The organism is Blautia sp. NSJ-175, assembly GCF_022867815.1.
GTDB lineage: Bacteria > Bacillota > Clostridia > Lachnospirales > Lachnospiraceae > Blautia > Blautia celeris.
In genome coordinates, this window is record NZ_JALIFQ010000006.1 from 288358 (window position 1) to 345262 (window position 56905).

Below are 56905 nucleotides of genomic sequence, written 5' to 3' on the forward strand. Positions count from 1 at the left end.
CCTCTCATCAGTGCCGGCTTCCGGCTCCCACGAACATTACAGAGGAGCTGCACCGCCATGCCTGCAGTCTCTTTCTGGAACTCTGGGACGGGCTTCCCATCCGGCATCTGGGCATACACACAGGCAGGATACAGGATGAAAATGCCATGCGGCAGATGGAACTTTTTGACACAAGGGATTACGGGAAACTGGAGCGGCTGGACCGGGCCGTGGACACCATACGGAGGCGGTATGGTATGGATGCGGTAAAGCGGGCTGTGTTCCTGGAATCCCCCATTGACCATATGAGCGGCGGGATGTCCAGGGAGAAACGTTACCGCTGTGAACACTGAGAGGAGAGAGAATTATGGCATTCGGCACAGATATCCATATGGAGAAAGCGGATGCAGGCAGTATCCGGGGAGAACAAAAGAGCATTGCCGTGGGCTGCTGGTTTACCAGCAAAGGGGATACCAGCCTGCAGCTTTTAAAATACCAGGATGAGGAAGGACAGATCCACACGGTCCGCAGCATCCGGGTCCTTTGCAGGGAGGAAAAACACTACAATGGCATTCCCACACTGGAATATGTCTGTAAAATAGAAGAAGAGGGATATGAGACAGAGATAAAACTCATCTTTTTTCTGGAGGAACACCGCTGGGCAATGATAAAGAATGCCCCGTCTGCTCAGCCGGCAGACGGGGTGATTTGTACCGAAGATCAGGAGATATGCAGATGAAAATACTGTTCCAGCACAGGGAGGAATTCCTCCTCCGTTATCTGCCGGACGGTCTTTTCACCGTTTTCCGAACAGGTGAAAATGTCTCCCATCAGGGACACACTTCCTCCCGGCGTCCGCAGATTCACCATGCGCAGACGCGGAAAGACAGAATGTTCGTGGGTGGAGGCAAAGGCGTTCAAAGCCACAAAATCCACCGGTTCACAGGGAACAGGGGAAAAGCTCATGACAGTGGAAAACGTATCTTTGGAGCAGTAGGAAAGCTTCCACCAGAAAGCATCTGTCTGGTCAAGACGGAAGGTCTGGCCCTTGATGCATTCCTCTAAGCCGTCCACAAGGGGCATGGAGGCAGCGGGCATGGGACCGCCGTATCCCACGTCACAGAAATGTTGCTGTCCGTCTATCCGCACAAGGTTGATCCGGTGGGAAATCGGGGGGATGAACTCGTCATCGCAGTCCCGGATGATCCTGGCCATACAGGGTGTGACTTCATACCCACAGGCAGTGAGCAGGGAGGCAAAAAGTGCATTCAGTTCATAACAGTATCCGCCCCGTTTTTTCAACACGATCTTTTCATACAGAGAGGAGATGGACAGGGATGCGGTTCTCTTGAATTCACACACATCCAGATCCTCGAAGGGGACATGGAGCTGGTGGGCGTAGATGAGCCGGTCCAGATTCTCCTTGTCAGCCGCCGGCACAGCGGTAAGTCCCAGACGTTTCAGATAGGGTTTTGTCTGGGGAATGGGTTCATACAATTCTTCGTACATAGTAATAAATCCTTTTCTCTTTTTGTATTTACGTACCGCTGCCGCAGGCTTTTGACAGCGGAAAATCCATAAAACAAGTATAGCATATACAGGGGAATTATGATACTATTTTGGTGACAGTAAAATGAAAAAAATGCCTGTTTTCCAGAGAAAAGAGGCGATAAAGGAGCCGGCAGAGAAATGGAAAAAAACGAAATTCTGATGATACACGGAAAAGACTACAAAGAGATGACAAAGCGCCTTTTAAGAGAGGCAGAACTGGACACACGGATACCTGACAGAAGATGCCGCATCGGTATTAAGCCCAATCTGGTATCCCCCACAGAGGCTTCCTACGGGGCTACTACACACCCGGAGATCATTGCCGGGATCCTGGAATATCTGCAGGAGAGAAACTATGAAAACATGGTGATCCTGGAGGGCTCCTGGGTGGGAGACCGGACTGCGGAGGCTTTTCAGGTGTGCGGATATGACAGTCTGGCAAAGCAATATGGGGTAGAACTTGTGGATACCCAGAAGGACAGCACCACATCCTGTGACTGTGCGGGAATGAAGCTGCAGATCTGTGACAGTGCCCTGGCCCTTGATTTTCTGATCAATGTGCCTGTGCTGAAGGGACACTGCCAGACAAAGGTCACCTGTGCCCTGAAAAACATGAAGGGGCTGATACCCAATAAAGAGAAGAGACATTTTCACGCCATGGGGCTGCACAAGCCGATTGCTCATCTGAACACAGTATTGCGCCAGGATTTCATTGTGGTGGACAACATCTGCGGGGACCTGGACTTTGAGGACGGGGGCAATCCGGTGGTGATGGACAGGATTTTAGCGGCAGCCGACCCGGTGCTCTGTGACACCTATGTATGCCATCTTCTGAATTATGAAACAGAGGAGGTGCCATATATAAAAATAGCGGAGAAGCTGGGAGTGGGAAGCGCTGATTTTTCAAAAGCCGTGCTTCGCGCCTGCAATGAACAGGAGCATTCCGTTCATGTGCCTGTCAAGAGAAAAATCGTGGAGCTTCAGGACGCTGTGGAGGAGGTGGAATCCTGCAGTGCCTGTTATGGATATCTGATCCCTGCTCTGGACCAACTGAAGGAGGAAGGGCTTTTCAAAGAGCTGAAGACAAAGATCTGCATCGGACAGGGATTTCAGAAAAAATCCGGGGAGCTTGGAATCGGCAATTGTACCAGATGCTTCCGGCACTCCCTGAAGGGATGTCCGCCAACGGAGAATCAGATCTATGAATTTTTAAAAGATTATATTGAAAAACAGGAATAAAAGGAAGGGCGCCTTTGCAGCGGGAACTGCAGGGCGCCCTTTTAAAGGGTATTAACCAAAAACCACTTTGCTGTATTTATCTATTTCCTCGGTCACTGTCTCATAGACACCGGGGAAGGTACTCATGGGAAGTCCCTGAGAAGTGTTGGGGATGAAATACAATCTGCCGTTTTCTTCGCAGGCACGCCGTACTTCTTTTGCGATCACTTCTCTTGTCCAGCCTTCATAATCCACTTTTGCACTGTCTATGCCGCCCATGAAAGAAAGTTTCCCGCCGTATTTTGCGATCAGATCCGGGATATTATTGGAGCACATGACTCCCTGCCATACATCAATACCCATCTCAACCATGTAGGGGACCAGGGTTGCCGCATAGGAATCGGAGTGATGTATGATCACTTCCACACCCATGGATTTGTACAGCCCGTAAATCTTCTTATAGGACGGAAGGTAGAATTCCTCAAACATTTCCGGTGAGATGAAGGTGGAAGTCTGGCTTCCCCAGTCGTCGTGGTGGAACAGGGCATCCGGTTTTAAATGCGTACAGATTTCCTCCGCAAGGGACAGTTCGTATTCCGTCAGATAGTCGATCAGCTCGTGCATGTATTCAGGCTCCTCATAGAAGTTGATGAGAGTGTTCTGAATCTCACCCAGGTGGTGGCACTGTTCAAAAAGCCCCGGCGCCACGAAGGGGGTAGCAAAATATTCTTTCCGGTCCACCTCTTCCGCCTGTTTGATAAACGGCTCCCACTCCGCCTCCGAATATTTGGTGGCGGGGGCATGGACATAATCTCTCCAGTGGGTAATATCCTTGATGACAATGGTTTCCGGCTTGTGTACCGGGAAAGGTCCCGGTGTTCCGGCCGGCCATGAATTTACGATTCCCCAGTCATTCACCACATATAGATCCCCGGGGCCGGGCATTGGGCTGTGCATCATAACGGGATTGTAAAGTATCCGGAAAGCTTCATATTGGTTGACAAAACGGTCAGGTCTGCCGCCCCGAATGGTTTCCAGGAAATTTTCTCTTTTCGTCAGCATATAGTTTCCTCCTGTAAAGGGGTGCTTTTACTGCTCAGCCTGTTTTGGGAAAGGGTTGTAGATCAAAAATACAACGCCCAGTACCGCAATGATTACAGTTTCCACCAGCAGCGGAGAGTAAATATTTTCACCGCAGATCGCTTTCAGCAGAGACAGCCAGAAGCTGCTGAGGAAGCCGCCCAGGTTCATAAGTGCCATGACAATGGAAGTTCCGATCGCCACTGTGGAAGGCGGGGTACGCATACCAACCAGTGTGAAGGCTGCAGGCATGATCACGGAGAATGCGAATCCGATCAAAATAGTACCTGCTGACATGACCACCATGGTTTTGCCTATGTAAATGCAGTAAGCGCCGATTGCCCAGAGGAAGAAGGCAATGGGAAGACAGAAACGTTTCATTATCTTGAAGATCGTACCGAACAGGAAACCTGCCACACATCCGGCAACTGTGTAAAGGGACAGAGCTGTTGCAGCCATGGTCGCACCGCCGGCACCCTTCATTTCAAACATCAGGGACATGTTCAGCATAACAGGGTAGTTCAATACATTAAACAGCAGAAACAAAATGGCAATGGCGTATACAAAAGGTGATATTTTGTCTTTTGCTGCCGGTTTGCCGCCGGTTTCCTGCTGTACAGGAGCTTTTTCGGGTTCCGGCAGGAAGATCAGACATACGATGGAGATGACGCCCAGAAGATGTCCGAAGAAGGTGGTCTTCCAGCCGATATCAGCCAGAGCGCCGCCAAGCATCTGGAGAATAATACCGCCGCCGTTCATAAGCAGTGTGCCGTATCCCAGGTAAGCTGCCTGTTTCTGGCCTTCATACAGACCGATGATCAGTGCGTTTCCAAGAGGAGCCATGAGGCCCAGGCCGATACCTACCAGTGCGCGTGTCACCAGGATAAAGGCAAAGGAACCGCCCACGATGGCGGGAAGTGTGCCGGATACAGTGAAAATAATACAGCCGGTCAGGGCCAGGGTGCGGTATTTTACCTTTTTCCCTGCCACAGTACCTGCCCATAGGGTGGCAAATACCACGAAGAGGGTGGGAAGGGTGGATATCAGGGAAAAGTTGTTGTCAGGAAAAGCTGCTGCCAGTTTCGCCATAGCAGGCGTCACAACAGTAAATCCCATGGATACAAAATATAGAGATAGTATGGCTATGGTCTCTTTCAGACCAACCTTATTTTTCGTAGTGCTCATACGAAAGCCTCCTTTTTCTTTTCATTCTCTCTTTTTGTGCTGCGGTCAGTTGGTTTCGCATTTTCCGGAAATAACAGCAAAATCAGTGTTCTGCATATATTGTTTGAATGTTCTGCAGAATTACCGAACAACTACTATACTTAGATTATAAGAAAAAGGAGATATAAAAACTACAGTTGGGAAATACGAAATTTTATGGAAAAACAGGTGATTATTCGTACTGCATAAGAAAAATGGCAGAGATGTGCAGAAAACTAAAAAAATTGCAGAAGTCTGTACACGTCTAGGGAACAGACTCCTGCGATGACAGCCGGCAGATGTGCGGCATTAAATACAGCCGAAAAGTTTCAGGATACGGATGGAGAGCTTCATATAATCACGGGTATAACCTTCCTCCAGATTGCAGCTAAGCTCCTCCGTTATTTTTTTGATTCGGTACACCAGTGTATTCCTGTGGACAAACAGTTCTTCGGAAGTGTGAAGAAGAGAGCGCTCATTGTTCAGATAAGCCGCCATGGTGCGCACCCGTTCTGTGGGCTGATTCAGATCCAGTCGGTGAAACCGGATGATGTCCGGATGGCAGGCCGCCAGAAGGACATCAGGGGCACTGTTTTTGATTATGTAGTCAATGGCCCTGGGATAAAAATCATAGTAATGTTTGTCCGGCAGCTTTTCCTCCAGGGCAAAAAGTGCCTGTTTGTAGTGATATTGAATGTCTTTTAGGAAACAGGACGGAAGGCTGATGCCGGCTCGCATATGGTTATGGCGCACAAGGCGGCTCAGGCGGTGTTTTAAAGTGTCAGAGGTCTCCCGTTTTTCATTATAGAGAAGCACCACGCTGCCATCCAGGCAGAAGATCTCACAGTGGGGCAGCTGCTGGGATATCATGTGGGCAGCCAGAAGAAGCACCTGTTCCTCCAGAACCCCGTTTTCCCCGTGAAACACCCAGAGGCCGTAGGTATCCTCTGTGGACCAGTCATTGACTTCCAACTGCCGTCCAAGCTCTCTGTCACTGACGGAAATCCCCTTGATCAGATCTCGGAACACACTGTAATGGTCACCATCCGGAGGCGCGGCAGGCCCTGCTTTTCCCATGGAAACAGCAAGAAGCCGTGTGATATGGTCCAGAAGCTGGCAGTCCCCGGTATTGAGCTTTCGGTTTCGTTCCACCAAGGTGATCCGTCCGCACTGGGCACGGTCATAATAGATAAATGATGAGAGGCAGTCAGAGAGTGCTTTCCTGTCAAAATGATATTTGGTGGCTCCCACATTAAAAAAGTTCTGGTCCGTGCAGTCACGTCTCATAAAACGGATGCTGTCAATGGAGCTGCAGCCGTATTCCATCAGGTGTGCCCACTCCTCGTCCACATAAACCTCTTTATACTGCTGGCTGTATGCAAGAACATTGCAGTTGGCGTCCAGCAGGACCATGGGATTGTGGAAACAGTGCCAGCTTTCATCCAGGATCTTCTGGTAATCCCCCTGTTCCGCGGCTGAGACGATGGCGGCATCCCAGTCCTCATAAAAATCAAAGATGCCCTGAATGATTTCAAAGGCTTCGTCAAATTGTATATCTTTCAGTCTGATGGTGTCGTTTTCCCATTGGCAGATAACGTCGTTTCCGCTGGGAAACACATAAACGCAGTTGGTGGCATAGGCACGCCGGGCACTCTTTAAAACAGCAGGCGAACCATCGCTGATCTGGAACTCAGGATTCAGCGGTTTGAGCCTGTTGGCTATCATCCACATACTCAGTTTCATAATAAAAATCCCCCTGTTCTGCATAAGCAGGTTATGCTGATATGCAGCTTTATATCAAAGTATAATACAATCTGCAGAAAAAGTCGAGAGGTGTCGGCAGAGAAAGCGGCAAAAAACCCGCCGGAGAAGGAAAATCCGGCGGGTCAAAGTGTCAGGTGAAATGGGAGACGAACCTGGTATGGGTCACGCTCTCCATTCCGTCCAGAATGATTTCGTATGCTTTTTTGGCATCCTCTTTTGTTGCCTCTTCTGTATCGCCCATAGGATATTTAAGTCCCAGATTCTCGTACTTGATTTTCCCCATGGAGTGATAAGGAAGAACCTCCACGGCCTTCAGATTCTTAAGGGTACCGAGAAATTTTCCAAGGGAACGGAGGGATTCCCGGTCACAGGTAATGCCGGGAACCGCCACATGGCGGACCCAGAGGGGAATCCGGTGCGCATCCAGATATCCGGCGAACTGAAGGATATCTTTGTTGGAATGCCCAGTCAGGTTTTTGTGGGTTTCATCGTGGATATGCTTAATGTCCAGCATGACCAGATCCGTGGACTTTAGGAGCCGGTCTAACTTCCCAAGGTACTTTGAACTGCCGCCTCGGAAGGTAACACCGGAGGTGTCCAGGCAGGTGTGGATACCCTGTGCCTTTGCCTTTTCAAACAGCTCTGTCAGGAAGGAAAGCTGCAGAAGCGGCTCTCCCCCTGTGGCGGTAAGACCGCCCGTGGAATAGAAGGCACGGTTCCGGTTCACGGAGGCTATGATCTCCTCTGTGTCCATGAGCCGGCCCTCCCCGGGGTTCCAGGTATCAGGATTGTGGCAGTACAGACAGCGCATGGGACAGCCCTGGAAAAATACCACATAGCGGACTCCCGGGCCGTCCACGGTTCCGAAGCTTTCCAGAGAGTGGATATATCCTTTCATGTGGACACCTGCCTTTCCTTTATATATTCTGATGGAAGGTTCTGGAGATCACTTCATCCTGCTGTTCTTTGGTCAGCTTGATAAAGTTTACAGCATAACCGGATACACGGATGGTGAGCTGCGGATACTTTTCCGGGTGTTTCTGTGCGTCCAGAAGTGTGTCCCTGTTGAATACATTTACGTTCAGGTGATGCCCGCCTTTTGCCGCATATCCATCCAAAAGTGCCACCAGATTTTTCTCTGCATTTCCGTTTTTGCCCAGGGCATCCGGTACGATGGAGAAGGTATTGGAGATACCGTCCTGGGCATCCATGAACGGCATTTTGGCAACCGTGGCCATGGATGCGACCGCGCCGTTGGTATCACGTCCGTGCATGGGATTGGCACCCGGGGCGAAGGCTTCTCCGGCTTTTCTGCCGTCCGGGGTGGAGCCGGTGTTTTTGCCGTAGGACACATTGGAGGTGATCGTCAGGATGGATGTGGTGGGGACACCTCCGCGGTACGTATGGTTGCCTTTGATATACTGCATAAAGGTATGAAGCACCTCCTGGGCGATCTCATCTGCCCGGTCATCATCGTTTCCGTATTTGGGGAAATCTCCTTCAATCTCAAAATCAACAGCGATTCCCTGTTCGTTGCGGACCGGCTTTACTCTGGCATACTTAATGGCGGAGAGAGAGTCCGCCACAACGGAAAATCCGGCGATTCCGGTGGCGAACCAGCGGCGTACTTCCTTGTCATGGAGCGCCATCTGCAGGCGTTCATAGCTGTATTTGTCATGCATGTAATGGATGATGTTCAGAGCGTTCACATAGACACCTGCCAGCCATTTCATCATGTCTCTGTATTTTTCCATCACCTCGTCATAATCCAGATATTCAGATGTGACAGGGCGGAATTTTGGGCCTACCTGCTGTCCGGAAACCTCATCTACACCGCCGTTGATGGCATAGAGCAGACATTTTGCCAGGTTGGCACGGGCACCGAAGAACTGCATCTCTTTGCCGATGCGCATGGAGGATACACAGCAGGCAATGCCGTAGTCATCCCCGTGTACCGGGCGCATGATATCATCATTTTCATACTGGATGGCAGAGTGACGGATGGAGATTTCGGCGCAGTATTCCTTGAAGCTTTCCGGAAGCCCGGAGGACCACAAAACAGTCAGGTTCGGTTCCGGAGCAGCACCCAGGTTGTCCAGGGTATGAAGGTAACGGAAGGACATTTTTGTCACCAGAGGACGGCCGTCCAGTCCCATGCCGCCGATGGATTCTGTCACCCAGGTAGGGTCTCCCGCGAAGATCTGGTTATAGTCAGGGGTGCGGGCAAAGCAGACAAGGCGGAGCTTCATGATAAACTGGTCAATGATCTCCTGAATCTGGGATTCCGTGAAGGTCCCTTCTCTTAAATCCCTCTCTGCGTAGATATCCAGGAACGTGGAAGTGCGGCCAAGGCTCATGGCTGCCCCGTTCTGTTCCTTCACGGCTGCCAGGTAGGCAAAGTAAAGTGCCTGTGTGGCCTCCAGAATATTCTCAGCGGGTTTGGAAATGTCGCAGCCGTAAATGCGGGCCAGTTCCTTTAACATTTTCAGCGCGCGGATCTGTTCGGAGAGTTCTTCGCGCTCACGGATAACATCGGAATACATAATGCTGCGTGTGGTGGCTTTTTCTTCCTCTTTCTCTTCGATCAGGCGGTCCACACCGTAGAGGGCAGCCCTTCTGTAGTCGCCGATGATACGCCCTCTGCCGTAGGCATCCGGTAGTCCGGTGATAATATGATTGGAACGGCAGGCACGCATTTCAGGGGTGTAGGCATCAAACACACCGGCATTGTGCGTCTTTCTGTGAGTGGTGAAATACTCCACAACCTCAGGGTCCACACGGTAGCCATTGTCCTCGCAGGCTTTGACTGCCATACGGATACCGCCGTATGGCTGCATGGAGCGTTTCAGTGGCTTGTCTGTCTGCAGGCCCACGATCTTTTCCTTGTCTTTATCCAGGTATCCGGGGCCATGGGAAGTGATGGTGGAGACGGTTTTGGTGTCCATATCCAGAACCCCGCCCTTTTCCCGCTCCTCTTTCATAAGGGCAAGAACCTGCTGCCACAGGTCTTTGGTGTCCTCTGTGGCCTCTTTAAGGAACTTTCCGTCTCCCTTATATGGTGTATAATTCTGCTGGATAAAGTCCCGCACATTGATCTCTTTTTCCCAGGCACCGCCTGTAAAGCTTTTCCATTCTGTTCTCATAAAGTATTTACCTCCTGCTGTAATCATGAATCAAAGCTGACAAAAATATGTGCAGCAGCCTCGAAGAAAAAGGTTACCAGATATTCCCAAATTGTATATTGTATACAAAATGTAACCTATGCTATATAAATAGCACAGCCAATAGCCTGTTGTCAATCTGGATTAAAAAAGTACTGAATAAAATACAAAGAGAGAAGGCAAAGAAGGTTTTTTGTAGTTGAAAGCGTGAAAGTATAATGATAAACTAGAACCATAAAAAGGAGGCATTACACATATGTTATTTATAGAGTATCCAAAATGCAGCACCTGCCAGAAGGCAAAGAAATGGCTTATAGAGAAGGGGATAGAGTTTGAGGACCGCCATATTATAGAAGAGAATCCCACCAGGGAGGAGCTGGAGACCTGGTATCACGCAAGCGGTCTGCCCCTGAAACGTTTTTTTAATACCAGCGGTATGAAATACAAGGAGCTGAAACTGAAAGATAAGCTGCCGGAAATGAGCGAGGAGCAGCAGCTTGACCTGCTTGCCACGGATGGTATGCTGGTGAAGCGTCCGGTGCTGGTGGGAGAATCTTTTGTTGTCACGGGGTTTAAGGAAAAAGAGTGGATGGAAAAGCTCGGTCTGTAAAAAAGAGGTGCGGAAATGGCAATTGAAAAAGTAAAGGAGTATTTCAGAGGTTTTGGCATGGAGGAGCGGATCATGGAATTTTCCCAGTCCTCAGCTACCGTGGAGCTGGCGGCAAAGGCTGCCGGATGCGAACCGGAACGCATTGCCAAAACCCTGTCCTTTTTGGTTGACGGCAGGACGGTCCTTGTGGTGATGGCAGGGGACGCCAGGGTGGACAACAAAAAGTTCAAGGATTATTTTCATACAAAGGCCAAAATGCTTTCTCCCGATGAGGTGGAAACAAGGACAGGACATGCAGTGGGCGGAGTATGCCCCTTCGGGATTCCGGCTGATGTACAGGTGTTTTTAGATATTTCCCTGAAGAGATTTAAGACAGTATTTCCGGCCTGCGGAAGTGCCAGCAGCGCCATAGAGCTGACGCCGGGCGAGTTGGAAAAATACGCCGGCAGCCGGGAATGGATCGATGTATGCCGGGGATGGCAGCCGGAAAAGCCGTTTGTGCCGGAAAAGCCGTTTGTGCCGGAAAAGCCGTCTGAGTCAGAAACGCCGTCAGTGCCGGAAATGCCATCTGTGCCTGATACGCCGTCAGTGCCGGAACCGTCAAAAAAGTATCTGTCCCGTATGCCGGGGGGCTTTTTTATCTATGAGGCTGATGGCGACGAGAAGATCACCTATGTCAATGAGAACGTATTAAAACTTTTCCGGTGCAGGGATATGGAGGCTTTCCAGGCGCTTACAGGCGGTTCCTTCCGGGGAATGGTGCATCCCGGGGATCTGGAACGGGTGGAGAGCGAGATCATGGCGCAGATCGCGTCAGACACATACGATTATGTGGAATACAGAATCTGCTGCCAGGACGGAACGGTTTTGTGGGTGGAGGACTACGGACGCCTGGTGGAGGAGGAGAACGGAAAGTATTACTTTTACGTCTTTCTCGTGGATGCTACAGAAAAAATCAGGCTGCGGAAGCTGGTGAACCGCAGGGATCATCTGCAGAGGGTACTCACCACGCTGGCAAATGATGTGGATTTTGACATACACTGCAAAGACTGTACCATTGATGTCTATGGCTGCTTTGAGCAGCGCTTCGGAAGACCGCCCAGGAAGAAGGATTTCATTCCTTTTATGTGTGAAAACTGTGAGAAAAAGGGAGAGGTGAAGCTCTTTGTGCACAGTTATCCCATGGAGGAACAGAGCTTTGACAAGGAAGAGCAGGATGTGGTCATGGTGGACGGGGAAGGCAATAACCTGTGGACCAGATGCCAGATCGCACATTTTAAGGGGAAGGACGGCGGCTTTGACAGAAAAATCGGCAGAATGCTGGACACCCATGAGCAGACCATGCGGGAGATTTACTATCGACAGGGAGCGGAAAAGGACTGTCTGACCGGTATTTACAACCGCAGGTCAGGGGAGCGGCTTATCAAACGGCGGCTGAAAAGTATGGAACAGACCACCTCCTGTATGATGATCATGCTGGATGTGGACGGATTTAAAATGCTTAATGACACCTACGGGCATCCCTTTGGCGACAACATTCTTCTGCAGGTAGCCTGTGCCCTGCAGTCCACTTTCCGGAAAAATGATATCTGTGCCCGTATCGGCGGAGATGAATTTATGGTATTTTTGGAGGATGTCAGGGATAAGGGCGTCTGTCTGAAACGGCTGCAGCAGCTTGTCACATACACGCTGCAGGACGAGAGCGTGGAGCAGTACAATGTGACTCTGTCCGCAGGTGTATCTTACCAGACCGGCAGTAAGCTTTCCTATGAGGAGATGTACCGGCGTGCCGATGAGGCCTTGTATGAGGCAAAGCGGGCAGGAAAACGCTCCTTCAGGGTATACAGTGAAAATGACGCTTGACAGGGCGTACTGCATAATATAGAATGAAATCTGCAGAGTATTCTGCTTAAAGAATGAAAAAGAAAAGAGGGATAGGATGATTCAGTAGTTTATGATTCGGAGCATGGAAGACAGAGCATTACCTGCACAGCAGGTCTGTTTTCGTTGCCGGAGAGTAGACTGACTGGAGAATGGTATCCCTATGATGATATCTTCAGCGAACCCGATATGGGTGCGCGTATTTAAGAGTCTGTTTTTCCGGTGGAGAAGCAGGCTCTTTTTATATCAGGAAAGAAGGTATGCATAATGCTGCAGATTAAGAATCTGACTGTTACACATAAAAAAGATATGAGAACCCTGGTGGAGGATTTTTCTTTTGTACTGAACAAGGGGGACAGGGCAGTCATGATCGGTGAGGAGGGAAACGGAAAATCCACCCTTTTAAAGCTTATCTATGACCCGGCTCTGGTGGACTCCTACGCAGAGTATACAGGGGAGATTGTCAAAAACCACATAAAGGCAGGGTATCTGCCCCAGGAGCTGGAAGAGCGGAATCGGGAGAAAAGCATCTGGGAGTTTTTCACGGAAGAATCAGACTTTTATAATATGTCCCCCAAAGAGCTGTCAAAGATAAGCAGGGAGCTTGGAATACCGGCGGATATTTACTATTCCCAGCAGAAGATGGGAGAGCTCTCCGGCGGAGAGAAAATCAAGCTGCAGATGGCGGGAATCCTCATGGGAAATCCCCATATCCTTCTGCTGGATGAGCCGTCCAATGACATTGATATCAGGACTTTGGAGTGGATGGAACAGTTTATGAACAGCAGTCATATTCCCATCCTCTATATCTCCCATGATGAGACATTGATCGAGCGCACAGCCAATGTCATCATTCATCTGGAGCAGATCAACAGAAAGACAAAGCCCAGGTACACGGTGGCAAAGATGGACTACAAAACGTATATGGAAAACAGGGCAAGAGGGCTCGCCAATCAGGAACGCATCGCAAGAAAAGAGCGGGAGGAAGCTGAAAAACAGGAGGAACGGTTCCGCAGGATCCAGCAGAAAGTGGAGAGTGATCAGAGAAATATCAGCCGGCAGAATCCTCACGGAGGCAAGCTTTTGAAAAAGAAAATGCATGCGGTAAAAGCCATGGAACGCCGGTATCAGAGGGAGGCGGAGGACAGGACGGAGATACCCGAGACAGAGGATGCCATTTTTATCCGTTTTCAAAAGGGCACCTCCATTCCAAACGGTAAGACAGTGCTGGAGTATTCTCTCGACAGACTCGCGGTTGGAGACAGGCTGCTCTCAACACAGATTCATCTGACTGTAAAAGGACCGGAAAAAATCTGCATTACCGGGGCAAACGGTACGGGAAAGACAACACTTCTTAAAAAAATTGCTGCAACCATGGAGGGGCGTACCGATATCCGGGCCGCTTATATGCCGCAGAACTATGAGGAAAAAATGGACGGCAGCAGGACTCCGCCGGAATTTCTTGAGAAGACGGGTGACAAAGAAGAAATCAGCAGGATACGCACCTATCTGGGCAGTATGAAATACACGGCGGATGAGATGGACCACTGCATCTCCCAGCTTTCCGGCGGACAAAAGGCAAAGCTGTTCTTTCTGAAAATGAGCCTGGACGGCAGCAATGTGCTCCTTCTGGATGAGCCGACCAGAAACTTTTCACCGCTCTCCGGGCCGGTCATCCGAAAACTGCTGGCTGATTTTGAGGGGGCAGTCATCAGTATCTCCCATGACAGGAAATATATGGAGGAGGTGTGCGATACCATCTATGAACTCACAGGCAGAGGGCTGGAGAAGAAATGAGGATAGACAGGGAGTATTTGACAGATACAGGCAGGTGTGGTATTCTTATAGTCAGTTAATTCATCAGGGGAGCCTGTAGCGGCAGGCTGAGAGGAAGTAATCAACTTCGACCCTTTAACCTGATATGGGTAATGCCAGCGTAGGGAGAGAAGGACGATTCCGGGAGACGTGTTGGCGTCTCCCTTTTTGTGTTCGGCGGCCCTGTCAGGATGCAGAGAGGAGAACAGAAATGCTGGGAGAAATACTGGAAAATGTCAGAGAAAGAACGCCTCTGATTCAGAACATCACCAATTATGTAACTGCAAATGACTGCGCCAATATTACGTTGGCCTGCGGCGCTTCCCCGACGATGTCGGACGGGGAGGAGGAAGCAGAGGAGATGGGGCGTCTCTGCGACGGCTTAAATATCAATATGGGAACTCTCCATCCGCGCTCTGTAAAAGCCATGCTTCTGGCCGGAAAAAGTGCTGCGGGTTTTGGCCGCCCCATTGTGCTTGACCCTGTGGGAGCCGGCGCATCCACATACCGCCGGGAGACAGCAGAAGAGCTGCTCAGAGAGATTCCATTTACTGCCATCCGGGGAAATATATCTGAGATCAAGACCATTTCCGGAGGCAGAAACAGCTCCAAAGGTGTGGATGCCGACGCAGCGGATGCTGTGACAGAGGAGAATCTGGAAAAGACCATAGCGCTGGCCAGAGACTTTTCAGGAAGGACAGGAGCTGTGATCGCCATAAGCGGCGCAGTGGATATTGTGACAGATACAAAAAACACATACATAATCAGAAACGGGCATCCCGTCATGGCAAAGATCACTGGCTGCGGATGTATGTTAAGCTCCCTCACCGCAGCCTATCTGGCTGCCAATCCTGACAGAAAGCTGGAGGCCGTGGCTGCTGCTGTCATCACCATGGGCCTGTGCGGGGAGAAGGCATATGAGAAAATGGCAGAGGAGAACAGCGGCAACGCAGGCTGCAGGAATCACCTGATCGATGAAGTATATAAACTGACCGGCCGGGAGCTGGAGAGAGGAGCAAAATATGAATTGCGTTGAGAAGAGAGAGTTGGTGAGGCGTGCCCTGCTTTTGTATGCCATTACGGACCGGTCCTGGGTGGGGGAAATGACACTTTACGAACAGGTTAAGGCGTCCCTGGACGGAGGTATCACGCTTCTGCAGCTCAGGGAAAAGGATATGCCGGATGATGAGTTCCTGCGCGAGGCAAAGGACATGAAGGCGCTGGCGGCCAGCTACCGCGTGCCCTTTATTATCAATGACAATGTGGGTATTGCGCTGGCTGTGGACGCGGACGGGGTACATGTGGGACAAAGCGATATGGAGGCGGGAAGCGCCAGGGAAAAACTGGGCCCTGACAAGATCATAGGCGTCTCTGCAAGAACCGTGGAGCAGGCTTTGCAGGCTGAAAAAATGGGCGCGGATTATCTGGGAGTCGGCGCGGTATTTTCTACCTCTACAAAAGAGGATGCAGATGTGATATCCCGGGAAACACTGCAGGAAATCTGCCGGGCTGTATCCATTCCCGTTGTGGCTATCGGAGGGATCAAGAAAGAGAATCTGATGCAGCTTGCCGGAAGCGGTGCCGCCGGAGTGTCTGTCATATCCGGTATCTACGGACAGCCGGATATCAGAAAAGCCTGTGAGGAGCTGCTGGCTCTGGCGAAGGAGATGACAGAAAAATGAGAGAAATAAAAGGGGCTGTCTTCGATGCGGACGGTACGCTGTTCGACTCTATGGGGCTGTGGGACCGGGCAGGGGAAATCTATCTGAGGCGGAAAGGAATCAGACCCGGGGAGGATACGAAGGAGCAGCTGGAGACCATGACCATGGAGGAATCCGCAGAGTATTTCCGCAGCAGTTACGGGATCCGCCTGGAACGCGATGAGATCATTGACGAATTCAACAGGATGATATATGACTGTTATGAAAAAGTGATTCGGATAAAACCGGGCGTTCTGCAGGTACTGGAGGATTTAAAGAGCCGTAATGTCAGAATGTGCATTGCCACATCTACGGACAGACCTCTGATCGAGGCAGCTCTTAAAAATAATGGGATTGATGGATATTTTACCGGCCTTCTCACCTGTACAGAGGCCGGAGCAGGCAAAAGAAATCCGCGCATTTATGAGCTGGCGATGGGGATTTTAGGTACAAAAAAAGAAGAAACTCTGGTGTTTGAAGATGCATATTTTGCCGCAGAGACAGCAAAAAAATCCGGGTTTACAGTGGCAGTTATACGCGATTTTTATTCGGAAAAGGACAGAGAAAAACTGTTGAAACTGGCAGATATTTATCTTGAAAGCTGGGAAGAATGGGGGAAAAACAGATGAAAAAGGTATTGACGATCGCCGGTTCGGACTGCAGCGGAGGAGCCGGGATACAGGCGGATATTAAGACAATAACCGTTCACAAAATGTACGCCATGAGTGTGATCACAGCTCTCACGGCACAGAATACAACAGGCGTATACGGCATCCGGGAAACAGATGCGGAGTTTGTGGCAAAACAGATGGACTGTGTTTTTACGGATATTCGTCCGGATGCAGTAAAAATCGGTATGATACCCAATGAAAAGATTATTCGTGTGATTGCAGAAAAGCTGAGAACATACCAGGTACAGGATGTAGTTTTAGACCCGGTCATGATTTCCACAAGCGGCAGCAGACTCATGTCCAAAGATGCGCAGGAAGCTCTGAAAGAAGAGCTTTTTCCTCTGGCAGCAGTGGTGACACCAAATCTTATGGAGGCGGAGGCACTCTGCGGATTTTCTGTCAGTACACCGTGTGAGATGGAGCGGGCAGCAGAAAAAATAGCGTGTTACGGTTCCGGCGCTGTCCTTTTAAAAGGCGGACATCTGGCAGATGGAGCTGATGACCTGCTGTATGAGAAAGGAAAATACATCTGGTTCTCTTCAAAGAGGATAGAAAATCCAAATACACACGGAACAGGATGTACACTTTCCTCGGCTATTGCCTGCAATCTTGCCGCCGGATACGCCCTGGAAAGAGCAATTAAGAACGCAAAAAATTATCTGACCGGTGCGCTGCAGGATGGACTTGATCTGGGTGCGGGCAGCGGTCCTTTGAACCACATGTACAGATTACCGCCTTTTGCAAATGGCTATCCATTCCGGTAATAAGTAATCTTTTCTGCAGCAATGTATACTAAAAAGAACATAAAAGTTCTATTCCTTTTATTGACAATTCTTAAAAAAATGCTTTATACTACAAGTGTTATATGACTGGCGGAAGTGGAATGAACCACAGGGAGTATAACGTTGATTTAGCCGACCGTCTGGGCAGAAGCTGTCTGGATAGGACCGGCTTTTTTTAATGAGTCCGGTCACATTACAGTACAGTTTCCGACACAATTATTGTCTTAGAAGGAGGACTTGCAAAGATGAATAACTTCAAACAATGGGATGGATTTAAAGGTAGAATCTGGAAGGAAGAAGTCAACACACGTGACTTTATCCAGCACAACTACGCGCCGTATGAAGGAAACCAGGACTTCCTGGAAGGACCCACAGAAGCTACGGAAAAACTCTGGTCTGCACTTTCAAAACTGCAGAAAGAGGAGCGTGCAAAAGGCGGCGTTCTGGATATGGATACGGAAACCGTATCCTCACTGACTTCCCATGGGCCGGGCTATATCAGTGAAGAATTAAAAGACCTGGAAAAGGTAGTGGGGCTGCAGACCGACAAACCGCTGAAAAGGGCATTTATGCCTTACGGTGGTATCAAAATGGCGGAAGATTCCTGCACATCCAATGGCTACACACCGGCTCCGGAACTTCATAAAATCTTTACAGAATATCACAAAACGCATAATCAGGGTGTTTTCGATGCGTACACACCGGAGATGAAAAAAGCCCGTCATAACAAGATTATCACAGGACTTCCGGATACCTACGGCCGCGGCCGTATTGTAGGTGACTACAGAAGAGTGGCACTTTACGGTATTGATTTCCTGATGGAAAAGAAAAAAGAAGATTACGATAACTGCGGCTGCGGTATCATGACAGATGAGATCATCCGTCAGAGAGAGGAAATCACCATGCAGTACCGCGCTCTGGCCGATATGAAGAAAATGGCTCAAAGCTATGGATACAATATCTCCAAACCGGCCGAGAATGCCAAAGAAGCAGTCCAGTGGCTGTATTTCGGCTATCTGGCAGCCATCAAGACACAGAACGGCGCTGCCATGAGCGTGGGCCGTGTGGGAACCTTCCTGGATATCTATATTCAGAGGGATCTGGAAAATGGCATGCTGACAGAGAAAGAGGCACAGGAACTGGTTGACCATTTTATCATGAAACTGAGAATGGTTAAATTTGCCCGCGTTCCTTCTTACAACCAGCTCTTCTCCGGCGACCCGGTCTGGGCTACCGTGGAGGTGGCAGGTATGGGACAGGACGGCCGTTCCATGGTGACAAAGACGGACTACAGAATCCTTCACACACTGGAGAATATGGGACCTGCGCCGGAACCGAACCTGACGGTCCTCTACTCATCCAGGCTGCCTGAAAACTTCAAGAAATATGCTGCTTATATCTCTGTGGAGACCAGTTCCATCCAGTATGAGAATGATGATGTGATGCGCCCTGTATGGGGAGATGATTACTCCATCTGCTGCTGTGTATCAGCTACACAGACAGGAAAAGAGATGCAGTTCTTCGGTGCCCGGGCAAACCTGGCAAAATGCCTCTTATACGCTGTCAACGGCGGTTTGGATGAGAAGTCAAGAGTGCAGGTTGGACCGGAATACAAACCGATCACCTCCGAATATCTGGAATATGATGAGCTGATCCGCAAATATGAGATCATGATGGACTGGCTGGCAGGACTCTATGTAAATACTCTGAACCTGATCCAGTACATGCATGACAAGTATTACTATGAAGCAGCGGAGATGGCACTGATCGATACCGATGTCCGCAGAACCTTTGCAACAGGAATCGCAGGATTTTCCCATGTGGTGGATTCCCTGTCTGCTGTAAAGTATGCCAAGGTGAAGGTGATACGCGATGAGGAAGGCGTGGCTGTGGATTTCGAGACAGAAGGAGACTTTCCGCGCTACGGAAATGATGATGACCGGGCGGATGATATTGCAGTCTGGCTGCTCCACACATTCCTTGAGAAGCTGAAAAAATACCCCACCTACCGCAATTCCGAGCCCACAACCTCAATCCTGACCATCACATCCAATGTGGTTTACGGCAAGGCTACTGGCGCTCTTCCGGACGGCAGAAAAGCAGGAGAACCCCTTTCACCGGGAGCTAATCCAAGCTACGGTGCTGAGAAAAACGGTCTTCTGGCTTCCTTAAACTCTGTTGCCAAGCTTCCGTATGAGTGGGCACTTGACGGAATTTCCAACACACAGACCATCAATCCGGGCGCCATCGGACATTCCGAGGAGGAGAGGATCAACAATCTGGTCCACATACTGGACGGATACTTTGACCAGGGCGCACACCACTTAAATGTAAATGTGTTTGGCATAGAGAAGCTGGTGGATGCCATGGAACATCCGGAAAAAGAGGAATACGCCAACTTTACCATCCGTGTATCCGGTTATGCGGTGAAATTCATTGACCTGACACGCGAGCAGCAGCTTGATGTGATTGCCCGCTCCGCACATGAGCGCATTTAGTTTGAGAAAAGGCTCCATCCATTCCATAGAAAGCTTCGGTTCCGTGGATGGACCGGGTGTCCGGTTTGTGATCTTTTTGCAGGGGTGCAAAATGCGCTGCCAGTTCTGCCACAATCCGGATACCTGGAGCACCAGTTCCATGGATATGATGTCAGCAGATGAGCTTTTAGGGCAGGCACTGCGCTATAAAGCATACTGGGGAGACAAGGGCGGAATCACTGTCAGCGGCGGGGAACCGCTGCTGCAGATGGATTTCCTGCTGGAGCTTTTTACCAAGGCAAAGGAGAATGGCGTGCATACGGTTCTGGATACATCCGGGAATCCGTTTTCCAGGCACGAGCCGTTTTTCCATAAATTCAACCGCCTTATGGAAGTCACGGATTTACTGCTTCTTGACATAAAAGAGATCGACAGCAAAAAGCATAAGATCCTGACAGGATGCAGCAACGAAAATATCCTGGATATGGCCGGATATCTGGCAGAGATCCGGAAGCCTGTATGGATTCGCCATGTTCTTGTGCCGGAGCGGAACGATTATGACGAAGACCTGATACGGCTGGACGCGTTTGTTAAAAGCCTGGGCAATGTACAGCGTTTTGAGGTACTGCCGTATCACACACTGGGGATTTTCAAATGGCAGGATATGCGTATTCCCTACCCCCTGCAGGGAATCGAACCGCCCACAAAAGAGCGGGTGGAGAATGCAAACAGACTGCTTCATACAAGTGAATATACAGGTTATCAAAACGCATAAAAAGAGCGGCAGCGGAAAGACACGGGATTTCTGCTGCCGCTGCCTGTTTTTAGGTATATCTGTAAAATATAGTAATCCGGCGTTGAGTTTGTCCCGGTTTTATGCTATGATTAGAAACTGGCACAGTGATGAACTCTGATGCGGAAGGGAGCTGTATGAATGGTACTTGACGTGATTTTGGATGCTTTGCTGGATACGGCGAAGCTGATTCCTTTCCTTTTCCTGACTTATCTGGTCATGGAATACCTGGAACATAAGACAAAAAATAAATCGAAACAGATTATGCGAAAGTCGGGACATTTTGGTCCCCTTATAGGCGGCATTGTGGGGGCGTTTCCCCAGTGCGGATTTTCCGCTGCCGCTGCCAGTCTTTACTCCGGCGGGGTTATATCCGCAGGAACACTGCTGGCTATCTTTCTCTCCACTTCAGATGAGATGCTGCCCATCTTTATCTCCGAATCCGTGGCTGCAGGCACAATCCTGCGTATTCTGGGACTGAAGATCGTACTGGGAGCTGTCTCGGGATTTGCCATTGACATATTATGGCGGTTCGGCGGCAGGAAGAGAAGAGAGCGGGAAGAATACAGACATATACACAGGGACCACCATGAAAAAGAGATCCATGATCTGTGTGAATCCGAACACTGCCACTGTGAGAACGGCAGTATCATCAAATCTGCTTTTCTCCACACCCTGCAGATCACGGTTTTCATATTCCTGGTTTCCCTGGGGATCGGTTTCTGCGTGGAGCTGGTGGGCAGCCATAATATCGGTTACTTTATCAGCAGCAAACCCATGATCGGTGTGTTACTGGCTGCACTGGTGGGCCTTATTCCCAACTGCGCCTCCTCTGTGGTCATCACACAGCTCTACCTGACAGGAATCCTGGGAGCAGGACAGATGATGGCAGGACTTCTGGTGGGAGCCGGAGTGGGCGTTCTGGTGCTTTGCAGAACGAACAAAGGAATGAAAGAGAATCTGGGACTCATTGGAATCCTTTATGGGACAGGTGTGTTCTGGGGGATTCTCATAGAGATGCTGGGAATTGTATTATAATGAAAAAGGCGAGCAGTAAAAAGCTGACATTTCTGTATGAGATGCCAGCTTTTTTTGTGTCCATAAGATTTCCTATATCACCTGTATCCGGAAGGCAGTGGTCTGAGGCGGAATACTGGCCGTCTGGAAATTGGCATGGTTGATCCTGACCATCTGCCCGGGGCGGAGCGCCCGAAGGCTGATGGGATTTCCAAACCGGTTCAGAATAACAGTATCGTCCGTGACTGTGAACCGGATCTGGCTGTTGATATCATTGGGATTTCCCGTAAAGAGGAACCTGTTTCTCAGGTCAATGGAAGCAATCCGTCCATCCGTGGTATTGGTCTGCGGGCGGGGATTTCTCCTGACAAGAAGGAGAAACGCATTGGCCTGGGGCGGGATACTTCGCGTCATCCGTGAGGAAAATACGGCATTTATCCACATACCCTGCCGAAGCTGACAGGCGTCAACACGCTGTCCGAACATATTCAGAATCACAGTGTTTCTGCCTATATTCAGACGTAAGGTCTGTATGGAAGTGGTCTGATTTGCCTCGGGAACGGCATAGGAGATAAGGATATGACCGATCGAATTATTAAAACAGAATACCTCTTCAATCAATGCATTATCTATGCGCATAATATTGCCCTGCTGAATGATTGTACCGCGGGGGTCATTGTTCATAATATGTGTACCTGAACATTATTTGTTGGTTTATTATATGCAGATCGTTTGATATTGTTATTGCATAAAAGTTTGGATAGGGGATGGAAAATACGGATGGGGGAGTTTTGGAAAATAAGAATTTTGTCAGCAGAAAATTTATATATAAATGAATCGTGAAATTCAGTTAATTTAGGTTGAGCCAGCAAGGAATACAAAATAAACCCCGCCGACTTAGCTGTAACATCAATCATAGCTCTGACTAATTGATATACAGATTACGAATACCTGCTGTTGTGGATCACAGCCAGGTATTCATAAGACAGTGCAGTGATATTCTGGTTTAAGCAGCACACACATTAACGGCCTGCATGCCGCGGTTTCCTCTGGTCAAATCATAAGTCACGGCCTGGCCGTCCTCAAGAGATTTGTAACCGTCACAATTAATTCCTGAGAAATGTACGAACACATCAGATCCGTCTTCCCCTGTAATAAATCCGAAACCTTTTTCTGAGTTAAACCATTTTACTGTACCTTTATTCATGAAAGATACCTCCTAATTTTTATATGCATTTTACAAAACAAAAAACGCATATAACAGTAAATCATGAATAAAAGAATGACTTACGGATATATGCGAAATCAAGGCTTTATCAAAACACTTATTACAGATTAACATAGAAAATGGGGAATGTCAAGCAGAAAATGAAATGTCTTTACCAATATTTTCGTCATGTATTTATACCATGTGGTTTCAGGTGCCGCTGTTCACAATGCTGTGTATCGCAGCTTGTGAACAGTTATGCCGCTGCGATACACAGCGGAGAAGACTCTTTATGTGAAAGTCTGGATGTGATAATCCAGAAATCTTTCCGCCATAGTATAATCTCTTTTTTTTATGGCATTTAGAATCATTTCATGTTCCTGATAAATAGAATCTACCTTTGCACTGTCTTTTCCGTTAGACGTAAGCCTCTGTATGATGGTTTCCAGATGATTGACGGCAAGAGCAGAGATGGCATTAAAAATGGAAATAAAAAAAGGATTTCCGGATAAACAAACGATAGCCTTATGAAAATCAATATCTTTTAAAGTCCTTTCATGGACAGAGGATGAATCGGCATAGGCAGATAATTTTTCATCCAGAGAAAGGATTTCCTCTTCGGAAGAGGAAGCGATCACGCTTTTGACTGCCCCAAGTTCTATCCATTTACGAAATTCCATGAATTCATCAAGAGCTCCATCATTCAATATGAGCATAATAGAAAGTACATCTGTCAGGGAACTTTCCGCGTTATTTACAATATAATTTCCCTCCCCATGGCGTTTCTCTACAATCCCGATCATTTCCATTGCCCGAAGGGCTTCACGGACAGATGTTCTGCTCAGATGAAAGAGAGTGGTCATATTTCGTTCAGAGGGAAGTTTATCCCCGCATTTTAATTCACCGTTTGCAAGCATTTTCTGTAATTCACTGATAATTATCTGATAACCTTTCGGTTCTGATTCTTTTTCCATTTGTTTTCCTCCGACCATTTAACGTAAGATGGCATGAAATACCATTTACCTAATAAAATATCATTTTATAAGAAAAAAATCAATGGTGTTGTGGGAGGGATTGTAAATAATATACAAAAAATACGTGCCAAAAATCTGCATATTTTACAAATAGAGAAAATGATATCTGAAAATTATTGACAACTGGTCGTACCAGTGTATAATGTACTTAATAACTGGTATGACCAGTTCGCGCGCGGGGCTGGTGAACGGAAGGAGGTATTCCTTTGAGTGGTTTGGATATCGGTATTATTGTTTTTTATATGGCAGGTATGCTCTTTATAGGTATATATTCCGGTAAAAAACAGCAGGATTCAGATGATTATTTTGTGGCAGGCAGAAAAGCAGGTGTGTTTTCCATTACATGTCTGTGGCTTTCTTCCTGGATAGGAGGTGCTTCTATTGTGGGGACTGCCGAGAGAGCGTATTCCATGGGGATAACGGCAGTCTGGTATGTGGTTGTCATTGCAGTCAGTCTTGTGATTTTTGCGTTTACGTTTACAGGAACCATAAAAAGGCTGAGTACAAAATTGAACTTACTGACATATCCGGATTTTATTGAAAGCAGATACGATTCCAAAACGAGAATGGTGGCAACCATCTGTACAATTCTGGGTATGATCGGGTTTGTGGCGAGTCAGTTTCTGGCAGGAGGGAGTACATTAAGTGCGCTGACAGGATGGGACACAAAGGTTTCATTGATCGTAGTTGCAGCAGTGATCACATTTTATACTGCTTTCGGGGGTCTCCTTGCGGTCACCTACACGGATTGGGTACAGACCGTAATCTTACTTCTGGGTATTGTGATCCTCGGGGTTCCGCTCAGCATTATGCATATGGACGGCGGTATATCAGCGATTCAGTCATTGCCGGATTCCTATATGAATCTCGGAGCATGGGGGTGGCCAAGTATCATCGCACTGGGATTAACGACCTTGTTTTCCTTCTATACAAATATGGATGGATATACCCGGTGTATAGCGGCAAAAGATGTGAAGACATCCAGAAGAGGCTCTCTGCTGGCTGCTGCGGGAATTTTCATCATTGCGGTGTCAGCCACCTTTTTAGGACTGAGTACAAAGGTTATTATGCCTGATCTGCCGGATAGCAGAAATGCGCTGTCTTATTTGATCATCCATATATTTCCCCAGGGACTGCGGGGAATTGTAGTGGTAGGAATTATAGCTGCCATAATGTCTTCAGCAGATATTTTAATGCTGACAGCATCTACAAATCTAACGAAGGATATCTATCAAAGATATATCAACCGGGATGTGACGGATAAAAAAATAAGACATTTAAGTACGTGCTGTTCCTTTGGAATAGGATTTGTGGCATTACTTTTTGCAATGTACCGGCAGGATATTATTGATGTTTTGTTTATTGCACTGACGATTAATTCTGCCGGATTATTTCTTCCAACCGTTCTCGGAGTGTGCTGGAAGAAAGCGAACAGCAGCGCAGCTTTTTATTCGGCGGCCTGTTCTTTGGCAGTCGTACTATTTTGGTTTTTGGGCAATGCCCTTAAGTGGGGGAAAATTTTTGAGACAGACAGTTTCTGGCCCGGGCTTGCGGTGTCAGCGCTGCTCTTTTTCCCGATCAGTATTTGGGGCAGACAGACACCGGAAGAGAAAGCAAAACTGAAAGTATTTCAATCAGCAGGAAAACAAGGAGGTAAAGAAGAATGAAAGTTGTATTTACAGTATTTCCAGAAACAAAAGACAGAGATTTACAGACAGAGATCAACTGCCTGCCCCCGGATGCGGAAATATTGAGGGCAGTGTATGAACCGGAACATTTAGATGCTTATTATGAGATTTTAAGCCAGGCAGATGCAGTGATTTCAGACTTCGCGCCTATCAGAAAAGAAGCAATTGACAGAATGCAGAAATGTAAAATTATTGCACTGGAAACGACAGGCTTTAACTTTGTGGACGTAGAATATGCAAAAAGCAGGGGAATCGCTGTGACAAATGTATCAGGCTACTGTACACAGGAAGTGGCTGACCACACTTTGGCTCTGATTCTTTCTCTGGAGCGTCGTTTCCCTTATCTGAGAAGGAGAATTGAGGAAGACTACGCATGGGAAATGGAAACTATTCAGAAAATGGGAGTGCACAGAATCGAGGGGCAAACACTGGGAATCATCGGATTTGGCAAAATCGGTAAAGCGGTTGCGCAAAGAGCCCGGAGTTTCGGAATGAAGATCGTGGCCTATGATCCATATGTGCCAAAAGAGGTTATGGACAATATGAATGTGAACCGGGCAGAGCTGGATGAACTGCTGGAAATTTCGGATATCATCAGTGTACATATGAACCTGACAGAAGATAATGAGGGGCTTTTGAACATGGATATGTTCCGTAAGATGAAAAAACAGCCGTTTCTCATCAATGTAGCCAGGGGCGGAGCTGTCGTAGAGGCAGATTTGGTACAGGCCCTGGATTTGGGGCTGGTAAAAGGTGCAGCGCTTGATGTTCTGGAAAGTGAAACCCCGGATTTAACTAAGAATCCGCTTCTGCACAGGGACAATGTAATTTTAACACCGCATACAGCCTTTTATTCGGATGAGGCATACCGGATATCACTGGAAATCGGAGCGTACAATGCGAGATATTACTGTGAAGGGAAAATGGGCCAGGTGCAGAATTTATTGTAGACAGAGGAGGAAATTATGGAGAAAGTAATACTTCATCTTCACCGCTGCAAAGCCTGCGGAAGATGCATAGAGGAATGTCCCAAAGGGGCAGTCAGCAGATCTGGAAAAACAAATAAAAAAGGGTATGAAGTCGTGGAAGTCAATCAGGAACTGTGCGTAGCCTGTGCCACATGTTACACGGTATGTCCGGACTATGTATTTGAAATCTGTTCCGGGAAAGTACAGTGAGAAGAGGAGGGACAAAAGTCTATGGAAAAGGTATTGATGAAGGGAAATGAAGCGCTGGCTGAAGCTATGATCCGCAGCGGGTGCCGTTTTTACAGCGGCTATCCCATTACGCCCCAGAATGAGATACTGGAATATTTAAGCCAGCGGATGCCGGAGGCAGGAGGAACCTTTATACAGTCCGAATCAGAACTGGCAGCCATTAATATGGTATTAGGAGCAGCAGCGGCAGGCGCCAGAGCCATGACTTCTTCTTCCGGCCCCGGTTTTTCACTGATGCAGGAAGGGCTTTCCTATCTGATCGCAGGAGATATTCCGGCTGTGATCGTGGATGTAGCCAGATTTGGAAGCGGTATCGGAGAAATCAGCCAGGGACAGTGCGATTATAAGCTGGTAACAAGAGGAAACGGACACGGAGATTCCCATCTTCTGGTATTAGCCCCGGCATCTGTTCAGGAGAGTGTGGATCTGATGATGCAGGCATTTCCTCTGGCTGAGAAATACAGACACCCTGTTATCATCCTTTCAGACGCGGCAATCGGGCAGATGGTAGAACCTGTGTGTCTGCCGCCGCAGGAAGAGGTAGATATTGACAGAGATGACTGGACTGTAAAAGGATGCAAAGGCCGGCAGGAATCAAAGAAAATCACAAATGTTTTCTATTATATGGATGATTACAATACATTTCTGAGAGAGAAATATGAGGAAATGAAAAAGAATGAGCAGAGATGGGAGAGTATTCTCACTGAGGACGCAGAGCTGATTCTAGTAGCATACGGAATCAGTGCCAGAGTCTGTAAGGAAGCTGTCTCAAAAGCAAGAAAACAGGGAATCCGTCTGGGTCTCATCCGCCCTATTTCTATTTTTCCGTACCCTGTGGACGCATTTGCTGATTTGGGAGAAAACTGCAGAGCGTTTATGACAGTGGAGATGAGTATTACCGGTCAGATGGCAGAGGATGTAAAGCTGTCTGTGCAGTGCCGATACCCTGTATATACATACGGGACAGGAATAAAAGTGCCGAGAAGTATGGACATTGTTGAAAAAGCGGTACAGATATTAGAAGGAAAGATGGAGAGGGAGGTGTTTTAAATGATGGTAAAGGCGCCGGAAAGAATAACATATACGGACGGACATTCTTTTTGCCCGGGATGCGGCCATGGAATTGCCATCCGTTTGATCGGAGAAGTGCTCCAGGAGTTAGGGCGGGAGGAAGAAGCAATCGCCGTACTGGATGTAGCCTGCGGAGGGATGCCCATTGATATCTGGAGATATGACACAATAGAGGCAGCACATGGAAGACCGGTTCCCACAGCAGTGGGAGTCAAGTTTACCAGGCCCCAAAATCCCGTCATTGCCTATCTGGGAGACGGTGCTGCTTATTCTATTGGAATTGCCGAGACAATCCATTCTGCAAGAAGAAATGACAATATTACTGTAATTGTCCTAAATAACTGTGTGTTTGGAATGACCGGAGGCCAGATGTCTCCCACCTCACTTCAGGGACAGGTAACCAGTTCTTCCATACATGGAAAAAGTATGGAAGAAGGAGGAGGCACACTGGATGTGGTTTCACTTCTCAATAAAATGGATATCGCCTATCTGGCCAGGGCTTCCTTTTGTGATGCGGCGAATATCAGAAAGGCAAAGAAGTATATAAAAAGGGCTTTGGAAAAGCAAATGCAGGGAGCAGGATACAGCCTTGTGGAACTGCTTTCTCCCTGTCCCACAAACTGGGCAATGGAACCGGTGAAAGCAGCGAAATATATCAAAGATACGATTATGCCCGTATTTCCTGTTGGAGAATTTATTGGGAAGGAGGATGCCAGCTTATGAATAAGGAAATAATTTGTGCCGGATTTGGAGGACAGGGTGTATTGACCGCTGGGTTGATCCTCGCAGAAGCGGGCTTCCGGAAGGGGCAGAATCTTACGTGGTATCCCTCCTATGGTTCTGAGATGCGTGGCGGGACAGCCAATTGCAATGTGAAGCTGTCGGATGAAGAGATTGGAAGTCCTTACTGCAATGAACTGGACATTCTGCTTGCCATGAATGCCCCTTCCGTGGAACGGTTTGAGCATATGATAAAGCCTGGAGGAATTTTGCTGTATAACAGAGATATGGTGGAGGCAGACAAAATTACACGGCAGGACATCACGGCCCTTTCCGTACCGGCAAATGAATTATCTGCCGGTGCAGAGAATTCCAAAGGTGCCAATCTGGTTATGCTGGGAGTTCTGGAAAAGGCCACAGGGATGTTCGGAAAAGAGGAGCTTGCCGCTGCGATCGCTGCCTATTTCGACAAAAAGGGCAAAGGAAAATATCTGTCGGCCAATATAGCGGCTTTTGATGCAGGATACAGACTGTATTCATAGAAAGCGGGGGAAGAAATGGAACTGAATAAGCTGCTGCGCCCACAGAAAATAGTGATTGTGGGAGCCACGGAGAGAGAAACGATGGCAGGTTTCGCGTCGAGAATGTTTCTGGAACAATGCAGGGAACGGATGGAAGATCTGTATCTTGTGAGCTTGAAAAATGACAGGGTATTCGGCGTTCCCTGCTACCGGAAGATATCGGATATTCCGGGGAAAATAGACCTTGCTGTCATCTGTACACCGAAAACTACAGTACCGGCATTATTGGAAGAAGCCGCTGAACAAGGAGCAAAAGGCGCAGTTGTTTTTGCGAGCGGCTACGGTGAGACAAAGCTGCCGGAAGATGTCAGGATGGAGGAGGAATTGACAGCAAAGGCAAAAGATTTGGATATTGCTGTTATGGGACCAAACTGCGCGGGATTTTTAAATTTCGTGGACCGGGTTTTTGCCTTTGGTTTTCTGTTCCAGGCCAGGGAGAGTGCAGGAAAAATCGGCCTGGTATCTCAGAGCGGTCAAGTCTGCATGGGGCTGATGGAGAGTGCCAAGGGGAGCTTTTCCTATGTGATATCCGCAGGAAACAGTAAAATTGTGACTATGGAGGACTATCTGGAGTTCCTGGTGGAGGATGAGAATACAGAAGTTGTAGCTGCTTATATGGAAGGAATAAAAAAGCCGGAAAAGTTCGCGCAGGTACTGCACAGAGCAGTGGAAAAGAGAAAACCGGTTGTTATCCTAAAAGCGGGACGCTCCCAGAAAGGCAGCAGAGCTGCCGCCTCACACACCGGAAATCTCAGTGGATGTGATAAGCATACGGATGCGCTGTTTAAGAAGTTTGGAGTTATCCGGGTGGAGGATTTGGAGGAACTTCTTTCTGTCTGTGCTGCAATTGTAACGCTCCCAAAACTGCCGGAAAAAAAACAGTCTGGCATTTGTAAATATATCAGGAGGGGAGACAACAATCTCAGCGGACGCAGGTTCCCTGTACGGTCTGGAACTTCCTGATTTTTCCGAGGAGACCACAGAACGGCTGAAAAAGGTTCTGCCGCCCTTTGCCACAGCGCAGAATCCCATGGATTTAACCGGTGGAAGTGATGGGAATACCTTTGAACAGGTGGCAGAAATCGTGATGGAAGATCCCCAGGTGGAGATGCTGGTAACCTCTCTGCAGATAACAGAGAAAATTAGTGATATCACAATTTACGATTACCTGGAAGGTCTGATCCGTTACTGCATTCGACATCCGGAAAAGCCGGCCGCTGTAGTTCCGCTCATTGAATCCGGAAGAGAGAAAGAGGTTCTTGAAAAACTCAAAGCTGCCGGTGTTCCCATACTGCCGCCGCCGCATTACGGATACCGGGTCATACGGCATTTGATGGATTACACTGCATTTTTAAAAACTGCTGAAAACCGTACCGGTACAATTGCCGCACTGCAGAACAAACAGGAGGAAGACAGAATCGCACTGTCCGAGCATCAGTCAAAGCAGATTTTTATAGATTATGGGATTCCATGTCCGAAAGAAAAACTGACGGTTACCTGGAAAGAAGCGGCGGCCTGCGCGGCAGAAATGGGCAAAAAGGTGGTCTTGAAAATCGAATCCAATGATATCCTGCACAAGTCAGAAATAGGCGGAGTACGTGTTGGGATTCAGGGAGAACAAGAGATAAAAAATGCCTTTCAAGGTATCATGGAACGTGCAGAACAAGAGCGCCCGGATGCAAAAATCAATGGCATACTGGTTCAGGAGATGCTGGAAGAAGGTCTGGAAATGATAATCGGTGTTACCTGTGACCCCAATCTGGGACCAATGATCCTTCTGGGAATGGGCGGTATCTTTACAGAGATCTTCCAGGATGCAGTCCTGTATCCTGCCCCCATAAATCACTGGGAAGCAGAAGAGATGATAAGTTCCCTGAAGAGCAGCAGGCTGCTTGCGGGATACCGGGGACAGTCGCCTCTTGACATAAAAGCTTTGGCAGACTGCCTGGTATCTGTGAGCCGTCTGGCAGAAGATTACAGGGATAAACTGGTGGAGATGGATATCAATCCAGTTTTTGTATATCCGGAGGGAAAAGGAGTAAAAGCTGCGGATGGATTAATGGTGTTATGCCGGAAACCCTAAAAGGGAGGTTTATGTATGAAGAAAAAAGGTCTTGGGGGATGGGTAACTGGGGCATTGATGATTGCAGGCATCTGCTATGCGGCGTCTTATTCGCTGCCCTATATCAAAGGGATTTTTTACGATCCCATGATGAAGGCAACCGGTGCTACAAACACACAGCTTGGACTGATCATGTCAGTGTATGGATTTGGAAATGTGATATTTAACCTCATAGGAGGCTTTGTCACAGATAAACTGGATTATAAAAAATGTATTATTGTATCGCTGCTTGGAACCACGGCTCTCAGTGTATGGCTGGCATTGGCACCGTCAGTGATCAATATGTATATTATATGGGGATTGTTTGGTGTTACTACATTTTTTGTGTTTAACCCATCTATTTTCAAACTGCCCCGTATGATAGTGCCGGAGCATCTGGTTGGTGAATCGGTTGGCATGTTTTCTTTTGCACAGTCAATCGGCTATATGGTAATCAACTTTACTTCTTTATATGTATATAATCTCGCAGAAAAATCTGTGGGACAGGTCCCTGCATTTTCAACAGTTGTGTGGGTTTATGCGGGATTTACATTTGTATCCGCCCTGGGATGTATTTTCATATTCAGGAAGGTAGAGGATGTGAATACGGAGGGAGATGAGAATGAGAAGTTTACTTTCTCCCAGCTGGCATTGGTTATGAAGGAGCCGGGGCTTTGGATGATGATCATATGCGGGTTCTGTATGTTTTCAACAATGGCGACCACGTCTTATTTTGTACCGTATTTTAACGATGTGTTTGGCGTTGCGGTGACATTTTCCGGAGTGCTGGGAGTGCTGAATCTATACGGAGGAAGGTTGTTCAGCCCTATTCTGGGCAAGATTGCAACGAAGACGAAATATGTCTCCAGAATGGTAATATTCGGAACTTCCGCGCTGATTGTATTTCTTATATGTATTCTTCTTTTTTCTGCAAAAGTTCCGTTGGGGGTTCTGGTGGCAGTGTCTCTTATTACCGGAATCGTGTGTACCTTATTTACCAATATTTGTCTGGCACTGCCTCCGGAAACAAATGTTGCCAGACAGGCCAGCGGTACGGCAATGGGTTTATACGCGGCTCTTGCTTACTCGCCGGATTTGTTCCAGCATTCCCTGTTTGGGTTCTGGCTGGATCACTATGGAAACAGAGGATATGTGTTTATGTTTATATATACTATCATTCTGCTGGCTGTCGGAGGAACAAGTGCGGCTGTACTTTACAGAAGGAGTAAGAAGGCACGGTTATTTGAGGAAAACTGAATAAAATATTGTTGAGGAGTCAGGATTGGAACACAGAGCGTCATTTGGAAAGAGAAAATGGCGCTCTTTTTTTGTTGACTCAGTATAAAGGAGCTTGTAAATAGATGGAAAAATAGGTATACTACATACGGGCAGAGCCGTCTCTGCCACATATCGCGCCATATACGTGTTTTAGTTTTAAAATAAAAGGAGTGTGCCAATATGCCAGTATTTGATTTCAGCAACAGTTCAGACGACAAAAAGAGTAATGAGTTCCATTGTACATACACGGTATTTCGTTCCAATGAGAACGCTGCTTCACCCCAAAAGCCCATCCTGCTTCTGGACAATCATAAACGGGAATGGAAACATCATTCCTGTGGTGTCTTTGCAGATCAGGATAAGCAGACGGTATTTGAGTTCAAAGAGGAGGACGGTACGGTACCGGCAGATATTCTCAAAGTAGACGCCCGCTTTGTAAGCCTCCTTCACTGGCTGGGTGAGAACCGCATTAATGTGCGCCTGTCCGGCAAGAACATGGAAGACGGGTATGCAGTCTACAAGATTCGGGAAATTGCTTTCGGAGGAGGGACAAAGCTCTCCGCAGAGGATGGATTTCTTCAGTTCATGATTGAAAGATTACTGGCAGGCAGTGCACCTGCAGAGGAGATTGAGGACGAGGACCAGGAGGAGACCGGTGACAGCATGAAGCTCACCAGCCTGCAGAGCATAACGGATTTTATGACCTGTGCGGGTAAGACTCTGCCTGATAATATACGCCTCTGGGCCAGAAGAAACCTTGCTGTCGCACGCTCCCATGAAGTCTCCCCGGAGGAGCGCAGACATGCGCAGCGTGCACTTTCCATTATGATGAATATTCAATGGAAAAACAATTATTTTGAAGCCATTGACCCTCAGGAAGCGCGCAGAATTCTGGATGAAGAGCTCTACGGCATGGAAAGGGTGAAGCAGCGGATCATGGAAACGATCATACAGATCAACCGCACACATACCCTCCCTGCATACGGCATTCTGCTGGTGGGCCCTGCGGGCACGGGAAAATCCCAGATCGCCTATGCGGTTGCCCGCATTTTAAAACTGCCGTGGACCACCTTGGATATGAGTTCCATCAACGACCCGGAACAGCTCACCGGAAGCTCCCGTATCTATGCAAATGCAAAACCGGGAATCATTATGGAGGCATTTTCCATGGCGGGAGAATCCAATCTTGTCTTTATTATCAACGAGCTGGATAAAGCATCTTCCGGAAAGGGGAATGGAAATCCGGCGGATGTGCTTCTGACCCTTCTCGACAATCTGGGCTTTACAGACAACTATATTGAGTGTATGGTCCCTACAGTCGGCGTGTATCCCATCGCTACAGCCAATGATAAGGAGCAGATCAGCGCGCCGCTCATGTCAAGGTTTGCTGTCATTGATATTCCGGATTACACGGCGGAGGAAAAGAAGATCATATTTTCAAAATTTGCCCTGCCAAAAGTCCTGAAACGTATGGGCCTGCAGGAAAAGGAATGCGTTGTGACTGCAGAGGCGGTTGACGCAGTCATAGAAAAATATGCAGACACAACAGGTATCCGCGACCTGGAACAGGCAGCAGAGCACATGGCGGCCAATGCGCTGTATCAGATAGAAGTGGACCGTGTGGCAAAAGTAGTTTTTGATGGGGAGATGGTGAGACATCTGCTGGCATAATAAAGTTTTGCTTAAAAGCGAACAGAAGGGTACCATGTATTTCATATCTTATGCCGGTGATATCTGTTATGAATTAATACGCTTTAAAAGCGCTTGCTGGAATGGTGAACACCCGTAAGGAAGTAATTTAATCATGTTGCAAGACGGCATAGCTTAGGCTATGCCGTCTTGCCTTTTCTCTGCCGTTCAATCGTCTGCTTATCCTCGTCCTGTTTCAGTTCCCCGATGAAGTTCCAAACAATCTCCACCTTTTGGCGGCGGTGCCCACTGGATTTATCGGGAGCATGGACGATGATTTTCTTCACAAACTCGTTGACGATGGTGAGCGTCAATTCTCGTATTCCCACATACTTGCGTATAACGGCGGCGAAGTTGTCAAAGTCGGCTTTGTCCTGTTCGTAGCTGTTGACCGCCGCTTGCTCGGACTTTACAAACTCTGTCAGTTCTTTCTGCTCCGCCTCATACTCGAAGGATAGTTTCCAAAACCGTTCGTGAGTGATTGGCTATGGAGTTACTCTCTCCGTCCAAAGCGTCCTCTTGGCTTAAATGGGCATATAAAGCTGTAATATTGTCGGGATAATTTGTCGTTGTCATGTGTTCATTCCTCCTGTAATGAACGCCCGACAACCAGGTTGCTACCGTTATTATATCGGACTTTCTTTTCCCTGTCAGTAGGCGATGTGACGGTTTCCGATTTTATGAGCCGTTCCATTTTGTCATAGAGCAGTTCATCGCCGCCGCAAACCGTAGATATTTCATAGAACGTACCGCCAATTTTGTGTGTAACCGTTTTATTCAGCGGATTGCCCCGTTTTGGTAATAAATCACTGTTCTTATCTTTCATATTCCGTTCCGTTTCTTTCCCGTCCTTTGTAGTTTGGTAAGGGTGAGAAGTATCGCAGCAAGCATAGGAAAAGGGTACCCTTTTCCGAAAAATGCTCCGCATTTTGCTTGTTGGGATATTCCCCAACCCCTTCAATACCCTCTCCACCGTAAAATGAAAAATGCCAAAGTTTTTGAGGATATTGAGAAATATTTTTCTCTTTCTCTCTACCACGATTGAACATCTGCTTTGCCAAAGATTTGAGAAAGATTATTTCTTTCCTTACTACCTACAACACCACACTTTGTGTTTTTGCCAAAGCTTGAGGCGAAAAAAGCAAAAAAATATTCGCCTGCTCAAGATGAGTAGGCGAACAGGGCGGTTGTGGTGGAAATGTTCATAGAGGTATGGTAAAATATATCATAAACAGAGCGACAAACGGGAATTTGCGGAAGTACGATGATGGATGGAAAATGATGAGAATACAAGGTGTTCTTGATTTTTCTCTCATAGGTATATTGTCAAAAATTTCAGCTGTATTGGCAGATAATAAGATTGGTATTTTTGCTGTTTCTACTTTTAATACGGATTATATTCTCGTTAAAGAAGAAAACTATGATAAATCATTGAAGGTACTTGGAGATGCAGGCGATACCATTGTGTAATGATGCAAATTCCGAGTTGTCGGGATGAAAAAATATGAATTTAGCAAGGAGGTTTCTTTATGAAAGTTATAGTTATAGGAGCATCAGGGCATATTGGAACTTATTTGATTCCAATGCTGGTGAATGCTGGGTACGATACGGTTGCCATCACACGAAAAATGACACCACCATATGAGGATGCACCTGCGTGGCATACGGTTAAGCGTGAACAGATGGATAGAGAAAATGATGTTGATTTTATTCAGAATCTGAAGTCAATGGAACCAGACATCATTGTTGACTTGGTGAACTTTAACATTAAGGAGACAAGAAAAATAGTCGAAGGATTTAAGAATACAAAGCTGTCTCACTATCTATATTGTTCGTCTTGCTGGGCGCATGGAATGGCTGAGACGATACCTTTTGACCCTGATGATTTGCGAAAGGAACCATTGGATGATTATGGGAAAGATAAGTTTGCCAGTGAGATGTACCTAAAAGAACAATATCGGCAGAATGGTTTCCCGTCAACAGTTATCATGCCAGGACAAATATCGGGACCTGGCTGGGCAATTATCAATCCATGGGGAAATACCTCAATGAAGGTGTTTCAGGACATTGCAGACGGTAAGGAAATTGCACTCCCCAATTTCGGGCAAGAAATCCTTCATCATGTACATGGTTACGATGTTGCTCAAGTATTCTATAAAGCAATAACGCACAGAAATCAAGCACTTGGAGAATCCTTCGATGCAGATGCAGCAACTCATATCACGCTTTATGGCTTTGCAAAGCATCTATATGAATACTTTGGGCATGAAGCGAAAATCAAGTTTCTTCCGTGGTCAGAGTGGTGTCAGTATGAGGGTAGTCCAGAAGAGTGCGACCACACATACTATCACATTGTAAGAAGCGGTGTGTTCAGCATTGAAAAGGCGAGAACTCTTTTGGAGTATCAGCCTAAATACACTTGTATTGAAACAATTGATTTGGCAGTCAAGAGCTACATTGACAGAGGACTTATAAAAGTCGATTAAATTCCGATTTGGCGAGATGCAATTGGAACAAGGAAAGGGGCAAGACTTTATGAAAATGTCAACAGAAAAAATTGATACGATAATGTTTGCCCCTTGCGGTATGAACTGTAAGGTATGTTATAAGCATTGCTTTCATAAAAAACCATGTGCTGGATGTTTGAAAAGCGACCAAGGAAAACCAGAACATTGTCGTAAATGCAAGTTAAAAGAATGTATTAAGGATAAAAGATTGACCTATTGCTTTGAATGTTCTGATTATCCATGCAAACTGATAAAAAATCTCGAAAAAAGCTATAACCAAAGGTATCAGGCAAGCCTTATGGAGAACAGTGAATATGTACAACAAAAGGGATTAGAAGCATTTATGGAACAGCAGAAAGAGAAATATACCTGTTCAAAATGTGGGGGAATTATATCAATCCACGATAGAGAATGTAGCGAGTGCCAAGAAAAAATGAAATAGCAGATTTCCGATTTGTCGGAGAGATAGCAGAGCCATTCAGCATTGTCAACGATAAAATAAACGGCTGTCGCCGTCGTTGGCAATACTGCCTGTCCCTGCTTTACAGGTAATCAAGAGGGCGAAAGCAACAAGTGCTTTCGCCCTCAAAATATCATGGGTTTATGTTACGAAGCAGACGCAAAAAAGCCTTGCTTTATGCGGCTTTGCTGGCGCAGAAATGAGGCGGTAAGGGTTTTTATACTCCCACCCCCGAAAACGACGTTCTATTGCGTAACATTCGCCCTTTTAGCACAAGCATATAAAGACAGAAAGAACGGGCAAGAAGCTGTTGACTCCTTGCCCGTTCCTCGTTGCAACTCTGTTTGTCAGCCGTTAAGTTGGTTTTGTGTGGTACTTCCTTATCAGCTTTATCCTAAAGTGCAGGCGCTTTTTTAAAAAAAGAGAGCTGACACAAATCCGTCAGATGTTAATTTTGTTTTACTCGTCAATTCTTTACCTAAACTCTTTTTAAAAACCTCCTCGTAAAAAAGACAATCCACAAAAAGCAGGTCAGCAGACCAAACACAAAGGAAAAGAGACTTGCCCCGTCCAGCAGCAATTTTCCAATCCAGAAAGACGGAAGAAATGCCATTATGAAATGATACGGAGCAGGTATGAACCATATTAAAATAAGCCCTGCAAAGCTGATCCCCATCAGTTTTGAAAGCGCAAGACCTTCAACGCGGTTTCCGGCAATGGAGACCACCATCATGGCTAAAAAGATACCGGTAAAACTGCTGATAACCGAACTCGACAGAAGGACTTTAACAGAAAAGGATGAAAGTTTGAACACTGCAGCAACTGCCATGGTAATAAAAAACGCCCATATCATGGGAAGTCCGATACGTGCAAATAAATAGGAACAGCCCTCTGCAGGCGTAATCTGATAAAAGGCACTTAACCCCTCATCTCTCTCTTCTAAAAGCAAAAATGCAGATATCATTGCGACAAACATAGGTGTCAGACAAATCAGCATACCGTCCACCAGACCATACCAGGGCGTGATGGAAAAGGCGAATTTTTTAATCAGTATGGTATTGATATATGGAATAGCAAACTTAAAAAATATTCCGGCTAAAAACGGTGCCGGAATCAGAACGAGCAGCATGCCGTCTTTTGCTATCTGTCTTAATCCGATTTTAAAAAGTTTTCCTGTATGTTTCATGTGCCTCCGCCTCCTTCTGATTCCAAAGCAGCTCCAATCCGTTTGTCAGCCAAAAACAATGCGATGCCAAGCCAGATAAGAAGATTCATCCACATCCGGCCATGGATACTCCGGGAGCCGTGGACAGAAAGGTTGATCAAATGCCACAGTGCCGTTCCCGGAAAAATCTCTAAGAGCGGATGCGTGATTCCAAACGCTGTGAGGACCGGCGGCATTGACAGCAAAACAGCAGGAAGCAAAACGATGATCATATAATGATTGACTGAACGGGCAAAGGATGCCGCCATCAATCCCATGAGATTAAAGACAACTGCGCCAAGGAACACACTGAAGGATAAGAGCACAAGATTCACCCCGGTTCTCATGGCAGACAGAACGATCAGGTCAGCCGATACCGTTGACAGAACTGCCAGAGATACGGATTTGGACCACACATATTCCACAGGCCGAAGAGGGGAAACACTCCAGAAACCATGCAGGCCTTCCCCTTTTTCAAGCAGCCAGATCCCGCCCATAAAGAAAAGGCCGAGCATTGAGGGGTCTGTTAAAATGATGAGGGATGCGGTTATACTTTTATATTCCCGGGGGGTGATCAAAAGCACAGCAATGTACACAGCGCTGAAAAAGGCATATAGAAAATAAAAACCATATTTTATCTGAAAACGAATATCGTTTTTTAAGGCATTTAAGAGTCTCATTGCAGCCCCCTTCCGGTCAACGCAATAAATATATCCTCAAGTGTTTGTTCTTTTGAATGAATACTTGTCAGGCTGCCTTTTTTCAGCGCCGACTGGAAATCCTGGGAATGGGCAAGACCGGAGAGTGTACAGATATTTCTTATCTCTTTTTCGTTTTCCGAAAAACTGTATTCCACTTCTGTATCGGCACCGCTTTTCCGCAGAGCATGGGGAGAGTCAATTGCTTTAATGGTTCCGTCAACGATAAAGGCGACACGGTCACACAGCTCCTCTGCATCGTGCATGTTATGGGTGGTGAGAATGATGGTTTTTCCCATTTTTTTCTGCTCTAAGATCATGTCTTTCAGTATTCTGGCGTTTGCCGGGTCAAGACCGCTGGTAGGCTCATCCAGGAAAAGGAGTTTCGGCTCATGAAGCAGGGAGCGCACAAAACTAAGCCGCATTTTCATGCCTTTAGAATAATCCGCTACCTTTTTATCCGCGTCATGGCGAAGACCCACCTTTTCTAAAAGCCCCATCGGGTCCAGGGGCTTGCGGGAATAGAGGGACGCGAAATATTTTAAATTTTCGGCAGCAGTGAATTTACTGTAAAAATTGGGGAACTCAAAATCCACACCGATATTTTCATAATAATCACTTGTTCTGTTCTTCATCTCTGTATCAAAAACACGAACATTTCCGCGATAATTTCTAAGAGTCCCCGTTAAGATTTTCTGCATGGTACTTTTTCCTGCGCCGGACGGACCGAGAAAGCCAAATATCTCGCCTTGCTGAACAGCAAAACTGATTCCGCGAATGGTATCTGATTTCGCAGATGGATATTTTAGAAAGACATTTTGAACATCAATCACCTTCATCACTTATCATCTCCTTTAACACACCGTCCAGAATAAGTTCCATGATCGTCTGTTGATCAGCAGCGTTTTCCTGCTGCAGATTCAGGAAACTGATGGCAAGTGTCTGCAGTGTTTTTGTCGCTATCTCAATGCCGCATTTGAACTGAACACCATATTCCTGAAGCTTGATAAGTTCATGTCCGTCATCCTTTGTATGTGCTTCGATCACTTCAGGGGGCAGTTTGCGGTATAAATAATCAGCCGTTTCACTGTTGGCTTGTTTCAGCATGGGATACCGCTGTAATTCTTTGAACATCCAAAGAAAACACTGTTTGCAGAGCTCCCTTGGCGGTAATGAACGGTTTTCATTTAAAAACGCATCCATTTCCCGCCACATTTTAAACTGCAGATTTCCGGCAATGTCCATGTAAAGGTGTTCTTTATTGGAATAAAAAGAGTAAAAGGAACCTTTGGCAATACCGGCAGCCTGTACGATCTCGTCAATGGTCACCTTTTTTATTCCATATGAAGTAAACAGCCGTTCTCCTTCCTGCATCAATTTCTGCTTTATGATTTCTTTTTCCGCGTCACTGAACTTTGGCATAGATTTATCCTCCAATCTATATGACTAAATAATATGTTTTAGTCATATAGATTATATTCCATTTATTTGGCTTTGTCAATGGAAGAGTTGGAAAATCCCGAGGCAGCCAGTACGACATGGAATCGAGTGTCCCATGTCTGTACATTGTGAAGCCTGTTGCCGGACAAGGGACAGTAACCCAGGGGTGTAAAATACGCCTGAATCGGCAGAAAAGAAATGACTTTCCTATATGTCTGTGATAAGATATGGCTGATAGATATGGAATTTGTATAAAAAACGCAGGGATAAGCTGATTTATATTTTAGGGGGATGATGCACATGGTATTACTGGTGATTGATACGCAGAAGCTTATTACAAACACGGATTTATATCACTATGATATATTTGTATCTAATGTAAAAAAACTGATAAAAACGGCAAGAGAGACGCATACGGAAATCATATATGTCCGCCATGACGATGGGGCCGGCCGGGCATTGACAAGGGGAACGGAGGGTTTTGAAATATATGAAGAATTTAAGCCGTGTAAGAATGAGAAGATTTTTGACAAAACCGTAAACAGCCCTTTTAAAGAGACCGGGCTTCTGAAATATCTAAACGAAAAGCAGGTTGGGCAAATGATCGTGGTGGGGCTGCAGACGGAGTATTGCATAGACGCTGCTGTCAAATGCGGTTTTGAACACGGATTTGAAATTATCGTACCAAAAGAGTCCAATTCTACGTTTGACAATGCCTATATGTCTGCAGAAGAGACGTATAAATATTACAATGATTTTATTTGGAACAAAAGATACGCAAGCTGCATTACGGTGCAGGAAACCATGGAAAGAATGTGCCGATAAAATGCAGGCCCTGATAATGGTTAGAAATAGAAAGTGAACAGGTATATGTCAAAGAGGCATATGCCTTTTTTTCTGTAAAAAAATGTGAGTAAATGCCCGTTTCCTTATAAAATCCTTAAAATTGCCTGCTATCATAACATCAGTAAAGAAAAAGGAGGCAAATTATATGAAACAGAGTATAGAAAAATCGGCGGCTAAATGTCAAAGGGAGGAGCGTATGACATCCGAGTATATCATAAAAACCCAAAATGTTTCTAAAAAGTTCAAAAAGACATATGCAGTAAAAGATTTGTCACTGTCTGTGAGGAGAAATACAGTCTACGGCTTATTAGGGCCTAATGGTGCCGGCAAATCCACCCTGCTGAAGATGATCACAGGGATTATAAGACCGACTTCGGGTGAAATACAATTCTGCGGTCACCCCTGGAAACGGAAGGATTTATCGGTTATCGGTTCCCTGATCGAATCCCCTCCGCTGTATGAGAATCTAACGGCATTTGAGAATTTAAAAGTGCGGGCTGCCCTGATGGGAATCGGGAAAAACAGATGTTATGAGGTACTGCAGAAAATGGATTTGGCAGATGCTGAGAATAAGAAGACATCGGAGTTTTCACTGGGAATGAAACAGAGATTAGGGATAGCCCTGGCACTTCTGAATGATCCTCAGCTGCTGATCCTGGATGAGCCAACTAACGGGCTTGATCCTTTTGGCATTGAGGAACTGAGAAAGATGATCCGGACATTCACGGAGTCGGGGATATCTGTCATTGTATCCAGCCATATTTTAAGCGAAGTACAGCAGGTTGCTGATGACATAGGGATCATATACAATGGCTCCCTTCTGTATGAGGATAAGATTGACGCGAATGAGGATCTGGAACAGTTATTTATGGATATTATCAGAAAGGAGCGTGCGTCCTGATGTTACAAATTTATTTAAAAGCAGAAAACATGAAATATAAACGTTCCCTGTTTCAGAAACTTGCGATTGTGATTCCGGTGGTCCTGATTTTGACCTCCATGGTATTTATGTATATCGGTATGGGGTTGGGAGGTTTTTCAAGTGTCATGGTCTGCAATTGGTCCATGCCGATTGCGGCATTGTCCGTTGTGTTTATGTGCCATTTGGTAAACAATAAGGAAAAGAAGCACCAATACCGTACTTTATACAGCCTGCCCATTGACCTGAAGAAGACATTTGTGTCTAAAACAATCTTGATTGCAGGAAATCTTTTGGTCATATCATTGGTGCTGGCGATTGTCACGATTATCTGCGAATGCATTTTGTCCGGTTTTGTAAACGCGGTTCGTCTTGCAGGGTATCATATCCTGGGTTACTGCCTATTATGGGTATCTCTCTTATGGCAGATTCCGTTCTGTTTATTTTTGGAACAAAAAACGGGATTTGTCGCTTCGATGATCATCAATCTGTTTGCCAGTGCAGCAAGCGGGCTGTTTCTCTACCTGACACCTTTGTTTTGGATCTTTCCATACAGTTGGCCGGCCAGATTTATGGTTACGGTCTTTGGCGTATTGACAAACGGATTGTTGGCTGAACCGGAATCAAGATTGATTTTAAATAGGGGAGAAAGTTTATTGCTGGTGCTGCTGAGCCTGTTTGCTGCCTTCGCTCTTACGGCTTTCTATTCCCGCTGGTATGAAAGGCAGGTGTATCGGAAATGACGGTCACAAGGGAGTTCCTTTCCAATTTTACAAAAATCAAACGGACTCCAATGCTGTTGCTGCATTTGCTGACACCCATTGTGATCACAGCCTTATTTTTGCTTTACTACGGTTCTGCCGGATACCGTATCATTCCCGATGTGCGTTCGTTCTTCCTTTTGCTGCAGATAGGGTGCCCCATTTTTGCAAGCATGGCTGTGTCGATTTTCATTCATTTAGACAGGAATATAAACGGGCTTCAAAATGCGCTGGGACTGGTGGAGTCCCGAAAATGTGTGTATCTGGGGAAATTGTTCTTTCTGCTGTTCCTTTCGGCTGTAAATGTGATACTATATGAGGTGTGTTTTTATATTGGAGTCAATTGGTTTTTAAATAGCAGCATAATACATTTTGATTTTTATCTTGCGGTTTTTTGTATATTTTTATTCTGCAATCTGTTTTTATACCTGCTGCACATGGCAGCTGCTTTTCGGTTTGGGTCCAGCGTTTCTGTTTTATTGGGAGTATCCGGAACCATTTTAGCAGGTATCTTTGAGAATCCCATGGGTGATAAAATCTGGACCGCTATTCCGTGGGAATGGGGAGTTCGATTTTTAAAAGAATGTATGAATGTATCAGGCATACCCGTTTTTTTCGAGGTGGTTTTGCCTATCATTATAACTTTAGCGGTTCTGGTTCTAACCACCCTCTGGTTTGACAGATGGGAAGGGAAAGTGACACAGGAGTAAAGTAATGAGGAAAAATGAATGAAACTTATTATATGAGGAGAGTAATTATGCCGAAATTGTTAGTGGTCGATGATGACCCCGATATGCTGGATCTGGTGCGTGCTGCCCTGGAAAGGGATGGACATCAGGTTGACACGGAGACAGATGCCGCTGCTGTACAGCCTGCCAGATGCCGTATGTACGACCTTTTGCTGCTCGATGTAATGATGCCCGGGGAGGATGGCTTTTCCCTTTGCAGCCGTATCCGGGCAGAGGTGGACTGCCCCATACTGTTTCTGACGGCAAGAGCCGAAGACGCTGCTCTGATACAGGGCTTTGGACTTGGCGCTGATGATTATATTAAAAAACCTTTCCGCATAGCAGAGCTATGTGCGCGGGTAAATGCCCATCTGAGACGGGAACTGCGCCAGCCAACCCACACCCTGAGACGAGGCGGTGTGCGTTTTGATATGCAGGCTAAGGCAGCCATGGCGGGTGAGCACACACTGCCTTTGACCAAGAGCGAATATGCCATCTGTGAGTATCTGGCACTGCATGCCGGACAGGTGTTTACCAAAGAACAATTATATGAAGCAGTTTTCGGTTTTGATGCGGAGGGGGATGCGTCGGCTGTTGCAGAGCATATCAAAAATATCCGTGCCAAGCTGAAAACGGCCGGCCTTAGTCCGATTGAAACTGTTTGGGGGGTGGGGTATAAATGGCAAAAAGACAGCGTTCTGTAAGCCTTTCCTTTGTGCTTTTACGTTTTGCCATAGTCATGCTTGGCTGCACACTGTTGTGCAGTATGATATGGTTTTCCGGTTTGTCACGGTTTCAAAATACCGGTATTGTTTATCGGGGAATCGTTCCCAGCCAGCAGGTGGAAAAAATGCTTGCCGGTAAGCCGGAGACCTTTCATTCTCCCGGTGAAGATTTTCTGGCAGAGTACGTTTTATTTGGAAAAAACGGTGAAGTGCTGGAATGTAATGTAAAAGGAAAAAAGCTGAAAGCTTTAAACGATCTTCTGCAGGAGGAATCTCAAGAGGCCGATACTTTGCGGTATACCTATGCGGATGGGAGTACGGCGATTTTTCACTGGTATTACAGAGCAGAGTTTGCTGATCCTGTGCTGCGTAACCGGCTGCCGCCCTTTGAATACCTGTGGATTGCTACATTTTTCGCGGCAGTGGCGTTCTGCGTACTGGGTAATACCTTGTGGCTTCGCCGGCGCCTGGCTGCCAGGTTAAAGCTGTTCAGTGAGGTAAGTGAGAAGGTAGGAGCCCAGGAACTGGATTTTGTGATTCCACATGCCGGAATCCGTGAGTATGACCAGGCGCTTGATGCTATGGAGCATATGCGGGAGGCACTGTACAGTTCCCTGTCCTCCCAGTGGGCGGCACAGCAGGAACGGGAGGCAGAGATCGCAGCGCTGGCCCATGATCTGAAAACCCCGCTCACTCTTGTGGGAGGCAATGCAGAACTTCTGCTGGAGGAAGAGCTTTCTGAGAACAGCCGCAAAATGGTGGAAAAGATCCTGTCCGGCAATGAACGGGCAAAACAGTATGTGGCCAGCCTGCTGGAAACCGCAGCCGGCACGGAAGAGACATTTGCATATACCAGCCTGCCTGCTGTGTTCGAGGAACTCTGCCGGAATACAACAGGGATTGCGGAAACAAAGGGAGTCCGCCTGCAAGCCCAAAACGGCCTGGAGGGTGGTGCGGAGATTCAGAAAGAGCATTTGCTGCGTGCCCTTGGCAATGTGGTACAAAATGCCATAGAACATACACCGGCTGGAAAGAATGTATATTTGGAAGGCAGTATGACGGACAACGGATGGCAGATTGTTGTGCGTGATGAGGGAGAGGGGTTCAGCAAGGCTGCGCTGCGTCATGCAACCGAGCGCTTATGGCGCGGAGATGCGGCACGCGGGGCGGATGGACACAATGGCCTTGGACTTTGGTTTGCGGCAGAAGTGGCAAAAACGCATGCAGCACAGTTGGAACTGCGCAACTGCAAGACAGGCGGGATGGTTATATTCAGCTTCAGATAAGCCGGCAGGAAATTATTTCAAATGCAGATCACCCCACTGTTTTATCACTTCCAGAACCGACATGAAACTTTCGCCTAAGTCCGTCAGCGTATACTCTACGTGGGGAGGAACCTCTTTAAAATCGTACCTGTTAATAAAGCCGTCAGCCTCTAATTCCCTGAGCTGTTTGGTCAGTGACGATTCTGTTATTTCACCTATATGACGACGTAACGCACCAAATCTGCGGACATTCTGCAGGCCGATATAATAAAGGATTTCGATTTTCCATTTGCCGCTCAGTATTTTTTGAACGGTTGATATGGTTAGGCATTTCTGTATGGATTGTTCTGTTTTTTTCATATTTGTTCTGCTCCTTTTCTGTATTATATAAGATGGATATGTAAAAATCAATGTACAGTATTTAGACAGGGTACTACAAAAAAGTACAGTACTTTTAATCCTCGTGTACAATGATATAATCTGTGTAGAATATAGGAAAGGAGACAAGAGATGCATTATACAGGAACAGTATGGAGGCCGCCATATGAGGCATCTTCATTACTTATAGAGGTCACAGCCGGGTGTACACATCACAAATGTAAATTCTGCACGTTATATGACGATTTACCCTTCAAATTCAGAATGACGCCGCCGGAGGATATGGAAGCCGATCTAAAAGAAGCAAAGGAGCAATTTCGCTTATGGAATTATAATAGGGCAGCACGTGTTTTCCTTGTGGGGGCCAATCCGTTTGTCTTAAGTGCGGCCCGGTTATTGGAAACGGCGGCTCTTATCTGCAAATATTTTCCGGATAATAAAAGTATTGGCTGTTTTTCAAGAATTACGGATATTACTTTGAAAACAGACGGGGAGCTGGCGGAATTACAGAGAGCAGGTTATGATGGGCTGACCATAGGTATTGAAACAGGGGATAATGAGGCGCTGAGGTTCATGAATAAAGGTTATGAAGCGCAGGATATTCTCACACAGTGCAGGCGTTTGGATAAGGCGGGTATCAGCTACAATTTCTTTTATCTCACCGGTATTTCGGGTGCAGGAAAAGGAGAAAAAGGAGCATATGATACTGCAGCTATATGCAATCAGTTACAGCCAAAGGTCATAGGGGCGAACATGCTTACGATTTATAAAAACGCAGAGCTTTATCAGGAGATTCAAAACGGGAATTGGCAGGAAGAAACAGAAATTGAAAAATATAAGGAACTGAGAACGCTTGTGGAGCATTTAAATATTCCTGTATGGTTTGCTGCGGGCGGGGCGTCAAATGCAATCCCAATTCAGGGGTATCTGCCGCGGGACAGGAAAAAGGTATTGTCTGTTCTCGAGGAAATCATACAAAATGTGAAGGAAGAAGAATTAAGGGATTACCGAAAAAATCTCCGCCATTTATGACAGCAATAAAAGTAATTTAAGGAAGTGATTTTATGCATTTTACAGGCAGAACGTGGCGGCCGCCATATGAAGCCGATTCATTTATTATACAGGCAGCTTCCGGCTGTACATATCATAAATGCCGGTTCTGCAGTCTTTATAAGGAGGAATGTTTTCGTATGGCACCTTTGCGTGAGTGGGAGGAAGATTTAAAAGAATTGAGTTCTTATCAGCCCACTGCCAGAAGAATTTTCTGGACAGGTGCCAATCCGTTTGTTATGAGTTTTGACAATCTGAAGACAAGAGCGCTGCTGGTACATGAGTATTTAAAAGAATGTCAGACGATGGCCATGTTTGCAAATATAAGGGACATAAAGGATAAGAAAGTGAAGCAGTTAAGGGCACTGAGAAGGCTGGGAATCAATGGTCTTAGTATCGGAACAGAATCAGGTGATAATGCTACACTGCGGTTAGCCAATAAGGGGTATACGGCAAAAGATATTATTGACCAGTGCCGCAAATTAGATGAAGCCGGAATAGAATACTATTTTGTTTACATGACCGGACTGGCCGGTAAAGGAAATGGCCATCGAAATGCGGTAAACAGCGCAAAAGTTTTCAGCAAGGTAAATCCCCGCTTCATTTCTGTAGATTCCCTGACGCTCTTTGAGGGAACCGAGTTATATGAAATGGCCGAGAGGGGAGAATTTGTGCCTGCCGGTGAAAAGGAACGCTTGGAAGAACTGCAGATCTTTATTCGGAATTTGCAGATCAGAGTGCATTTGTTCGCCAATAGTGTATCAAATTTTTATCCGACTGCTGCTTATCTGCCCAGGGACAGAGAACAGGTGATTGGGGAACTGCAGCATGTTCTTGATACTGTGGGGGAAGAGGAAATGCAGAGGTATAGAAAGAATTTAAAGTCATTGGGATAGGAAAGAAAGCGTATCTGTGATAAAATATGGACAGCAGATAAACGGTATTTATGCAGGAGCAGGAGAAGATATGGTAGAAAATGTTTTGCGGGAAGTTGTTTCCGAATTAAGCGGACTGCCTTTTGTGGAAGGGATTGTTTTGGGCGGTTCAAGGGCGACGGGTATGGCGACAGAAAGTTCGGATATTGATGTGGGGATATATTATGACAGTCATTTGATCGATTTTAGACAGCTCAATCTGATTGCGAAGAAGTTGGATGATGAAAGGCGGGAAAACCTTATATGCAGCGAAGGAGAGTGGGGAAACTGGGTTAACTGCGGAGGGTGGCTGACCGTACAGGGATATGATGTGGATCTGATTCTGCGTGATATAAAACGTGTAGAGGCGTGTGTTGAACAGACAGATGCAGGGGATATATCCATGCATTATCAGACAGGACATCCGCATGCGTATTTTAATGTGATGTACCGCGGGGAACTGGCATCATCAAAGGTGTTGTATGGAAATGAAAAATTAAAACGATTGAAAGAAAGAGCGGAATGTTATCCGGAAAAATTGAAGTCAGCACTCCTGTCCTTTTTTATGTTTGAAGCAAAATTCTCGTGTACACTGGCAAAGAATTATATGAATAAAGAGGATATATATTACGGGATTGGTCATATGTTCCGTTCCGTTTCTGCTCTGAATCAGGTGATCTTCGCGTTGAATGAGATTTATTGTTTGAATGAAAAGAAAGCTCTGAAGCGTATCAAAAATTTTCCGGTTTCTCCATATAATTACAGTGAGCGAGCAAATCAGGCTTTGATGCTGAATGAAGAAAATATGATGGAACATATTGAGATGATAGAGCAATTGTGCTGTGAGGCGGAAGATTTGCTTAATCAGCAGATTCGGGCTTATTGATAAATGAAAAAAGGTATTGCAAAAGTAATCTGATTAAAATTTTTTGGAGAAATGACATGGGATATCAAACGTTCCATGTCATTTCTGCGTTTATGACGGGTATATGTGAAAATGGCATGTGCCTGAGTCGGACAGTTCCTTTTGGCCTTTTCTTATATCGCGTTTTATGATTTGCATAGAGCGCACAGGTTCCTCCCACAGAGGACTGTGGGCAGAGTTCTTAAATGTATAAAAAGCCTTTAGCGGGGCTTTCATTGTTTCGTAATAGTTTTTCTGTAAAGAGTAACAACAGGTATAATCGTATATGCCGCCAAAGAAATAAATGGGAATTTCAAGATAGGGAACTTCAGCATAGGCATTAAACTCCATACGGTCAGATCCAACCGAAGAAGCTGCTGTAAACTTCTTTCCGCGCCAGATATTGAGTCTTTCAAGAGGCGTATAAACTTTGCACCGAAGGCTGGGTAAGAAAATGCCTGTGATAACAGATTTCATAGTGTGCATGGTCCCCACACCAAGATTGTGCATGGCATGATCCCGCAGTGGTGACAGGCAATACTCTTTATATGCCATTTCAGAGAATGCGATTTGATATTTTTCAAAGGCTTTTACCATTCTGCCATGGTTCATCTGACGGTATTGTTCAAGCATAAATTGATATGCAGTAATCTCAGATTCCGATTGATTAACTATTTGGGACATGGCAATATAAGCATGATAAAATTCAGGATGTCTAAATGCTGCCTGAATCCCGATGCAGGTGCCAAAGGAGTGGCCCATGAGATAGATCTTCTCTTGAGAAAACCTGTTTCTTAGATATTTGGTTACAGCGGCAGCGTCAGACAGATAGCATTCGGTTGTCAGGGAATCAACATTGATATGAGAATTATAAGAAATGGATGTACCACGATAGTCCAGGTAACACACAGTAAATATATCAGCCAGTTTTGAGGGATTTTGGTATTCCAGAAGATATTCCGGTATACCGGGGCCACCTCCGAGAAAGAGTAAAACGGGATTTGACCTGCTTTTTCCGGTTATGAGCAGTCCGATTTTTGCTCCGTCTACATCAATATAAGTTTTTTCTGATATGCTGTCAGGGAGAATCTTACCGTTATTATCATAGAATAACGGCATTTTTCCCGGACCGGGCGGAAATATAGCCCAGACTGCTATGACAATGCATATGATCATAATCCATATTGCCATTTTTCGCCCTCCTATTTGCTGTTTTTTATGAAATAAATATTGTTTATTCTAAAATACTGAACTATAGTTCAGATTAATTATATCTTGTTTGTAAGCAGATGTCAATATATTCTGAATTTTAGTTCACTTTTTTCTTTCTTACTGGTATACTAATGATATTCTATATTTTCGACGGGAGGGAAGAAAATGGGCACAGAGCGTAAGAAACAGCAGCGGGCTATTGAGAGCAGGAAAAAACTTTTGGATTCTGCTTATGCGCTTTTTGCGGAAAAGGGGTATTACAATACCAATACGAAAGAAATCGTCCGTTTTGCCGGTATTTCTATTGGTAATTTCTATAATTATTATCGGGATAAAGGTGATATTTACTGCGCTTTATTAGAGGATTACTGCAGCAACTCATGTAAGGCGATGAAGGAATTGCTGGACCAACTGGCAACATTTGAAGACAGAGCTGCTTGTAAGGAATTTCTGCTGAAGGATTTAAATTCGTTGCTGGAACGTTTTGATGGTACCAATAGGTTTTTTGAAGATTCTGTTATTATCGCGAAAGAGAACACAAGGGTACAGAAGATTATATCCAGGGCAGAGGAAGATTTCATTGCCATGGTGGAAATGTTTTTGAAGAGGCGTTATCCGGAAGTGCGGGAAGATTTCTATATCAGAGCCAGGATGATATATATCATTACAGACAGAATAGCGAATGATATTTCATGTATCGGAAATGTACAGCAAAAGAGAAAATATATGGATTTGTTTGCAGAGGAAATTCTTCGTTATACTTTTGATCTGCAGGTGTCAAACCAGGATTTTCAGGAGCAGACGGATATAGGAAAAGCATGATAATTGAAAATTGCAATTTACAATTCTTTGATTGTGTTTATCTGCGCAAGATGTTAAAATACGAATAATGACTTATGGATCATACAAAAATGGGGGTAGATCAATGCCTGTAAGTTACAATAAATTATGGAAAATCCTTGAAGAACGTAAAATGCTGAAAACAGATTTGATCAAAGCTGCAGGAATCAGTACCAATGCAATGGCGAAACTTGGGAAAGATGAAGATGTTCGTGTGGGCGTATTGATCAAGATATGCAAGACCCTGGATTGTAAATTAGATGATATTATGGACATTATTTGAAGGAAGATGAGTATGTTTAAAATTACGGAAGGCGACTTTAAAAACCAGATATACGGAGAGGAAAGTTATCTGTCAAATTGGCCGATGCTCTATATACTGGATAATGGAAAGCAAGCTTATATTGGAGAATCTAATCATGTAAAAAACCGTATGTCTCAGCATCATAATTCTTTAGATAAGAAGATTTTTGATAAGGTGCATTTTATTTATTCTTCAAAATTTAATCAGTCGGTTACATTTGATTATGAGTCAAAACTCATTCAGTATATTGCGGCAGATGAGCTTTACGAGGTTCGCAACAAAAATGCCGGAATGGCTGAAAAAGAATATTATGGCAAAAAAGAGTATGATGAAAAGTTTCAGGTCCTTTGGAGAAGATTACAGCGTGAAAAAATAGTAAAGCATTCTCTGGAAGAACTGGAGAATTCTGATTTATTTAAATATTCACCATATAAGGAACTGAACGGTGATCAAAGAACCGCTGTAGAAGAGATAATCGGTTCCTTAAAGCAAGATGGGAAGCAGACAATTGTAGTAAACGGCTGGCCGGGAAGCGGAAAGACGATCGTTGCTATCTTTTTACTCAAGTATTTACGGGACAGTGAAGAGTTTAAGGATAAAAAGATTGGCTTTGTTGTTCCGCAGACATCTCTCAGAAAGACACTGAAAGGTATTTTCAAGAGCATTTACGGTCTTAGATCATCAGATGTATTATCGCCATCGGATGTGACTAAACAGTTTTATGATATTTTGCTTGTAGATGAAGCGCACCGACTGCATCAGTATAAAAATATTTCATATATGGGCGCTTTTAAGAAAAACTGTGAAAAAATCGGATTGACAATTGAAAGTGATGAATTAGATTGGATCTTACATCAATGCAAATGCCCGGTACTTTTCTATGATGAAATGCAGGTAGTCGGCCCATCCGGAATCGATGTGAGAAGATTTCATAAGAAGATGGAAATCGAACAGACGAAGCGTATGATATCCTACTATAATTTGTTGACACAGATGCGGGTAAATGGCGGCAATGATTATATTGCATATGTAAAAAATATTTTATCAGGCAATGTCAGAGAAAAGAAAACATTTGATAAGTATGAATTTAAACTGATGACGGATTTTAAGGCATTTAATCAACTGATGTACCAAAAGGAGGAAGAAGTACAGCTTGTAAGAATGGCAGCCGGATATGCCTGGGAATGGATCAGTAAGAATGACAAAACAGTTTATGATATTGAAATTCAGGGTATAAAGAAACAATGGAACCATTGTACAGAGGGATGGGTTCATTCAAGCGAAGCGATTAACGAGGTGGGATGTATTCACTCAACACAAGGTTATGATCTGAATTATGCCTTTATCATTCTTGGCGAAGAAATCGGCTATGATCCGGTTAGCAAAAGTATCATAATCCGGCCACAAAACTATTATGATCAAAATGGTAAAAAGACTGTAGAATATGAGGAGCTTAAGGAATACATACAGCACATATATTATGTCCTTATGACCAGAGGAATCCGAGGCTCTTATTTATATGTATGTGATCAGGAATTACGAAAATATATTTCTCAGTATGTTGATACAGTATAATTTGAAAAGAGGTATGGCAAAATGACTCAGGATACGATAAACGAAGTGTTAAAATTCCGAGATGACAGAGATTGGAAACAATTCCATAACCCTAAGGATCTGGCAATTTCAATCAGTCTGGAAGCTGCTGAACTATTGGAGGTGTTCCAGTGGAGTGCCGAAGATGTGGTGTGCACAGATAAGATTGATAAGATCAGAGAAGAACTTGCTGATGTAGTGAATTACTGCATCCTCATGGCAGATGCCTGCGGATTGGATTTGGATGAGATTGTTCGTGAAAAAGTGAAATTGAATAATGAGAAATATCCGGTGGAAAAGGCGTTTGGGAGTAAGGAAAAGTATACGGAATTAAAAGATAAATGATTTTGTGAAAGAAATTGGATGTTGGGAGGAAGGGAGTATCTCTATAACAATACTCTGATGAATTTCAGGTAAAATATAAGCATAAGGATGGGTTAGATGGAACAAGAAAAATTATTAGAGTTACGTTCTGGGTTAGAAACAGCATTTGTAGATGGACTGTCTGCGTCAAATCTGGCATATCGTCCAGAGTTTGTGTCGAATGATTACAGACAAGGTAAACGCGTTATTTCATCTATTGAACAGGAACTTTTGAACTGTGATGAGTTTTGTATTTGTGTTGCATTTATTACTTTGGGTGGTATTACTCCTTTATTACAGACGTTTCAAGCATTGGAGAGAAAAGGCATTAGAGGGAAAATTCTTACGACAGACTACTTGGTATTTAATGATCCAGCAGCGTTGGATAAATTAAACTCTCTGACAAATATAGAGCTGAAAATGTATTGTACCAATGAAGATAAAGATGGATTTCATACGAAGGGCTATATTTTCAAAAATGAAGAAATATATCGAATAATTGTTGGAAGTGCTAATATGACTGCTGGCGCTTTGAAGGTAAATCGTGAGTGGAATACAAAACTTGTGGGGTATGAATCTGGAGAGGTTGTCAGTGATATTCTAAGAGAATTTCAAGCCTTGTGGGTGGATAAACATAGTTTAGTTTATGAGGATTTCATTGAAAATTATCGTGTAAGATATGAAGTCATAAAGAAGCAGAAGAAAATAGCAAGAGAAAAAAGTCTGGTATCTTTTGAACAGTATAAATTGCAGCCGAATACTATGCAGGTTGCATTTGTGAAAAATATAAAGGAATTAATTCAGAAACGGGAGCAAAAGGCACTATTAATTTCAGCTACGGGAACTGGTAAGACTTATGCTTCGGCCTTTGCATTGCGTGAAATGAACCCGGAAAAGATTTTATTTTTAGTACATAGGGAGCAGATTGCAAAACAGGCTTTGGTTAGTTATAAGAAGGTTTTTGGCAGTAAACGTGCAGATGGATCAATCTATAAATATGCTCTTCTTTCCGGGAATACTTCCAAAGATATAGATAGTATAAAGGGAGCTGATCTAATATTTGCAACTATGCAGATGATGAGCAAAGATAATATTTTAAGAATGTTTGCTCCGGATACATTTTCTGTAATCTGTCTGGACGAGGCACATCATTCCGGTGCGGACAGTTATCAAAGGATTATGAATTATTTTCAACCGAATTTCTGGTTAGGAATGACAGCGAGTCCGGAAACGAATCGTTTTGATGTTTATGAAATATTTGATCATAATATAGCATATGAAATACGATTGCAGCAGGCATTGGAAGAGGACTTACTTTGCCCATTTCATTATTTTGGTATCACTGATTTGAGCATAGATGGAGAAATTATCGGTGATGATGATCAAGCAGAGGGATTTCGCAATTTTAATCGTCTGACAAGTGATGATAGAGTAAATTATGTAATTGAACAGGCAAAATATTATGGTTATAGTGGAGATCGTGTAAAAGGTCTGATTTTTTGCAGTAGAAAAGAAGAGGCAAAGAAGTTATCTGAAAAATTTAATGAGCGGGGATATCGGACAGCAGCACTGACTGGAGAGGACAATGACACCAGAAGAGAAGAGGTTATTGAGCGCTTGGTAATGGATGTCCCAAAAGAAAAGATGGAGGATACAGATTATCTGGATTACATTTTTACCGTTGATATTTTTTCTGAAGGTGTTGATATTCCGGAAGTGAATCAGGTTATTATGTTGCGGCCTACACAATCGGCGATTGTTTTCGTACAGCAATTAGGACGAGGGCTCAGAAAAGCCCAAAATAAAGAATTTGTTGTTATACTGGACTTTATCGGAAATTACAAAAAAAATTTCCTGATTCCGATTGCACTTTCAGGCGATCGAAGTTATAACAAAGATAATATTCGGCGATATGTTATGGAAGGTGACCGTGTGATTCCTGGCATATCAACTATACATTTTGATGAGATCAGTCGTAATCGAATTTTCGCAGCTATCGATGCTGCAAACTTCAGCGACATAAAGCTTATAAAAGAAAATTATACAAATTTAAAATATAAACTGGGAAGAATCCCAAAACTAAAGGATTTTGATGAATATGGAGAAATGGATGTATGCCGTATTTTCGATAATAGCAGTCTTGGATCATATTACAAATTTCTTGTAAAATACGAAAAGGAATATACAGTCCGTCTGTCTGAAAAAGAGGAAAAAGTTGTTGAATTTATTTCCAAGAAATTGGCTTCCGGTAAGCGAATCCATGAACTTGAAATGCTGAATCGTTTATTGACATATCATCATGGAATTTTAAGTGTTTTGAAAAAAAGCCTTCAGGAAAATTATAATATTGCATTGAATGAAAATGCTCAAACAAATATTGTAAATGTTATGACCAATGAATTCCCTTCTGGTTCTGGAAAGAAGACATACGATTCCTGTATTTTAATTGAGCAAGAGGGAGATGAATATGGGATTTCCAAAGGCTTTGAGGTAATGCTGAAAAATCAGGAGTTTTACGCAATTATAAAAGAATTGGTTGAATTCGGTATATCAAGATATAAAACAAATTTCAGCAAGAGGTATCAGGATACAGATTTTGTTTTATATCAAAAATATACTTATGAGGATGCGTGTCGTCTTCTCAATTGGGAAAATAGTGAAGTGCCTTTGAATATCGGAGGATACAAGTACGATAAAAAGACAAAAACTTTCCCAGTGTTTATTAATTATGACAAGTCTGATGATATTAGTGATACGACAAAGTATGAGGATCATTTTGTGAATGAAAATACTTTAATTGCTATTTCAAAATCAGGAAGGTCACTAGAGTCAGAAGATGTTCAAAATTTTCTACACGCTAGAGAAAGAGGAATAGATGTTCAGCTATTTGTACGCAAGAATAAGGATGACAAAATTTCCAAGGAATTTTATTATCTCGGACGAATGACCGCATCTGGAAAGGTAGAAGAATTTTGTATGCCTAATACGACAAAAACGGCTGTTGAAATTGAATGGGTGTTGGATACCCCTGTACGGGAAGATATTTATCAATATATAATAGGCTAAGAGATATATACTGAAAGGAAGAAAGCATGAAAACAGTAAAAGTGGTTGCGGCAATCATACGAAATAATAACAAAATATTTGCAACTCAGCGAGGCTATGGTGAATTTAAAGATGGTTGGGAGTTTCCAGGAGGCAAGGTGGAAGCCGGAGAAACATCAGAGTGTGCGTTGATTAGAGAAATTCAGGAGGAACTTGACACAAAGATTTCCGTAGGAGATAAATTGGATTGTATTGAATACGATTATCCTGAATTTCATCTATCCATGGAATGTTTTTGGGCTGAGATTATTTCCGGCGATTTGGTTTTAAAAGAACATGAAGCTGCAAAATGGCTTTCAAAAGATGAATTGGATAGTGTGGAATGGTTGCCGGCGGATTTGGAATTGATTGAAAAGATTAAAGTAGTGATGTAACAGATTGGCAGGTGAATAGTTATATAT

Annotated in this window: 57 protein-coding genes, 2 pseudogenes and 2 riboswitches (1 of these 61 cut by a window edge); of the genes and pseudogenes, 42 read left to right on the forward strand and 17 right to left on the reverse strand. The window is 45.3% G+C overall.

Annotation, left to right across the window (positions count from 1 at the left end; all coding sequences use genetic code 11):
* On the forward strand, positions 1 to 332 hold the 3' end of the coding sequence (locus MUB35_RS12165) for a Y-family DNA polymerase (protein ID WP_330641548.1). Its footprint begins 916 nt before the window's first position; 332 of the gene's 1248 nt are visible here — the last part of the coding sequence; its start codon lies beyond the left edge, outside the window; the stop codon is at positions 330 to 332.
* A gap of 14 nt (positions 333 to 346) precedes the next feature.
* The gene (locus MUB35_RS12170) at positions 347 to 718 is read left to right on the forward strand and encodes a hypothetical protein (protein ID WP_052099265.1); all 372 of its coding nucleotides are present in this window, start codon (positions 347 to 349) and stop codon (positions 716 to 718) included.
* On the opposite strand, the gene MUB35_RS12175 is transcribed toward MUB35_RS12170, so the two are convergent.
* Entirely contained in the window at positions 700 to 1488 is a 789-nt protein-coding gene (locus tag MUB35_RS12175; protein WP_052099263.1) for an arylamine N-acetyltransferase family protein, read from the reverse strand. The two genes, MUB35_RS12170 and MUB35_RS12175, sit on opposite strands and share 19 nt — an antisense overlap.
* 180 nt (positions 1489 to 1668) lie before the next feature.
* Here MUB35_RS12175 and MUB35_RS12180 point away from each other — a divergent pair, with 180 nt between their 5' ends.
* A complete protein-coding gene (locus MUB35_RS12180) occupies positions 1669 to 2769 on the forward strand; it encodes a DUF362 domain-containing protein (RefSeq protein ID WP_244806281.1) in 1101 nt (366 codons plus the stop codon).
* Positions 2770 to 2820: 51 nt separating this feature from the next.
* Here MUB35_RS12180 and MUB35_RS12185 read toward each other — a convergent pair whose 3' ends face one another.
* The 5 genes from MUB35_RS12185 to pflB (MUB35_RS12205) all read right to left on the reverse strand — a co-directional run bounded on the left by MUB35_RS12185 (position 2821) and on the right by pflB (MUB35_RS12205) (position 9938).
* Positions 2821 to 3810: a uroporphyrinogen decarboxylase family protein gene (locus tag MUB35_RS12185; RefSeq protein ID WP_227211092.1), complete on the reverse strand. Its 990-nt coding sequence runs from the start codon at positions 3808 to 3810 to the stop codon at positions 2821 to 2823.
* 27 nt (positions 3811 to 3837) lie between these two features.
* Positions 3838 to 5013, reverse strand: coding sequence for an MFS transporter (locus MUB35_RS12190; protein ID WP_052099259.1), 1176 nt, complete (start codon positions 5011 to 5013; stop codon positions 3838 to 3840).
* A gap of 327 nt (positions 5014 to 5340) precedes the next feature.
* Entirely contained in the window at positions 5341 to 6774 is a 1434-nt protein-coding gene (locus MUB35_RS12195) for a PucR family transcriptional regulator (protein WP_187370525.1), read from the reverse strand.
* Between the two features lie 151 nt (positions 6775 to 6925).
* Positions 6926 to 7693, reverse strand: a complete 768-nt coding sequence (gene pflA / locus MUB35_RS12200) for a pyruvate formate-lyase-activating protein (protein ID WP_033140493.1) — start codon at positions 7691 to 7693, stop codon at positions 6926 to 6928.
* Between the two features lie 19 nt (positions 7694 to 7712).
* Positions 7713 to 9938 (reverse strand): formate C-acetyltransferase, encoded by a 2226-nt coding sequence (gene pflB, locus MUB35_RS12205; RefSeq protein WP_244806282.1) that lies wholly within the window; start codon positions 9936 to 9938, stop codon positions 7713 to 7715.
* 274 nt (positions 9939 to 10212) lie between these two features.
* On the opposite strand from pflB (MUB35_RS12205), the gene MUB35_RS12210 reads away from it, so the two are divergent.
* The 11 genes and pseudogenes from MUB35_RS12210 (at position 10213) to MUB35_RS12260 (ending at position 21723) form a co-directional block, all read left to right on the forward strand.
* A complete protein-coding gene (locus MUB35_RS12210) occupies positions 10213 to 10566 on the forward strand; it encodes an arsenate reductase family protein (protein ID WP_033140491.1) in 354 nt (117 codons plus the stop codon).
* Between the two features lie 15 nt (positions 10567 to 10581).
* Positions 10582 to 11046, forward strand: a pseudogene (locus MUB35_RS30810) (YbaK/EbsC family protein); the annotation flags it as partial.
* A 141-nt stretch (positions 11047 to 11187) separates the two neighbouring features.
* Positions 11188 to 12429, forward strand: a complete 1242-nt coding sequence (locus tag MUB35_RS12220) for a sensor domain-containing diguanylate cyclase (RefSeq protein WP_227211133.1) — start codon at positions 11188 to 11190, stop codon at positions 12427 to 12429.
* Between the two features lie 285 nt (positions 12430 to 12714).
* On the forward strand, positions 12715 to 14244 hold the full coding sequence (locus MUB35_RS12225; protein WP_244806283.1) for an ATP-binding cassette domain-containing protein: 1530 nt from the start codon (positions 12715 to 12717) through the stop codon (positions 14242 to 14244).
* A 55-nt stretch (positions 14245 to 14299) separates the two neighbouring features.
* A riboswitch (TPP riboswitch) is annotated at positions 14300 to 14407 on the forward strand.
* A 66-nt stretch (positions 14408 to 14473) separates the two neighbouring features.
* Positions 14474 to 15298: a hydroxyethylthiazole kinase gene (gene thiM, locus MUB35_RS12230; RefSeq protein ID WP_244806284.1), complete on the forward strand. Its 825-nt coding sequence runs from the start codon at positions 14474 to 14476 to the stop codon at positions 15296 to 15298.
* Complete coding sequence (gene thiE, locus MUB35_RS12235) at positions 15285 to 15944, forward strand: thiamine phosphate synthase (RefSeq protein ID WP_148391568.1); 660 nt, start codon at positions 15285 to 15287, stop codon at positions 15942 to 15944. The genes thiM and thiE overlap by 14 nt, the downstream gene beginning before the upstream one ends.
* On the forward strand, positions 15941 to 16591 hold the full coding sequence (locus MUB35_RS12240; RefSeq protein ID WP_054351115.1) for an HAD family hydrolase: 651 nt from the start codon (positions 15941 to 15943) through the stop codon (positions 16589 to 16591). Before thiE ends, MUB35_RS12240 begins: the two co-directional genes overlap by 4 nt.
* The gene (gene thiD, locus MUB35_RS12245) at positions 16588 to 17397 is read left to right on the forward strand and encodes a bifunctional hydroxymethylpyrimidine kinase/phosphomethylpyrimidine kinase (RefSeq protein WP_033140611.1); all 810 of its coding nucleotides are present in this window, start codon (positions 16588 to 16590) and stop codon (positions 17395 to 17397) included. The genes MUB35_RS12240 and thiD overlap by 4 nt, the downstream gene beginning before the upstream one ends.
* A 91-nt stretch (positions 17398 to 17488) precedes the next feature.
* Positions 17489 to 17568, forward strand: a riboswitch (ZMP/ZTP riboswitch).
* 92 nt (positions 17569 to 17660) lie between these two features.
* Complete coding sequence (gene pflB, locus MUB35_RS12250) at positions 17661 to 19913, forward strand: formate C-acetyltransferase (RefSeq protein ID WP_244806285.1); 2253 nt, start codon at positions 17661 to 17663, stop codon at positions 19911 to 19913.
* Positions 19900 to 20667 carry a pyruvate formate-lyase-activating protein gene (pflA, locus tag MUB35_RS12255; protein ID WP_033140485.1) on the forward strand — a complete coding sequence of 256 codons (768 nt, stop codon included), beginning with the start codon at positions 19900 to 19902 and terminating at the stop codon, positions 20665 to 20667. Before pflB (MUB35_RS12250) ends, pflA (MUB35_RS12255) begins: the two co-directional genes overlap by 14 nt.
* 159 nt (positions 20668 to 20826) lie before the next feature.
* Positions 20827 to 21723: a putative manganese transporter gene (locus MUB35_RS12260; protein WP_227211096.1), complete on the forward strand. Its 897-nt coding sequence runs from the start codon at positions 20827 to 20829 to the stop codon at positions 21721 to 21723.
* A gap of 72 nt (positions 21724 to 21795) precedes the next feature.
* Here the strand turns inward: MUB35_RS12260 and MUB35_RS12265 are convergent, their stop codons facing one another.
* From MUB35_RS12265 to MUB35_RS12275, 3 genes are all read right to left on the reverse strand, one after another.
* Positions 21796 to 22386: a hypothetical protein gene (locus MUB35_RS12265; RefSeq protein ID WP_033140483.1), complete on the reverse strand. Its 591-nt coding sequence runs from the start codon at positions 22384 to 22386 to the stop codon at positions 21796 to 21798.
* Positions 22387 to 22708: 322 nt separating this feature from the next.
* Positions 22709 to 22909 carry a cold-shock protein gene (locus MUB35_RS12270; RefSeq protein ID WP_033140482.1) on the reverse strand — a complete coding sequence of 67 codons (201 nt, stop codon included), beginning with the start codon at positions 22907 to 22909 and terminating at the stop codon, positions 22709 to 22711.
* A 290-nt stretch (positions 22910 to 23199) separates the two neighbouring features.
* Complete coding sequence (locus tag MUB35_RS12275; RefSeq protein ID WP_033140481.1) at positions 23200 to 23883, reverse strand: FadR/GntR family transcriptional regulator; 684 nt, start codon at positions 23881 to 23883, stop codon at positions 23200 to 23202.
* Positions 23884 to 24149: 266 nt separating this feature from the next.
* Here MUB35_RS12275 and MUB35_RS12280 point away from each other — a divergent pair, with 266 nt between their 5' ends.
* The 10 genes from MUB35_RS12280 (at position 24150) to MUB35_RS12325 (ending at position 34270) form a co-directional block, all read left to right on the forward strand.
* On the forward strand, positions 24150 to 25610 hold the full coding sequence (locus MUB35_RS12280; RefSeq protein ID WP_033140480.1) for a sodium:solute symporter family protein: 1461 nt from the start codon (positions 24150 to 24152) through the stop codon (positions 25608 to 25610).
* Positions 25607 to 26581, forward strand: coding sequence for a C-terminal binding protein (locus MUB35_RS12285; protein ID WP_033140479.1), 975 nt, complete (start codon positions 25607 to 25609; stop codon positions 26579 to 26581). The genes MUB35_RS12280 and MUB35_RS12285 overlap by 4 nt, the downstream gene beginning before the upstream one ends.
* A gap of 15 nt (positions 26582 to 26596) precedes the next feature.
* Positions 26597 to 26809 carry a 4Fe-4S dicluster domain-containing protein gene (locus tag MUB35_RS12290; RefSeq protein ID WP_054351121.1) on the forward strand — a complete coding sequence of 71 codons (213 nt, stop codon included), beginning with the start codon at positions 26597 to 26599 and terminating at the stop codon, positions 26807 to 26809.
* Between the two features lie 21 nt (positions 26810 to 26830).
* Positions 26831 to 27898, forward strand: coding sequence for a 3-methyl-2-oxobutanoate dehydrogenase subunit VorB (vorB, locus tag MUB35_RS12295; RefSeq protein WP_033140477.1), 1068 nt, complete (start codon positions 26831 to 26833; stop codon positions 27896 to 27898).
* Positions 27899 to 28642: a thiamine pyrophosphate-dependent enzyme gene (locus MUB35_RS12300; protein WP_227211099.1), complete on the forward strand. Its 744-nt coding sequence runs from the start codon at positions 27899 to 27901 to the stop codon at positions 28640 to 28642.
* Positions 28639 to 29181 carry a 2-oxoacid:acceptor oxidoreductase family protein gene (locus MUB35_RS12305; RefSeq protein WP_054351123.1) on the forward strand — a complete coding sequence of 181 codons (543 nt, stop codon included), beginning with the start codon at positions 28639 to 28641 and terminating at the stop codon, positions 29179 to 29181. The genes MUB35_RS12300 and MUB35_RS12305 overlap by 4 nt, the downstream gene beginning before the upstream one ends.
* A 15-nt stretch (positions 29182 to 29196) precedes the next feature.
* The gene (locus tag MUB35_RS12310; protein WP_244806286.1) at positions 29197 to 30183 is read left to right on the forward strand and encodes a CoA-binding protein; all 987 of its coding nucleotides are present in this window, start codon (positions 29197 to 29199) and stop codon (positions 30181 to 30183) included.
* Positions 30170 to 31303 carry an acetate--CoA ligase family protein gene (locus tag MUB35_RS12315; protein WP_244806307.1) on the forward strand — a complete coding sequence of 378 codons (1134 nt, stop codon included), beginning with the start codon at positions 30170 to 30172 and terminating at the stop codon, positions 31301 to 31303. The genes MUB35_RS12310 and MUB35_RS12315 overlap by 14 nt, the downstream gene beginning before the upstream one ends.
* 15 nt (positions 31304 to 31318) lie before the next feature.
* Positions 31319 to 32578, forward strand: a complete 1260-nt coding sequence (locus tag MUB35_RS12320; protein WP_033140473.1) for an MFS transporter — start codon at positions 31319 to 31321, stop codon at positions 32576 to 32578.
* 201 nt (positions 32579 to 32779) lie between these two features.
* Entirely contained in the window at positions 32780 to 34270 is a 1491-nt protein-coding gene (locus MUB35_RS12325; RefSeq protein WP_033140472.1) for an AAA family ATPase, read from the forward strand.
* Positions 34271 to 34428: 158 nt separating this feature from the next.
* Here the strand turns inward: MUB35_RS12325 and MUB35_RS12330 are convergent, their stop codons facing one another.
* A complete protein-coding gene (locus tag MUB35_RS12330; RefSeq protein ID WP_331477488.1) occupies positions 34429 to 34770 on the reverse strand; it encodes a DUF4368 domain-containing protein in 342 nt (113 codons plus the stop codon).
* A gap of 98 nt (positions 34771 to 34868) precedes the next feature.
* On the reverse strand, positions 34869 to 35114 hold the full coding sequence (locus MUB35_RS12335; protein WP_244806287.1) for a hypothetical protein: 246 nt from the start codon (positions 35112 to 35114) through the stop codon (positions 34869 to 34871).
* Positions 35115 to 35545: 431 nt separating this feature from the next.
* Here MUB35_RS12335 and MUB35_RS12340 point away from each other — a divergent pair.
* The 3 genes and pseudogenes from MUB35_RS12340 to MUB35_RS12350 form a co-directional block, all read left to right on the forward strand.
* Positions 35546 to 35758: pseudogene (locus MUB35_RS12340) on the forward strand (ACT domain-containing protein); the annotation flags it as partial.
* Between the two features lie 59 nt (positions 35759 to 35817).
* On the forward strand, positions 35818 to 36774 hold the full coding sequence (locus MUB35_RS12345; protein ID WP_081960229.1) for an NAD-dependent epimerase/dehydratase family protein: 957 nt from the start codon (positions 35818 to 35820) through the stop codon (positions 36772 to 36774).
* 49 nt (positions 36775 to 36823) lie between these two features.
* Positions 36824 to 37237, forward strand: coding sequence for a DUF3795 domain-containing protein (locus MUB35_RS12350; protein WP_244806288.1), 414 nt, complete (start codon positions 36824 to 36826; stop codon positions 37235 to 37237).
* Between the two features lie 496 nt (positions 37238 to 37733).
* Here the strand turns inward: MUB35_RS12350 and MUB35_RS12355 are convergent, their stop codons facing one another.
* Genes MUB35_RS12355 through MUB35_RS12370 form a run of 4 tightly spaced genes read right to left on the reverse strand, consistent with a single transcriptional unit; the run spans position 37734 to position 40579 of the window.
* Positions 37734 to 38441 (reverse strand): hypothetical protein, encoded by a 708-nt coding sequence (locus MUB35_RS12355; RefSeq protein ID WP_244806289.1) that lies wholly within the window; start codon positions 38439 to 38441, stop codon positions 37734 to 37736.
* The gene (locus tag MUB35_RS12360; RefSeq protein WP_244806290.1) at positions 38438 to 39139 is read right to left on the reverse strand and encodes a fluoroquinolone export ABC transporter permease subunit; all 702 of its coding nucleotides are present in this window, start codon (positions 39137 to 39139) and stop codon (positions 38438 to 38440) included. Before MUB35_RS12360 ends, MUB35_RS12355 begins: the two co-directional genes overlap by 4 nt.
* Entirely contained in the window at positions 39136 to 39990 is an 855-nt protein-coding gene (locus MUB35_RS12365; RefSeq protein WP_334303728.1) for an ABC transporter ATP-binding protein, read from the reverse strand. The genes MUB35_RS12360 and MUB35_RS12365 overlap by 4 nt, the downstream gene beginning before the upstream one ends.
* A complete protein-coding gene (locus MUB35_RS12370) occupies positions 39983 to 40579 on the reverse strand; it encodes a TetR/AcrR family transcriptional regulator (protein ID WP_033140467.1) in 597 nt (198 codons plus the stop codon). The genes MUB35_RS12365 and MUB35_RS12370 overlap by 8 nt, the downstream gene beginning before the upstream one ends.
* 318 nt (positions 40580 to 40897) lie before the next feature.
* Here MUB35_RS12370 and MUB35_RS12375 point away from each other — a divergent pair, with 318 nt between their 5' ends.
* The 6 genes from MUB35_RS12375 (at position 40898) to MUB35_RS12400 (ending at position 45862) form a co-directional block, all read left to right on the forward strand.
* Entirely contained in the window at positions 40898 to 41422 is a 525-nt protein-coding gene (locus MUB35_RS12375) for a cysteine hydrolase family protein (RefSeq protein WP_054351134.1), read from the forward strand.
* A 217-nt stretch (positions 41423 to 41639) separates the two neighbouring features.
* Positions 41640 to 42344, forward strand: coding sequence for a lantibiotic protection ABC transporter ATP-binding protein (locus MUB35_RS12380; RefSeq protein WP_244806308.1), 705 nt, complete (start codon positions 41640 to 41642; stop codon positions 42342 to 42344).
* Positions 42344 to 43105: a lantibiotic immunity ABC transporter MutE/EpiE family permease subunit gene (locus MUB35_RS12385; protein WP_255785701.1), complete on the forward strand. Its 762-nt coding sequence runs from the start codon at positions 42344 to 42346 to the stop codon at positions 43103 to 43105. The genes MUB35_RS12380 and MUB35_RS12385 overlap by 1 nt, the downstream gene beginning before the upstream one ends.
* Positions 43102 to 43833, forward strand: coding sequence for a lantibiotic immunity ABC transporter MutG family permease subunit (locus tag MUB35_RS12390; RefSeq protein ID WP_244806293.1), 732 nt, complete (start codon positions 43102 to 43104; stop codon positions 43831 to 43833). The genes MUB35_RS12385 and MUB35_RS12390 overlap by 4 nt, the downstream gene beginning before the upstream one ends.
* A gap of 47 nt (positions 43834 to 43880) precedes the next feature.
* Positions 43881 to 44555, forward strand: a complete 675-nt coding sequence (locus MUB35_RS12395; protein WP_244806294.1) for a response regulator transcription factor — start codon at positions 43881 to 43883, stop codon at positions 44553 to 44555.
* On the forward strand, positions 44531 to 45862 hold the full coding sequence (locus MUB35_RS12400; protein WP_244806295.1) for a sensor histidine kinase: 1332 nt from the start codon (positions 44531 to 44533) through the stop codon (positions 45860 to 45862). The genes MUB35_RS12395 and MUB35_RS12400 overlap by 25 nt, the downstream gene beginning before the upstream one ends.
* 12 nt (positions 45863 to 45874) lie before the next feature.
* Here the strand turns inward: MUB35_RS12400 and MUB35_RS12405 are convergent, their stop codons facing one another.
* Positions 45875 to 46201 (reverse strand): winged helix-turn-helix transcriptional regulator, encoded by a 327-nt coding sequence (locus MUB35_RS12405; protein WP_227243363.1) that lies wholly within the window; start codon positions 46199 to 46201, stop codon positions 45875 to 45877.
* 150 nt (positions 46202 to 46351) lie between these two features.
* Between MUB35_RS12405 and MUB35_RS12410 the strand changes: the two genes are divergently transcribed.
* From MUB35_RS12410 to MUB35_RS12420, 3 genes are read left to right on the forward strand one after another with little or no spacing between them, the layout of a single operon-like run.
* Complete coding sequence (locus MUB35_RS12410) at positions 46352 to 47251, forward strand: radical SAM protein (RefSeq protein WP_244806296.1); 900 nt, start codon at positions 46352 to 46354, stop codon at positions 47249 to 47251.
* 32 nt (positions 47252 to 47283) lie between these two features.
* On the forward strand, positions 47284 to 48165 hold the full coding sequence (locus tag MUB35_RS12415; RefSeq protein WP_244806297.1) for a radical SAM protein: 882 nt from the start codon (positions 47284 to 47286) through the stop codon (positions 48163 to 48165).
* Between the two features lie 16 nt (positions 48166 to 48181).
* Positions 48182 to 49069, forward strand: a complete 888-nt coding sequence (locus MUB35_RS12420) for a nucleotidyltransferase domain-containing protein (protein ID WP_442863163.1) — start codon at positions 48182 to 48184, stop codon at positions 49067 to 49069.
* Between the two features lie 90 nt (positions 49070 to 49159).
* Here the strand turns inward: MUB35_RS12420 and MUB35_RS12425 are convergent, their stop codons facing one another.
* A complete protein-coding gene (locus MUB35_RS12425; protein WP_244806298.1) occupies positions 49160 to 50278 on the reverse strand; it encodes an alpha/beta hydrolase in 1119 nt (372 codons plus the stop codon).
* A 186-nt stretch (positions 50279 to 50464) separates the two neighbouring features.
* Here MUB35_RS12425 and MUB35_RS12430 point away from each other — a divergent pair, with 186 nt between their 5' ends.
* The 6 genes from MUB35_RS12430 (at position 50465) to MUB35_RS12455 (ending at position 56878) form a co-directional block, all read left to right on the forward strand.
* Entirely contained in the window at positions 50465 to 51121 is a 657-nt protein-coding gene (locus MUB35_RS12430) for a TetR/AcrR family transcriptional regulator (RefSeq protein ID WP_244806299.1), read from the forward strand.
* 103 nt (positions 51122 to 51224) lie between these two features.
* Positions 51225 to 51422: a helix-turn-helix domain-containing protein gene (locus tag MUB35_RS12435; protein ID WP_033140458.1), complete on the forward strand. Its 198-nt coding sequence runs from the start codon at positions 51225 to 51227 to the stop codon at positions 51420 to 51422.
* Between the two features lie 12 nt (positions 51423 to 51434).
* Positions 51435 to 53018 (forward strand): DNA/RNA helicase domain-containing protein, encoded by a 1584-nt coding sequence (locus tag MUB35_RS12440; protein WP_103733102.1) that lies wholly within the window; start codon positions 51435 to 51437, stop codon positions 53016 to 53018.
* A gap of 21 nt (positions 53019 to 53039) precedes the next feature.
* Entirely contained in the window at positions 53040 to 53381 is a 342-nt protein-coding gene (locus tag MUB35_RS12445) for a nucleotide pyrophosphohydrolase (RefSeq protein ID WP_033140456.1), read from the forward strand.
* A gap of 96 nt (positions 53382 to 53477) precedes the next feature.
* The gene (locus MUB35_RS12450) at positions 53478 to 56465 is read left to right on the forward strand and encodes a DEAD/DEAH box helicase (protein WP_244806300.1); all 2988 of its coding nucleotides are present in this window, start codon (positions 53478 to 53480) and stop codon (positions 56463 to 56465) included.
* Positions 56466 to 56491: 26 nt separating this feature from the next.
* Entirely contained in the window at positions 56492 to 56878 is a 387-nt protein-coding gene (locus tag MUB35_RS12455) for a (deoxy)nucleoside triphosphate pyrophosphohydrolase (RefSeq protein WP_244806301.1), read from the forward strand.
* The last annotated feature ends 27 nt before the right edge of the window (positions 56879 to 56905 follow it).

What these genes read in the sequence shown, in the direction of transcription:
- MUB35_RS12170 (WP_052099265.1), top strand. Translation starts at nt 347, where the DNA reads ATGGCATTCGGCACAGATATCCATATGGAGAAAGCGGATGCAGGCAGT.
- MUB35_RS12175 (WP_052099263.1), bottom strand. Translation starts at nt 1,488, where the DNA reads ATGTACGAAGAATTGTATGAACCCATTCCCCAGACAAAACCCTATCTG.
- MUB35_RS12180 (WP_244806281.1), top strand. Translation starts at nt 1,669, where the DNA reads ATGGAAAAAAACGAAATTCTGATGATACACGGAAAAGACTACAAAGAG.
- MUB35_RS12185 (WP_227211092.1), bottom strand. Translation starts at nt 3,810, where the DNA reads ATGCTGACGAAAAGAGAAAATTTCCTGGAAACCATTCGGGGCGGCAGA.
- MUB35_RS12190 (WP_052099259.1), bottom strand. Translation starts at nt 5,013, where the DNA reads ATGAGCACTACGAAAAATAAGGTTGGTCTGAAAGAGACCATAGCCATA.
- MUB35_RS12195 (WP_187370525.1), bottom strand. Translation starts at nt 6,774, where the DNA reads ATGAAACTGAGTATGTGGATGATAGCCAACAGGCTCAAACCGCTGAAT.
- pflA (WP_033140493.1), bottom strand. Translation starts at nt 7,693, where the DNA reads ATGAAAGGATATATCCACTCTCTGGAAAGCTTCGGAACCGTGGACGGC.
- pflB (WP_244806282.1), bottom strand. Translation starts at nt 9,938, where the DNA reads ATGAGAACAGAATGGAAAAGCTTTACAGGCGGTGCCTGGGAAAAAGAG.
- MUB35_RS12210 (WP_033140491.1), top strand. Translation starts at nt 10,213, where the DNA reads ATGTTATTTATAGAGTATCCAAAATGCAGCACCTGCCAGAAGGCAAAG.
- MUB35_RS12220 (WP_227211133.1), top strand. Translation starts at nt 11,188, where the DNA reads ATGCCGGGGGGCTTTTTTATCTATGAGGCTGATGGCGACGAGAAGATC.
- MUB35_RS12225 (WP_244806283.1), top strand. Translation starts at nt 12,715, where the DNA reads ATGCTGCAGATTAAGAATCTGACTGTTACACATAAAAAAGATATGAGA.
- thiM (WP_244806284.1), top strand. Translation starts at nt 14,474, where the DNA reads ATGCTGGGAGAAATACTGGAAAATGTCAGAGAAAGAACGCCTCTGATT.
- thiE (WP_148391568.1), top strand. Translation starts at nt 15,285, where the DNA reads ATGAATTGCGTTGAGAAGAGAGAGTTGGTGAGGCGTGCCCTGCTTTTG.
- MUB35_RS12240 (WP_054351115.1), top strand. Translation starts at nt 15,941, where the DNA reads ATGAGAGAAATAAAAGGGGCTGTCTTCGATGCGGACGGTACGCTGTTC.
- thiD (WP_033140611.1), top strand. Translation starts at nt 16,588, where the DNA reads ATGAAAAAGGTATTGACGATCGCCGGTTCGGACTGCAGCGGAGGAGCC.
- pflB (WP_244806285.1), top strand. Translation starts at nt 17,661, where the DNA reads ATGAATAACTTCAAACAATGGGATGGATTTAAAGGTAGAATCTGGAAG.
- pflA (WP_033140485.1), top strand. Translation starts at nt 19,900, where the DNA reads ATGAGCGCATTTAGTTTGAGAAAAGGCTCCATCCATTCCATAGAAAGC.
- MUB35_RS12260 (WP_227211096.1), top strand. Translation starts at nt 20,827, where the DNA reads ATGGTACTTGACGTGATTTTGGATGCTTTGCTGGATACGGCGAAGCTG.
- MUB35_RS12265 (WP_033140483.1), bottom strand. Translation starts at nt 22,386, where the DNA reads ATGAACAATGACCCCCGCGGTACAATCATTCAGCAGGGCAATATTATG.
- MUB35_RS12270 (WP_033140482.1), bottom strand. Translation starts at nt 22,909, where the DNA reads ATGAATAAAGGTACAGTAAAATGGTTTAACTCAGAAAAAGGTTTCGGA.
- MUB35_RS12275 (WP_033140481.1), bottom strand. Translation starts at nt 23,883, where the DNA reads ATGGAAAAAGAATCAGAACCGAAAGGTTATCAGATAATTATCAGTGAA.
- MUB35_RS12285 (WP_033140479.1), top strand. Translation starts at nt 25,607, where the DNA reads ATGAAAGTTGTATTTACAGTATTTCCAGAAACAAAAGACAGAGATTTA.
- MUB35_RS12290 (WP_054351121.1), top strand. Translation starts at nt 26,597, where the DNA reads ATGGAGAAAGTAATACTTCATCTTCACCGCTGCAAAGCCTGCGGAAGA.
- vorB (WP_033140477.1), top strand. Translation starts at nt 26,831, where the DNA reads ATGGAAAAGGTATTGATGAAGGGAAATGAAGCGCTGGCTGAAGCTATG.
- MUB35_RS12300 (WP_227211099.1), top strand. Translation starts at nt 27,899, where the DNA reads ATGATGGTAAAGGCGCCGGAAAGAATAACATATACGGACGGACATTCT.
- MUB35_RS12305 (WP_054351123.1), top strand. Translation starts at nt 28,639, where the DNA reads ATGAATAAGGAAATAATTTGTGCCGGATTTGGAGGACAGGGTGTATTG.
- MUB35_RS12310 (WP_244806286.1), top strand. Translation starts at nt 29,197, where the DNA reads ATGGAACTGAATAAGCTGCTGCGCCCACAGAAAATAGTGATTGTGGGA.
- MUB35_RS12320 (WP_033140473.1), top strand. Translation starts at nt 31,319, where the DNA reads ATGAAGAAAAAAGGTCTTGGGGGATGGGTAACTGGGGCATTGATGATT.
- MUB35_RS12325 (WP_033140472.1), top strand. Translation starts at nt 32,780, where the DNA reads ATGCCAGTATTTGATTTCAGCAACAGTTCAGACGACAAAAAGAGTAAT.
- MUB35_RS12335 (WP_244806287.1), bottom strand. Translation starts at nt 35,114, where the DNA reads ATGAAAGATAAGAACAGTGATTTATTACCAAAACGGGGCAATCCGCTG.
- MUB35_RS12345 (WP_081960229.1), top strand. Translation starts at nt 35,818, where the DNA reads ATGAAAGTTATAGTTATAGGAGCATCAGGGCATATTGGAACTTATTTG.
- MUB35_RS12350 (WP_244806288.1), top strand. Translation starts at nt 36,824, where the DNA reads ATGAAAATGTCAACAGAAAAAATTGATACGATAATGTTTGCCCCTTGC.
- MUB35_RS12355 (WP_244806289.1), bottom strand. Translation starts at nt 38,441, where the DNA reads ATGAAACATACAGGAAAACTTTTTAAAATCGGATTAAGACAGATAGCA.
- MUB35_RS12360 (WP_244806290.1), bottom strand. Translation starts at nt 39,139, where the DNA reads ATGAGACTCTTAAATGCCTTAAAAAACGATATTCGTTTTCAGATAAAA.
- MUB35_RS12370 (WP_033140467.1), bottom strand. Translation starts at nt 40,579, where the DNA reads ATGCCAAAGTTCAGTGACGCGGAAAAAGAAATCATAAAGCAGAAATTG.
- MUB35_RS12375 (WP_054351134.1), top strand. Translation starts at nt 40,898, where the DNA reads ATGGTATTACTGGTGATTGATACGCAGAAGCTTATTACAAACACGGAT.
- MUB35_RS12380 (WP_244806308.1), top strand. Translation starts at nt 41,640, where the DNA reads ATGACATCCGAGTATATCATAAAAACCCAAAATGTTTCTAAAAAGTTC.
- MUB35_RS12385 (WP_255785701.1), top strand. Translation starts at nt 42,344, where the DNA reads ATGTTACAAATTTATTTAAAAGCAGAAAACATGAAATATAAACGTTCC.
- MUB35_RS12390 (WP_244806293.1), top strand. Translation starts at nt 43,102, where the DNA reads ATGACGGTCACAAGGGAGTTCCTTTCCAATTTTACAAAAATCAAACGG.
- MUB35_RS12395 (WP_244806294.1), top strand. Translation starts at nt 43,881, where the DNA reads ATGCCGAAATTGTTAGTGGTCGATGATGACCCCGATATGCTGGATCTG.
- MUB35_RS12400 (WP_244806295.1), top strand. Translation starts at nt 44,531, where the DNA reads ATGGCAAAAAGACAGCGTTCTGTAAGCCTTTCCTTTGTGCTTTTACGT.
- MUB35_RS12405 (WP_227243363.1), bottom strand. Translation starts at nt 46,201, where the DNA reads ATGAAAAAAACAGAACAATCCATACAGAAATGCCTAACCATATCAACC.
- MUB35_RS12410 (WP_244806296.1), top strand. Translation starts at nt 46,352, where the DNA reads ATGCATTATACAGGAACAGTATGGAGGCCGCCATATGAGGCATCTTCA.
- MUB35_RS12415 (WP_244806297.1), top strand. Translation starts at nt 47,284, where the DNA reads ATGCATTTTACAGGCAGAACGTGGCGGCCGCCATATGAAGCCGATTCA.
- MUB35_RS12425 (WP_244806298.1), bottom strand. Translation starts at nt 50,278, where the DNA reads ATGGCAATATGGATTATGATCATATGCATTGTCATAGCAGTCTGGGCT.
- MUB35_RS12430 (WP_244806299.1), top strand. Translation starts at nt 50,465, where the DNA reads ATGGGCACAGAGCGTAAGAAACAGCAGCGGGCTATTGAGAGCAGGAAA.
- MUB35_RS12435 (WP_033140458.1), top strand. Translation starts at nt 51,225, where the DNA reads ATGCCTGTAAGTTACAATAAATTATGGAAAATCCTTGAAGAACGTAAA.
- MUB35_RS12440 (WP_103733102.1), top strand. Translation starts at nt 51,435, where the DNA reads ATGTTTAAAATTACGGAAGGCGACTTTAAAAACCAGATATACGGAGAG.
- MUB35_RS12445 (WP_033140456.1), top strand. Translation starts at nt 53,040, where the DNA reads ATGACTCAGGATACGATAAACGAAGTGTTAAAATTCCGAGATGACAGA.
- MUB35_RS12450 (WP_244806300.1), top strand. Translation starts at nt 53,478, where the DNA reads ATGGAACAAGAAAAATTATTAGAGTTACGTTCTGGGTTAGAAACAGCA.
- MUB35_RS12455 (WP_244806301.1), top strand. Translation starts at nt 56,492, where the DNA reads ATGAAAACAGTAAAAGTGGTTGCGGCAATCATACGAAATAATAACAAA.